Origin of the sequence: Christensenella tenuis (genome assembly GCF_014287795.1) — a bacterium.
Classification (GTDB): Bacteria; Bacillota; Clostridia; order Christensenellales; family Christensenellaceae; genus Christensenella; species Christensenella tenuis.
This window is the reverse complement of record NZ_JACOON010000001.1, coordinates 692,059-745,872: the sequence shown is the minus strand read 5'-3', so window position 1 is coordinate 745,872 and position 53,814 is coordinate 692,059. Positions and strand designations below refer to the sequence as shown.

The 53,814-nt window shown below is 47.7% G+C and carries 46 protein-coding genes, 6 tRNA genes, 1 rRNA gene and 1 other annotated feature (1 of these 54 only partly in view); of the genes, 39 read left to right on the top strand and 14 right to left on the bottom strand.

Going from position 1 to position 53,814, the window contains the following annotated elements:
* The first annotated feature begins 127 nt into the window (after nucleotides 1–127).
* The 4 genes from H8S18_RS03630 (at nucleotide 128) to H8S18_RS03615 (ending at nucleotide 6,960) form a co-directional block, all read left to right on the top strand.
* Nucleotides 128–202, top strand: a tRNA-Asn gene (locus H8S18_RS03630).
* A 2-nt stretch (nucleotides 203–204) separates the two neighbouring features.
* A 5S ribosomal RNA gene (rrf, locus tag H8S18_RS03625) occupies nucleotides 205–321 on the top strand.
* A gap of 624 nt (nucleotides 322–945) precedes the next feature.
* Entirely contained in the window at nucleotides 946–5,613 is a 4,668-nt protein-coding gene (locus H8S18_RS03620) for a PAS domain-containing protein (RefSeq protein WP_207721632.1), read from the top strand.
* 150 nt (nucleotides 5,614–5,763) lie between these two features.
* Nucleotides 5,764–6,960, top strand: a complete 1,197-nt coding sequence (locus tag H8S18_RS03615) for a S41 family peptidase (protein ID WP_186856914.1) — start codon at nucleotides 5,764–5,766, stop codon at nucleotides 6,958–6,960.
* 16 nt (nucleotides 6,961–6,976) lie between these two features.
* On the opposite strand, the gene H8S18_RS03610 is transcribed toward H8S18_RS03615, so the two are convergent.
* Nucleotides 6,977–7,444 (bottom strand): hypothetical protein, encoded by a 468-nt coding sequence (locus H8S18_RS03610; protein WP_186856913.1) that lies wholly within the window; start codon nucleotides 7,442–7,444, stop codon nucleotides 6,977–6,979.
* On the opposite strand from H8S18_RS03610, the gene trkA reads away from it, so the two are divergent.
* The 7 genes from trkA (at nucleotide 7,443) to gnd (ending at nucleotide 15,586) form a co-directional block, all read left to right on the top strand.
* On the top strand, nucleotides 7,443–8,840 hold the full coding sequence (gene trkA / locus H8S18_RS03605; RefSeq protein ID WP_186856912.1) for a Trk system potassium transporter TrkA: 1,398 nt from the start codon (nucleotides 7,443–7,445) through the stop codon (nucleotides 8,838–8,840). The two genes, H8S18_RS03610 and trkA, sit on opposite strands and share 2 nt — an antisense overlap.
* Complete coding sequence (locus H8S18_RS03600; protein ID WP_186856911.1) at nucleotides 8,837–10,285, top strand: TrkH family potassium uptake protein; 1,449 nt, start codon at nucleotides 8,837–8,839, stop codon at nucleotides 10,283–10,285. Before trkA ends, H8S18_RS03600 begins: the two co-directional genes overlap by 4 nt.
* 97 nt (nucleotides 10,286–10,382) lie before the next feature.
* On the top strand, nucleotides 10,383–11,684 hold the full coding sequence (locus H8S18_RS03595; RefSeq protein WP_186856910.1) for a phenylacetate--CoA ligase family protein: 1,302 nt from the start codon (nucleotides 10,383–10,385) through the stop codon (nucleotides 11,682–11,684).
* Between the two features lie 17 nt (nucleotides 11,685–11,701).
* Nucleotides 11,702–12,133, top strand: a complete 432-nt coding sequence (locus H8S18_RS03590; protein WP_186856909.1) for an ACT domain-containing protein — start codon at nucleotides 11,702–11,704, stop codon at nucleotides 12,131–12,133.
* A 118-nt stretch (nucleotides 12,134–12,251) separates the two neighbouring features.
* Nucleotides 12,252–13,193: a sugar kinase gene (locus H8S18_RS03585; protein ID WP_186856908.1), complete on the top strand. Its 942-nt coding sequence runs from the start codon at nucleotides 12,252–12,254 to the stop codon at nucleotides 13,191–13,193.
* A 15-nt stretch (nucleotides 13,194–13,208) separates the two neighbouring features.
* Entirely contained in the window at nucleotides 13,209–14,168 is a 960-nt protein-coding gene (locus H8S18_RS03580; RefSeq protein WP_186856907.1) for an acetamidase/formamidase family protein, read from the top strand.
* Entirely contained in the window at nucleotides 14,156–15,586 is a 1,431-nt protein-coding gene (gnd, locus tag H8S18_RS03575) for a decarboxylating NADP(+)-dependent phosphogluconate dehydrogenase (RefSeq protein ID WP_186856906.1), read from the top strand. The genes H8S18_RS03580 and gnd overlap by 13 nt, the downstream gene beginning before the upstream one ends.
* 30 nt (nucleotides 15,587–15,616) lie before the next feature.
* Here the strand turns inward: gnd and dinB are convergent, their stop codons facing one another.
* Nucleotides 15,617–16,879 (bottom strand): DNA polymerase IV, encoded by a 1,263-nt coding sequence (gene dinB, locus H8S18_RS03570; RefSeq protein WP_186856905.1) that lies wholly within the window; start codon nucleotides 16,877–16,879, stop codon nucleotides 15,617–15,619.
* 153 nt (nucleotides 16,880–17,032) lie between these two features.
* Here dinB and cysK point away from each other — a divergent pair, with 153 nt between their 5' ends.
* The 3 genes from cysK (at nucleotide 17,033) to H8S18_RS03555 (ending at nucleotide 20,648) form a co-directional block, all read left to right on the top strand.
* Nucleotides 17,033–17,962, top strand: coding sequence for a cysteine synthase A (gene cysK / locus H8S18_RS03565; RefSeq protein ID WP_186856904.1), 930 nt, complete (start codon nucleotides 17,033–17,035; stop codon nucleotides 17,960–17,962).
* A 108-nt stretch (nucleotides 17,963–18,070) separates the two neighbouring features.
* Complete coding sequence (locus H8S18_RS03560; RefSeq protein ID WP_186856903.1) at nucleotides 18,071–19,309, top strand: glycosyltransferase family 2 protein; 1,239 nt, start codon at nucleotides 18,071–18,073, stop codon at nucleotides 19,307–19,309.
* Between the two features lie 103 nt (nucleotides 19,310–19,412).
* Complete coding sequence (locus H8S18_RS03555; protein ID WP_186856902.1) at nucleotides 19,413–20,648, top strand: [Fe-Fe] hydrogenase large subunit C-terminal domain-containing protein; 1,236 nt, start codon at nucleotides 19,413–19,415, stop codon at nucleotides 20,646–20,648.
* Between the two features lie 34 nt (nucleotides 20,649–20,682).
* Here the strand turns inward: H8S18_RS03555 and murC are convergent, their stop codons facing one another.
* A complete protein-coding gene (gene murC, locus H8S18_RS03550; protein ID WP_186856901.1) occupies nucleotides 20,683–22,065 on the bottom strand; it encodes a UDP-N-acetylmuramate--L-alanine ligase in 1,383 nt (460 codons plus the stop codon).
* Nucleotides 22,066–22,219: 154 nt separating this feature from the next.
* Between murC and H8S18_RS03545 the strand changes: the two genes are divergently transcribed.
* The 8 genes from H8S18_RS03545 (at nucleotide 22,220) to H8S18_RS03510 (ending at nucleotide 25,340) form a co-directional block, all read left to right on the top strand.
* Nucleotides 22,220–22,909 carry a M48 family metallopeptidase gene (locus H8S18_RS03545; protein ID WP_186856900.1) on the top strand — a complete coding sequence of 230 codons (690 nt, stop codon included), beginning with the start codon at nucleotides 22,220–22,222 and terminating at the stop codon, nucleotides 22,907–22,909.
* Nucleotides 22,910–23,009: 100 nt separating this feature from the next.
* Nucleotides 23,010–23,093 (top strand) — tRNA-Leu (locus H8S18_RS03540).
* Nucleotides 23,094–23,102: 9 nt separating this feature from the next.
* Nucleotides 23,103–23,177, top strand: a tRNA-Gly gene (locus H8S18_RS03535).
* Between the two features lie 60 nt (nucleotides 23,178–23,237).
* Nucleotides 23,238–23,311, top strand: a tRNA-Gly gene (locus tag H8S18_RS03530).
* A 117-nt stretch (nucleotides 23,312–23,428) separates the two neighbouring features.
* Nucleotides 23,429–23,502: transfer RNA gene (locus H8S18_RS03525), tRNA-Gly, on the top strand.
* A gap of 10 nt (nucleotides 23,503–23,512) precedes the next feature.
* Nucleotides 23,513–23,589, top strand: a tRNA-Lys gene (locus H8S18_RS03520).
* 836 nt (nucleotides 23,590–24,425) lie between these two features.
* Nucleotides 24,426–24,878, top strand: a complete 453-nt coding sequence (locus H8S18_RS03515) for a GNAT family N-acetyltransferase (protein ID WP_186856899.1) — start codon at nucleotides 24,426–24,428, stop codon at nucleotides 24,876–24,878.
* A gap of 12 nt (nucleotides 24,879–24,890) precedes the next feature.
* A complete protein-coding gene (locus H8S18_RS03510; RefSeq protein ID WP_186856898.1) occupies nucleotides 24,891–25,340 on the top strand; it encodes a GatB/YqeY domain-containing protein in 450 nt (149 codons plus the stop codon).
* Nucleotides 25,341–25,401: 61 nt separating this feature from the next.
* Here H8S18_RS03510 and H8S18_RS03505 read toward each other — a convergent pair whose 3' ends face one another.
* Nucleotides 25,402–25,860: a hypothetical protein gene (locus H8S18_RS03505; protein WP_186856897.1), complete on the bottom strand. Its 459-nt coding sequence runs from the start codon at nucleotides 25,858–25,860 to the stop codon at nucleotides 25,402–25,404.
* 45 nt (nucleotides 25,861–25,905) lie between these two features.
* On the bottom strand, nucleotides 25,906–26,268 hold the full coding sequence (locus H8S18_RS03500) for a DUF2185 domain-containing protein (protein ID WP_186856896.1): 363 nt from the start codon (nucleotides 26,266–26,268) through the stop codon (nucleotides 25,906–25,908).
* A 174-nt stretch (nucleotides 26,269–26,442) separates the two neighbouring features.
* Here H8S18_RS03500 and H8S18_RS03495 point away from each other — a divergent pair, with 174 nt between their 5' ends.
* From H8S18_RS03495 to H8S18_RS03475, 5 genes are all read left to right on the top strand, one after another.
* A complete protein-coding gene (locus H8S18_RS03495; protein WP_186856895.1) occupies nucleotides 26,443–27,114 on the top strand; it encodes a glucosaminidase domain-containing protein in 672 nt (223 codons plus the stop codon).
* A gap of 149 nt (nucleotides 27,115–27,263) precedes the next feature.
* Nucleotides 27,264–28,427, top strand: coding sequence for an alkaline phosphatase family protein (locus H8S18_RS03490; RefSeq protein ID WP_186856894.1), 1,164 nt, complete (start codon nucleotides 27,264–27,266; stop codon nucleotides 28,425–28,427).
* Nucleotides 28,428–28,478: 51 nt separating this feature from the next.
* Nucleotides 28,479–28,726, top strand: a binding site (T-box leader).
* A gap of 58 nt (nucleotides 28,727–28,784) precedes the next feature.
* Complete coding sequence (locus H8S18_RS03485; RefSeq protein ID WP_186856893.1) at nucleotides 28,785–30,158, top strand: TrpB-like pyridoxal phosphate-dependent enzyme; 1,374 nt, start codon at nucleotides 28,785–28,787, stop codon at nucleotides 30,156–30,158.
* Between the two features lie 108 nt (nucleotides 30,159–30,266).
* Nucleotides 30,267–31,802, top strand: a complete 1,536-nt coding sequence (gene cls, locus H8S18_RS03480) for a cardiolipin synthase (protein ID WP_186856892.1) — start codon at nucleotides 30,267–30,269, stop codon at nucleotides 31,800–31,802.
* 60 nt (nucleotides 31,803–31,862) lie between these two features.
* Nucleotides 31,863–32,798: a mechanosensitive ion channel family protein gene (locus tag H8S18_RS03475; protein ID WP_186856891.1), complete on the top strand. Its 936-nt coding sequence runs from the start codon at nucleotides 31,863–31,865 to the stop codon at nucleotides 32,796–32,798.
* A gap of 43 nt (nucleotides 32,799–32,841) precedes the next feature.
* Here H8S18_RS03475 and H8S18_RS03470 read toward each other — a convergent pair whose 3' ends face one another.
* A complete protein-coding gene (locus H8S18_RS03470) occupies nucleotides 32,842–33,015 on the bottom strand; it encodes a hypothetical protein (RefSeq protein ID WP_186856890.1) in 174 nt (57 codons plus the stop codon).
* A 284-nt stretch (nucleotides 33,016–33,299) separates the two neighbouring features.
* Here H8S18_RS03470 and pyrB point away from each other — a divergent pair, with 284 nt between their 5' ends.
* The 4 genes from pyrB (at nucleotide 33,300) to H8S18_RS03450 (ending at nucleotide 37,215) form a co-directional block, all read left to right on the top strand.
* Nucleotides 33,300–34,220, top strand: coding sequence for an aspartate carbamoyltransferase (gene pyrB / locus H8S18_RS03465; protein ID WP_186856889.1), 921 nt, complete (start codon nucleotides 33,300–33,302; stop codon nucleotides 34,218–34,220).
* Nucleotides 34,220–34,642 (top strand): aspartate carbamoyltransferase regulatory subunit, encoded by a 423-nt coding sequence (locus tag H8S18_RS03460; protein WP_066688499.1) that lies wholly within the window; start codon nucleotides 34,220–34,222, stop codon nucleotides 34,640–34,642. The genes pyrB and H8S18_RS03460 overlap by 1 nt, the downstream gene beginning before the upstream one ends.
* 68 nt (nucleotides 34,643–34,710) lie before the next feature.
* Nucleotides 34,711–35,619, top strand: a complete 909-nt coding sequence (gene argF / locus H8S18_RS03455) for an ornithine carbamoyltransferase (protein WP_186856888.1) — start codon at nucleotides 34,711–34,713, stop codon at nucleotides 35,617–35,619.
* A gap of 120 nt (nucleotides 35,620–35,739) precedes the next feature.
* Nucleotides 35,740–37,215, top strand: a complete 1,476-nt coding sequence (locus H8S18_RS03450; protein WP_186856887.1) for an aldehyde dehydrogenase family protein — start codon at nucleotides 35,740–35,742, stop codon at nucleotides 37,213–37,215.
* 61 nt (nucleotides 37,216–37,276) lie between these two features.
* On the opposite strand, the gene H8S18_RS03445 is transcribed toward H8S18_RS03450, so the two are convergent.
* On the bottom strand, nucleotides 37,277–37,987 hold the full coding sequence (locus H8S18_RS03445) for a hypothetical protein (protein WP_186856886.1): 711 nt from the start codon (nucleotides 37,985–37,987) through the stop codon (nucleotides 37,277–37,279).
* A gap of 142 nt (nucleotides 37,988–38,129) precedes the next feature.
* Here H8S18_RS03445 and H8S18_RS03440 point away from each other — a divergent pair, with 142 nt between their 5' ends.
* Both H8S18_RS03440 and H8S18_RS03435 read left to right on the top strand, forming a co-directional pair.
* Entirely contained in the window at nucleotides 38,130–39,380 is a 1,251-nt protein-coding gene (locus tag H8S18_RS03440; RefSeq protein ID WP_186856885.1) for a deoxyguanosinetriphosphate triphosphohydrolase family protein, read from the top strand.
* 80 nt (nucleotides 39,381–39,460) lie between these two features.
* Nucleotides 39,461–39,844, top strand: coding sequence for a desulfoferrodoxin (locus tag H8S18_RS03435; RefSeq protein ID WP_186856884.1), 384 nt, complete (start codon nucleotides 39,461–39,463; stop codon nucleotides 39,842–39,844).
* A 217-nt stretch (nucleotides 39,845–40,061) separates the two neighbouring features.
* On the opposite strand, the gene H8S18_RS03430 is transcribed toward H8S18_RS03435, so the two are convergent.
* Nucleotides 40,062–40,616 (bottom strand): DUF6512 family protein, encoded by a 555-nt coding sequence (locus H8S18_RS03430; RefSeq protein ID WP_186856883.1) that lies wholly within the window; start codon nucleotides 40,614–40,616, stop codon nucleotides 40,062–40,064.
* A gap of 183 nt (nucleotides 40,617–40,799) precedes the next feature.
* Between H8S18_RS03430 and H8S18_RS03425 the strand changes: the two genes are divergently transcribed.
* Complete coding sequence (locus H8S18_RS03425; protein ID WP_186856882.1) at nucleotides 40,800–42,050, top strand: homocysteine S-methyltransferase family protein; 1,251 nt, start codon at nucleotides 40,800–40,802, stop codon at nucleotides 42,048–42,050.
* 56 nt (nucleotides 42,051–42,106) lie between these two features.
* On the opposite strand, the gene H8S18_RS03420 is transcribed toward H8S18_RS03425, so the two are convergent.
* Both H8S18_RS03420 and H8S18_RS03415 read right to left on the bottom strand, forming a co-directional pair.
* Nucleotides 42,107–43,183 carry a 6-phosphofructokinase gene (locus H8S18_RS03420; protein ID WP_186856881.1) on the bottom strand — a complete coding sequence of 359 codons (1,077 nt, stop codon included), beginning with the start codon at nucleotides 43,181–43,183 and terminating at the stop codon, nucleotides 42,107–42,109.
* Nucleotides 43,180–43,926 (bottom strand): acyl-[acyl-carrier-protein] thioesterase, encoded by a 747-nt coding sequence (locus tag H8S18_RS03415; RefSeq protein ID WP_186856880.1) that lies wholly within the window; start codon nucleotides 43,924–43,926, stop codon nucleotides 43,180–43,182. The genes H8S18_RS03420 and H8S18_RS03415 overlap by 4 nt, the downstream gene beginning before the upstream one ends.
* 170 nt (nucleotides 43,927–44,096) lie before the next feature.
* Here H8S18_RS03415 and H8S18_RS03410 point away from each other — a divergent pair, with 170 nt between their 5' ends.
* Nucleotides 44,097–44,945 carry a sugar phosphate isomerase/epimerase family protein gene (locus H8S18_RS03410; RefSeq protein WP_186856879.1) on the top strand — a complete coding sequence of 283 codons (849 nt, stop codon included), beginning with the start codon at nucleotides 44,097–44,099 and terminating at the stop codon, nucleotides 44,943–44,945.
* Between the two features lie 67 nt (nucleotides 44,946–45,012).
* On the opposite strand, the gene H8S18_RS03405 is transcribed toward H8S18_RS03410, so the two are convergent.
* From H8S18_RS03405 to H8S18_RS03390, 4 genes are all read right to left on the bottom strand, one after another.
* Nucleotides 45,013–45,774 carry an amino acid ABC transporter ATP-binding protein gene (locus tag H8S18_RS03405; protein ID WP_186856878.1) on the bottom strand — a complete coding sequence of 254 codons (762 nt, stop codon included), beginning with the start codon at nucleotides 45,772–45,774 and terminating at the stop codon, nucleotides 45,013–45,015.
* A 10-nt stretch (nucleotides 45,775–45,784) separates the two neighbouring features.
* Nucleotides 45,785–46,426, bottom strand: a complete 642-nt coding sequence (locus H8S18_RS03400) for an amino acid ABC transporter permease (protein ID WP_186856877.1) — start codon at nucleotides 46,424–46,426, stop codon at nucleotides 45,785–45,787.
* Between the two features lie 78 nt (nucleotides 46,427–46,504).
* Nucleotides 46,505–47,371, bottom strand: coding sequence for an amino acid ABC transporter substrate-binding protein (locus H8S18_RS03395; RefSeq protein ID WP_186856876.1), 867 nt, complete (start codon nucleotides 47,369–47,371; stop codon nucleotides 46,505–46,507).
* 179 nt (nucleotides 47,372–47,550) lie between these two features.
* Nucleotides 47,551–48,747, bottom strand: coding sequence for a coenzyme F420-0:L-glutamate ligase (locus tag H8S18_RS03390; RefSeq protein ID WP_186856875.1), 1,197 nt, complete (start codon nucleotides 48,745–48,747; stop codon nucleotides 47,551–47,553).
* Between the two features lie 334 nt (nucleotides 48,748–49,081).
* Between H8S18_RS03390 and H8S18_RS03385 the strand changes: the two genes are divergently transcribed.
* The 4 genes from H8S18_RS03385 to H8S18_RS03370 all read left to right on the top strand — a co-directional run.
* Nucleotides 49,082–50,176: a GntR family transcriptional regulator gene (locus tag H8S18_RS03385; RefSeq protein ID WP_186856874.1), complete on the top strand. Its 1,095-nt coding sequence runs from the start codon at nucleotides 49,082–49,084 to the stop codon at nucleotides 50,174–50,176.
* Nucleotides 50,177–50,273: 97 nt separating this feature from the next.
* Nucleotides 50,274–51,674 (top strand): L-fucose/L-arabinose isomerase family protein, encoded by a 1,401-nt coding sequence (locus H8S18_RS03380; RefSeq protein ID WP_186856873.1) that lies wholly within the window; start codon nucleotides 50,274–50,276, stop codon nucleotides 51,672–51,674.
* A 35-nt stretch (nucleotides 51,675–51,709) separates the two neighbouring features.
* Complete coding sequence (locus H8S18_RS03375; RefSeq protein WP_186856872.1) at nucleotides 51,710–52,825, top strand: hypothetical protein; 1,116 nt, start codon at nucleotides 51,710–51,712, stop codon at nucleotides 52,823–52,825.
* A 44-nt stretch (nucleotides 52,826–52,869) separates the two neighbouring features.
* A protein-coding gene (locus tag H8S18_RS03370) for an FGGY-family carbohydrate kinase (RefSeq protein WP_186856871.1) crosses the window boundary here: on the top strand, nucleotides 52,870–53,814 show its 5' portion. It continues 576 nt past the right edge of the window; only the first 945 of its 1,521 coding nucleotides appear in the window; the start codon lies at nucleotides 52,870–52,872; its stop codon lies beyond the right edge, outside the window.

Here is a 53,814-nt window from a genome sequence, read left to right as displayed (position 1 = left end):
CCAGTACTAATAGGTCGAGGGCTTGATCAACGAAAGTTGATAGACAGTCTAACATAACTTAAGACTTTCTCTTTCGGACTTACTATTCAGTTTTGAGTGTGCTTTGCAACTCATTAAAATTTAATATTCCTCAGTAGCTCAGCGGTAGAGCATTCGGCTGTTAACCGAAGGGTCGTTGGTTCAAACCCAACCTGGGGAGCCATTTCCGGTGGCGATAGCTAAGGGGATCCACCTGTTCCCATTCCGAACACAGAAGTTAAGCCCTTAAACGCCTAAAGTACTGCACTGGAGACGGTGTGGGAGGATTGGTAGCTGCCGGATTCCATTTTAAAAAAGCCTGTAACATGACAAATGTTACAGGCTTTTTGATTGTTCTGAATCTATTGGCACGGCCAGCGGTAGAGAAAGAGATTTAACAAGGAAAAGAAAAATCCCCAACTTGGTAAAATAAATTGACATCAATACTACAAATGCCAACGACTTCGGACTTTTTTTAAAAACACATTCGATGGGATGTGCTTTTTTCGTTGTGTGCTTCCAGTAGATCATAAATTTTCGGCTATGCCCGAGCAGGCTCCGATTATAAAATGACGCCAGATCCACTAATTGTGTGAAAAAGCAACGGGGATCTCCGGCTGGAAGTACATATATTCTGAAAATATCATCCTATGGAATTTGTAGCCAAGTTCAGGAGATTACCTAAATTATGCCTCTCGCAAAACAATCTAAATACGCGATGACTACAATAACAGAAAGAGAACATATGCTATAGAAGCGCGGATTAAAATCTGTAAAAGTTGACTATGCCCTTGAATAATCAAAAATAATCAAACATAGCCAAAGTGGCGAAAATAAAATCCGTTACTGGATAAGTCCCGGAGTTTAAATATACAATGACTACATTTATGCCAAAAACTGAAACGGATATCGACGAGAATAATTAACGTGGAGAAAATCAAAATGGAAGAAAACGCCCTTATTACGGTCTTAAATCATTTGCCGGACATGGCTATTTACGTGATTAGGCAAGACAACCACCATATCCTGTATTTTAATGACCGGGTGCGTAAAGTGACGCCGGAAGTAGAATTGGGGCGGGCTTGTCATGACCTGTGGAAAGGTATGTGCCGGAACTGTCCTTTGCACGAAATTGGCCAAAATGAAAGCAATACAACTGTGAGCTATAATGAACCGTTTGGAAAGGCAGTGAATATTTCGGCAACAAGAATTATGTGGGAGGATAAAATACCGGCATTTATTATTTCGATTACTCCCTACATACAAACAGAAAAAGAGATTGAGCTGGAGCAGGAAAAGCTGCAGCTTGCGGCTGCAGTCTCGCAAATCTATCCGATGGTGATTTCGGTGAATCTTACCCGAAACAGGTTTGCTATGGTTGAATATGAATATTTTGACGCAAAAGCCGCGCCGGAAGAGGGGAACTTTGATGAACTGATTGAAATTGGTGTGGAAACAATGCATCCTAATTTCAAAGAAGAATTCCGAAATAAATTCAGCAGGGAACGGCTTCTTGAAAATTTTGCGGACGGAAAAAGAGAAATCTATATGGAACATCGCCAGATGGGGGATGATGGGCAGTACCACTGGACAAATACGCGCGTTATGCAGGTAGACAATCCCTTTAGCGACGATATTCTGGAGATTACCTTATGCCAGAATATTGACAGTCTTAAAAATACAGAGGAGGAGCTGCAAAATTCTTTGAAAATCGCTTGTGAGCATTCAGGAGGAATGACGGGAAAATATCTGGTGACGGATTCCCATATTTTTCTGCTGGAGGCAAGCCGAAAGTATTTTGAATTTTTTGATACAAAGCTGGACGACTACCGGGAAACCATATTCCTGGGTGTGCCGCCGCGCCGGGCAAAGGAATATACCGAGTTGATTTGCAAAGCAGGAGCCAGCCGCGAGAATGTGGATCTGGAAATTCCGTTTGTTATGAACGGAAATATGACCTGGCTCCAGGTGCAGGCCGGATGTATCGGGGAGCAAGACGGTTGGCCGGTTTATTTTGGTACCATCCTGGATATTACAAAACGGAAACAGATGGAAATTGAGAGGGAGGTAACCTATAATAGTATGCCAGGTGGCGTTGCCAAAATTGTTATTGATGAAGACATGACAATTCAGGAGGCAAACGGAACTTTTTACGATATGTTGGGAACAACCCCGGAACAGTGCGGGAATTGGATTTCGCTGGTTTATCCTGAAGACCGGGATAACATACGGGTTTTACTGCGGGAACAGGTGGAAAAAGATTGCTCCATTTTTACTGAATACCGTATGAAGCGAACGGATGGCCGTTTCATTTGGGTGCATGTAGAAGGAAAAAAGATAGGTGAGCAAAAAGGGAAACCGATTTATTTGGTTGTTGTCGTCAACATTACGGAACAAAAGGAAGCGCAAATCAAACTGGAAAAGGAGCAGGCAAGATATCGCGTGGCGGTAGAAACCTCAGCGGATGTTTTGTTTGAATATGTTAATGAAACAGATACTTTTTACGTTTACCAAAATAACGAAAGCACATCCGGCGCACCGCTTGGAGAGAAAAATTGCCTTGTTCACTATTTGCGGGATCTTGAGAAGTACGATATCGTGTATCCAGATGATATTCCATCGGTTCGAAAGATTATGCAGGGAGATAGCAGACGTATGGAAATACGTCTGCGCCGCCCCGGGACGAAAAAATTCGTATGGTATTTTTTTCAGGGAGATGCTTTGCGCGAGGGGGATAAAATTTTACGTGTGATAGGAACCCTGCGCAATATCGATAAGATCAAAGAAAATGAAAACAAGAGCGAATTCCTGCAACGAATGTTTGATTTTGTATGTAATAAGGATTATCAGATGATGGCAATCTTGGAACCGAAAACATGGATATGCCATTGTCCTTATCAATCAAAGGGAAGTCCGTTTTATAAGACGGGGATTCATGATTTTCATACGCAGATCAGGCTGTTTATTGCGCGGTTCGTGTTGCCGGAAGACCGGGAAAGAGTGGAAAAGGAATTAAAACCTGAAGAAATTCTTTCGCGGCTGAAAGCAGAAGACGATGAATATAATGTATATTTCAGGATGGCTGAGCATAGCGGGGAATATCGCTGGAAAAGTATGACTTTTTCTTATTTCCGGCAGGATAGGAATATGATTTTTATGGCATTGCGCGATATACAGACAATCCGAAATGCAAAATTTAAAGAGCGCATTGCAAATGAAACGCTGGAGGTAGCACTGAATCGCATTTATGACGAAGTTCTCTATGTAGACCTGAAAAAGAATAAGATCGTATACCGAAAAAGTAACAACAAATACCAGCGGATTGCCAACAGCAACAAAATGTTTTTTGAACAATCGGCCCTGCCTTATATTCATTCGGCAGATAAGCAGCTATACCGGAAAAATATGAACTGCGAACGCCTGACAAAACGATTGGCGGAAAAAGGGTCGATTCATTTCCAGTGCCGCCGCAAAGGAGAAGATGGGTTGTATCATTGGGTTTCCACTACAGTAGTCCGTACCGACTATTCTGACGGAATTGCTGCCATGGTGTTAGTGAGGACAATTGACAACCAAAAACAAATGGAACAGGATAAAGAAGAGTTTACAATGGGAATTACGGCATTGCTGGATGAGTGCATTACGCTGAATGTAACAGAGGGGACTTTTGTCGCAAGGAAAACCAACGAAACATGGGGCGATGTTGCGCGGGAAGGGTTATTTGAACCAGCCAATAAAGCGTACTGTGATAAAACCGTACATCCTGAAGACCGTGCCGCCTTTCGTAACATTTTTTCGCTGAAGGGAATACGCCGCCAGTTGCAAGCGGGCCATCGGAAAATCAGCCGCGAAATACGCAGGCTTGCGCCTGACGGAACCTATCATTGGGTTGAAATGACGGTAGTGGCGATCGAAAATAAGGTTGGGGATGACATCAAGGCTATTCTCACTTACCGTGATATCCATGCACTGAAAGTTGCTCAGGAGGAAGAAGAAAATACAAACCGCAGACTCGCGGCAGCCACTGCGCGGTTGTATCGAACCGTATACGAGGGAGACCTCAATACCGGGATGCTGTATCGCTGGAAAAATACCTTAGGTACGCTCAAGAAAGAACCGGCGCAATGCACACTGGAAGAACATTTTACACATGTAGCAGAAGAGATCATACATCCCGAATATAAAGAAGATTACCGGGAACGTTTTTCCGTACAGGCTCTGTACGAAGCATTTGCTCAAGGAAAGCAGGAGATCTATCTGGAAGCGCCAAGGAAAATGCCGGATGGAACCTACCGGTGGCATTCCATGCAAGCGCAAGTAATCCGGCGGGACGATAAGTGGTTTACGATTATGATGTATCTCAAAGATTTGGATGATGCCAAAAAAGCTGAAGAGAGGGAACACGCAGCCCTGGTGGATGCCTTGTATCTGGCGGAGAGCGCCAATAAAGCAAAAATGGATTTTTTTTCCCGCATGTCCCATGATATTCGGACGCCTATGAATGGAATCATTGGAATGACAAATATCGCCGCCATGCATGTGGAGAATGCCAAAACAAAAGAGTGTCTGGAGAAAATTGGAATTTCGGCGCACTTTTTATTAAGCTTGATTAATGATTTTCTGGATATGTCGAAAATTGAAAGTGGAAAGATGCAGATTGAAAACCGGATTTTCCGCATTGAAGATTTAACGGACAGCCTGTCGGCAGTGCTGCAGACACAGATCAACCAAAAAAAACAGACCCTGCATATCAAAGTTTCCCCAAACGTCGGAGACGTTTATATCGGAGATATGCTTCGTTTAAATCAGGTGCTCATGAACCTTTTGGGAAATGCCATCAAATATACCCAGGAAGGGGGAGAAATCGGCCTGCTGATTTCGGCGAAACATTCCCGTAATGATATGACCATGATACGGTTTGAAGTTTGGGATAACGGAATTGGTATGTCTCAGGAATTCCTGGATAAATTGTACGATCCCTTTGAGCAGGAGAACCCGGACAGCGGGCGGGTATTCCAGGGGACGGGCTTGGGCCTTACGATTACGAGAAATTTGGTACACCTTATGCACGGCCAAATCTATGCATCGAGTACTCTGGGCGAAGGAAGCCGCTTTCAGGTTGAACTCCCACTTCATAATAAAACGGCGGCGGCCGAACAGAAAGAATGGGAAATGGAAGAATTTACTGAATCCGTAAACGGACTTAGTTTCCAAGGGGAAAACATTCTTTTGGTAGAAGACAACGAAATTAATCTGGAAATTGCGCAGGCATTGCTTGAGATGAAGGGATTTTGCGTGGAAACCGCCGTCAATGGGCAGGAAGCGCTCGATAAATTTACCGTAGCTCCGGAAGGGCATTTTAAGGCAATTTTGATGGATATTCGTATGCCGGTTATGGACGGTCTGGAGGCAACGGAAAGAATACGGGGGCTTAAGAAAAAAGATGCCCGGTCCGTTGCGATCATTGCCATGACCGCAAATGCTTTTCAGGAAGAAATAGAGACTGCAAAGCAAGCCGGGATGGATGAATACTTAACAAAGCCGATTGATACGCCTGCATTATTCAGAATACTTCAAAGATACGTGAAAAGCTGAATGTGATATTTCTGGTAAAGACGCGGAGCGAAATTCCCGGATTTTAGGAAGGCAGGAATTGAAAAAAATGAAAATATGGATCTGTGCGTAGAAATCCGTAGCTGCTGGTAGTAAAATAGAATCATCGCAAAACATCGGCAGGAGGCGTGTATGGAACGAAAAGGATATTGGAAGGGTTTTGCCGGCGGAACCGTATTTCTTGCAGCCCTCTTTATGATCATAACATTATCAGGAAGCGCACCAAAAGCAACCGGAAGCAACCTCAATTTATATCCTGTTTTCGGCAAGATGGAAAAGATACAGGCCCTAATTGACGAACATTTTTATTTTGAAGAAGATGCGGAAAACGAAGAATATTATATTTACCAGGGAATGATCGGCGGTCTTGGAGACCAGTATTCCTACTATATGGATGCAAACGAATATGCAGCCTATCAACGTAAAATGAATGGAAATTATTGCGGGATGGGTGCGACGGTAACGCAGGATCCGGATACGCTCGAAACGTCGGTCGTAAGCGTAGAACCCAACGGACCGGCGGAGAAAGCAGGAGTGCAGGAAGGGGACGTTTTCCTTGAGATGGATGGAAATGACGTTACGCAAATGGAACTGGGAGACCTGATTGAAACGTATGGAATCGGACCGGAAGGAAGCGTTCTTTCTCTGAAAGTATGGCGGCCTTCGGAGAATCATGAATATGATTTCGAAATTGTCCGCGAGCCAATCGTTACCCAAACGGTCTTCCACCAAATGCTTGAAGAGCAAACAGGATATATACAGGTAACTTCCTTTCAAACAGAAACGGCGGAGCAGTTTAAGCAGGCTGTGGATGACCTGCTTGGACAAGGCGCTGAACAGATTGTATACGATTTGCGCGGCAATCTGGGAGGAAGTCTCAACAGTGCCGTTGATATGCTGGATTATCTTCTGCCGGATGGGTTGCTTGTTTATACGGCAGACAAAAACGGAGTAAAGCAGAGTGTTTATGAAGGGAAAGACGGGCATGAAGTGAATCTGCCGGCGGTAATACTCGTAGACGAAAATTCTGCGAGTGCGGCAGAAGTTTTTTCAAGCGCAATGCGCGACTATGAAAGGGCCCTGTTGGTGGGAACCAAAACTTTTGGAAAAGGGATTGTCCAGGAAACGTTCCCAGTGGGGGATGGAAGTGTGGTCAGGCTTACGACAACGGCCTATTTTACGAAAAATGGGTATCCTATCCAGGGACATGGCCTTGAGCCTGACATTACTGTGGAAATGGACCCGCTCCGTGATCCCGATGCTCCACTTTCCCCGGAGGAGGATGCCCAGCTTCAGGCCGCCATGGAGATGCTCAGCCAGAACGGATGAATTGATGCTGTCCGGCTTATAAAAAGCTAGGAAGAGAGGGGGCGTCAGCAGATCCAATGTGCGTTCGCGCAAACGGCATTATGGCAGACGCGGGATGGATATTGCCGTTTTCCCCGGAATAATTTTTGCGCGCCCGGCGGAGAGAGCGGATTCCATGGCGGGGATGCGTACTGATAGATGATAGAAAAGATTTGGCGAAGACATCCCATTTATGGAAAATTTTTGCGGATAGGATATTTCTGCACGTTCCTATGTTTAAGCTTGGCAACAGGGCCGGGATATGATATCTTTTTGCGCCGCCATTGCCGCCGTCGGCATAGGTGAAGCGGCAAAGACCGAAAACATACCGGATAAAGCGGAAATCAGTATTGCCCGCAGATAAGGTTTGTGATAGAATCAGATGTGCTGGATTAGCGGTGTGAATACAGTTGACCGTCAACCCTTCCCCAGAAACAATATAAGTTTGAATGGAGATCCACATCATGAGAATTGCGATCGTCGGCGACGGAAAGGTTGGTTCTGCGCTGACAGAGCAGTTGGCAAAAGAAGGTCACGATATTGTCGTAATCGACAGCAACAAAGCAGTCCTGCGGGATGCCGTGGAAGCGCTGGACGTTATGGTAGTACATGGCAATGGAGCGACGCTGAAAGTGCAGGAATTGGCTGATGTGGAACACAGCGACCTCCTGATTGCCGCGACCTCCGCAGATGAAATTAATCTCCTATGCTGTATTATTGCCCGCAAACTTGGATGCCCGCATACGATAGCGCGTGTGCGCAATCCAGAATATGCCCATCAGCTCTATTTCCTGAAGGACGAGCTCGGCCTGAGCATGATGGTAAATCCAGAGCTTGCTGCGGCAAGCGAAATTTTTAGGCTGCTTCAGTTCCCGTCTTTTCTGCAGCGTGACTCATTTGCAAAAGGACGTGTAGAAATCGTTGAAATTGAAGTGCGCGGAGAAAGCAAATTAACCGGTAAAAAACTTGCCGAGCTTTATAAAACAGCGCGGGTCAAAGTGCTTGTTTGCGCCGTAGAGCGCGGCGACAACGTACTCATTCCCGACGGGAATTTCAAACTGCATAAACACGATAAATTATATGTAACAGCTTCATCGAAAGATCTTGCGAAACTGATCCATAATCTTGGCCTGGAACGGCGAAAAATCAGGAATGTGATGATTGTGGGCGGCGGAAATATTGCCTATTATCTTGCAGAGGACCTGATCGCATCCGGGGTAAATGTGAAAATGATTGAAATTGACCCTGAGCGCTGCCTGCTTCTTGCGGAGGCCTTACCCCGTGCGACGATTATTGAAGCGGACGGGTCGGAACGGGGCGTCCTCGATTCCGAAGGGATCGGCGATACGGATGCAGTCGTTACACTTACAAACATTGACGAGGAAAACCTTATCATTTCGATGTATGCCGATTTTGCAGGCGTATCTAAAGTCATTACGAAAATCAACCGGACAGAATATCATGAAGTATTCCGCGACCGGGGAATTGAGTGTGTTGTCAGCCCCAAGGAACTATGCTCCCATGAGATTGTACGGTATGTGCGCGCGATGCATAATACAACGGAGGATTCCATCATTACGCTCCACCGGATTGTAGGCGGACGTATGGAGGCGCTTGAATTTAAGGCAAATGAAAGCACGTGGCATCTCGGCACGACGCTTACCAAACTTCGCTTGAAAAACGATATTTTGATTGCCTGTATCAGCCGGCAGGGAGAGATCATTATTCCAAGCGGCGCTGATTCCATACAATTAGGCGATACCGTGATTGTGGTAACGACGGCAGAAAAAATTGTCCACGACCTGAATGACATTTTTGACGAGCAGGAAGACCGCTTTCGTTTCAAGGAGGGGCACGAATGAACCGCCGCATGGTCCTGTATGTATTGTGCCTCATTATGCGCGTCGAGGCGGTATTGCTGGTTCCGCCGCTCATCATTGCATTTGCGCAGCGCGAAGATATGGCTGCTTTTGGCTTTCTCGCAGCCATCGCGGCACTGCTTGGCGCCAGCTTACTGACCTTACTGAAAAAACCGAGAAAGAAAGTTTTTTACGCCCGCGAGGGCTTCATTATTGTCGCGCTCGCGTGGTTTGTGGTATCCATTTTCGGTGCGCTGCCGTTTTGGGTCAGCGGCGCGATCCCCAGTTTTATAGACAGCCTGTTTGAAACGGTTTCCGGGTTTACGACAACGGGCGCGAGCATACTGACCAATGTGGAGGCGATGCCAATGAGTCTTTTGTATTGGCGCAGTTTTACCCATTGGCTGGGTGGTATGGGCGTGCTGGTGTTCGTGCTCGCGATTATGCCGCTTGCGAAAAATTCCGGAAATACAATGCATATATTACGTGCGGAAAGCCCGGGCCCGCAGGTAGATAAGCTCGTACCGCGCATGCATAATTCAGCTAAAATACTATATGCAATTTACGTGGGTATGACGCTCTTGCAAATTATATTGCTGCTTGCCGGGGGAATGCCGCTTTTTGAAAGCGTGACCACCGCGTTCGGAACCGCGGGCACCGGCGGCTTTGGTGTGCTGAACGACAGCATGGCGAGCTTCAGTCCTTATCTGCAGTCGGTTGTCACCGTATTCATGATCCTGTTTGGGGTTAATTTCAATATTTTCTTTCTGCTTATTATGCGTGAATACTATAAGATATTGCGCAATGAAGAGTTATGGGTATATATTGGCCTGCTTCTCGGGTCAATTCTCCTGATTACGTTCAATGTGCTGCCCATGTTTGCAAATATTGGGGAAAGTTTCCATCATGCAGCCTTCCAGGTTGCATCCATCATGACAACTACCGGATTTGCCACCGTGGACTTCAACACGTGGCCACAGCTTTCGCGGACGATCCTTGTAATTCTTATGGTGCTCGGGGCTTGCGCCGGTTCGACGGGCGGAGGCGTTAAAACCGCGCGGGTTGTGCTGCTTGGAAAGTCTTTTGTGCGCGACGTCCGCAAGCTTTTGAGGCCCCGGTCTGTCGCGCTGATCAAAATGAATGACCGGACCGTAGAGGAAGACACCGTGCGCGGGGTGTATAGCTACCTGACTGCGTATATTCTTATCGCTTTAATTTCCGTACTGCTGATTTCAATCAATAATTTTTCCCTGGAAACGACGGTTACGTCAGTGGTTTCCTGCATGAACAATATTGGCCCGGGTCTTGACCTTGTGGGACCGATGGGAAATTATTCTGCGTTTTCCGGATTCAGCAAACTGGTGCTTTCGGCAGATATGCTGATTGGACGTTTGGAAATTTTTCCCATGCTGATGCTTCTTGTGCCGGCAACGTGGAAGGCAAGGTAGAAAAATGCAACGTTTGAAAGAAAAAATGTCTTTGCGGGAAAACATTGAAATGGTATCATAGAAGAGTAAGAAAACAAGAAAGGACTGATAAAGGGGAATGGAGCATTATTATCAACCGGAAATCGAATGCGCCTCGCGCGAGCAAATTCGTGCGTGGCAGGATGAACGTCTGGTACATACGGTGAAGCATGTATATGACAATGTGCCATATTATAGAAATATGATGGAAGAAAAGGGCGTAACTCCTGCGGATATAAAATCGGCAGATGATTTGCATAAGCTGCCTTTTATTACCAAGGACGACCTTCGGGATGCATATCCCTATGGCCTTTTGGCTGTACCGCTTTCCGAGGCGGTGCGTATCCAATCCACAAGCGGAACGACAGGGCGGCGCGTGGTGGCGTTTTACACGCAGCATGATATCGACCTGTGGGACGATTGCTGCGCCCGGGCAATCATGGCGGCAGGAGGAACAAAGGATGACGTCGTACATGTCAGCTACGGGTACGGGCTATTCACAGGCGGCCCTGGACTGAACGGCGGCTCGCACAAGGTTGGCTCGCTTACGCTTCCGATGTCTTCGGGAAATACGGATCGGCAGATCCAGTTTATGATAGACTTAGGTTCCACGATCTTATGCTGCACGCCCTCCTATGCAGCCTATCTTGCCGAAACGATTTGCGAGCGGGGATTGCAGGAGCAAATCAAACTGAAAGCAGGCATTTTCGGCGCGGAAGCATGGAGCGAGGAAATGAGGCAGGACATTCAAAATAAACTTGGTATCAAGGCGTATGACATTTATGGCCTTACGGAGATTTCGGGGCCCGGTGTGTCCTTCGAGTGCAGCGCGCAGACAGGCATGCATATCAATGAAGATCACTTTATTGCGGAGATCATCGATCCGCAGACAGGCGAAGTTCTCCCGGACGGGGAAAAAGGCGAGCTGGTATTTACAAGCATTACAAAAGAGGCATTTCCGCTTCTTCGGTACCGTACGCGTGATATTTGTGTCTTAAGCCATGAAGAATGCCCATGCGGCAGAACGCATGTGAAGATGACAAAGCCCATGGGACGCAGCGACGATATGTTGATCGTGAAGGGCGTGAACGTGTTCCCGTCGCAGATTGAGACGGTGCTTCTCAATAAAGGCTATCCGGCCAATTACCAGATTACGGTCAGCCGGGAGCACAACAGCGATAAGCTGGAAGTGCAGGTGGAAATGACACCGGAGATGTTCTCCGACTCGCTGGGGCAAATTGCAAAGCGGGAGGAAGAACTGATTGCGGCGCTTAAGGCAATGTTGGGAATTTATGCAAAGGTGCAGCTTGTCGCGCCGAAGTCCATCGCGCGCAGCGAGGGCAAAGCAGTACGCGTGATTGATAAACGCAATCTCTACTAAAGAGGGAGGGCCTTACTATGACAGTCAAACAGATTTCCGTTTTTTTGGAAAACAAACCGAATCAACTTGCCGAGTTTGTAAAGGTATTGAACGAGAATCATATTGATATGAGGGCAATGTCCGTCGCGGACACTAAAGATTTTGGGATCCTGCGTGTAATTGTAGACGATACCTATAAGACGGCGTGCGTTTTGAAGGATGCGGGATATATCTGCTCGATTACGCCTGTGCTTGCGGTTGAAATCCCGGACGAACCGGGCGGGCTGACGAAGCTCCTTACGATTCTCGGCGAGAATGGCGTGAATCTTGAATACACATATGCGTTTATTACGAGGAAAAAAGAAACTGCCTACATGATTTTCCGGGTAGAAGATAACGAGAAGGCGATTGAGGTACTAACAAAACATGGAATTACCCCGATTTGCCAGGATGCTTTAAATGAATTGTGAAAGGGAAAACCGGCGCTGTATGCGCCGGTTTTTTGTCTGTATCCGCAGGATAAATTAGGACATGATAAAGACGGGACAATAAGAGCTAAACACTGATTTCCAGAAGGAGGGAACCAAAGTGGCGGACGTAATTTTAATGGGAGAACCAATGGCTTTATTCCATGCCGACGAGGAAGGCGCACTCGAAGATGTGTCGCATTTCACACGGTCGCTTGCAGGTGCGGAAGTGAACGTCGGCATTGGGCTTCGCCGGCTTGGGCACGAGGTCACTTATATCACAAAACTTGGGATTGATCCGTTTGGAAAATATATTTATCGTGCACTTGAGCGTGAAGGGCTGGGGTGCGATTTTATTACGTTTGACAAGGAACATCAGAGCGGTCTTGTGATGAAAAGCCGGGTTAGTTCAGGAGAACCCGTGCAGGAATATTATCGAAAAAACAGCGCAGCGGCTTATCTTACGCCGGCAGATGTAGAGCACGTTGATTTCAAGGACGTACGCATCGTGCATATGACGGGAATCCTCCCGGCGATTTCCGAAAGCGCGTGTGCGGCAGCCTACAGGCTTATACAAAAGGCGAAACTGGAGGGCGTCTATATTTCATTTGATCCGAATATTCGGCCGCAACTATGGCATAACAACGATGTGATGGTACGAACGCTCAATGATCTTGCTTCCCATGCAAATATGGTGCTTCCCGGACTTGAGGAAGGCCGTATATTAACCGGCAGGAGCGATCCGGATGGAATTGCGGATTTTTACCAGGAAAGCGGCGTGCGTACCGTTATCATCAAAATGGGAAGCGGAGGCGCGTATGCCTGCAAGGGAAAAGAACGGCATATGGTACCGGGATATCCTGTGGAAAAGGTGGTAGACACTGTAGGTGCGGGAGACGGCTTCGCGGCAGGAGTCTTAAGCGGACGACTCGAAGGATTGCATTTTTTGGAATCAGTACGCCGGGGGAACGCAATCGGCGCAATGCAGGTGATGGTGGCCGGGGACAACGAAGGCCTGCCCAGAAGAGAGCGGTTAAACGCCTTTTTTGCACGTTTTTTATGAGGGGAGGATAAAGTTATGGCTACCTTTCAATTAAACCCTGTCCGGGAGAGCTTACACGGTATATTATCGCCGGAGCTTCCGGCCGTGATTACGGTCGATTCCGGCGACAGCATCGAGTTTGGTACGCTTGAAGCGGACTGGAGAACCGGAAGATGTACGGAACCGAGAACAGACAGCGGTATATTTTTCCCGCATATGCGTGAAACGGACTGTGGACAGGCGCTTACGGGGCCAGTGTATGTGCGTGGCGCGGAGCCAGGCATGACGCTCGCCGTCCATGTGGATGAGTTGGTGCCGGGTAATTGGGGATGGAGTCGGGTAGGAAGGGGCGACCCGGACCATTTAAAACGTATCGGCTGTGAAGAAGGGGAGTACTTTCTTATTTGGGAAATCGACCACATGAACAGAACCTGTACGAGTAATGAAGGCCACAAAGTCGCGCTTTGGCCGTTTATGGGAATTTATGCGGTGGCGCCGGAGGGAAACGAAGCGGTTACTACGTATATTCCCGGTGAACATGGCGGCAACATGGACTGCAAAGAACTTACGGAAGGAAGTACGATCTATTTTCCTGTTTTCCATGAAGGCGCTCTTTTTTCCGTGGGTGACGGGCATGCCGCACAGGGAAATGGAGAACTTGGATGTACGGCCATTGAATGCCCTTACGATAAAGTAAAACTTACATTTGAACTGCTCCGGGAGGAAACGGAATTTTTAGTTGCGGATACGCCTGCCGGCTGGGTGACGTTCGGATATGATAGGAATCTGACGGATGCGGCCTACATGGCGCTCTGCCATATGGTTCGCTTTATGGAAAAGAAATATGGATTCCACAAACGGGAAGCTCTTACGATGGCAAGTTTGCTTGCGGATCTTAACATAACACAGATTGTAAACGGCATACGCGGCGTTCATGCATTGCTTCCACATGGAAAAATTGAAAGGCAGGAAGGAGAGGCAGAATGGCACAAATAGGAATGGTGGGCCTTGCGGTCATGGGGTCAAACCTTGCACGTAACATAGAAAGCAAAGGGTATTCCGTGGCAGTTTACGATATCGATAAGGATGCTGAACAACGCTTTATGGCCGCCTATGGAAGCGGCGCCTTCGAAGCGGTACAATCCTTGGGAGAATTGGCCCAAAAGCTGGAAACACCACGTATGATTGTGATGATGGTTCGGGCGGGAGAGCCCGTAGATCGTTTGATCGAAGAAATACTTCCGTATCTTGCAGAAGGCGATATCCTGATAGACGGAGGAAATTCTGATTTTCATGATACGCGCCGCCGTCAAAAAATGCTAAATGAGAAAAAAATACGTTATATTGGCATGGGCGTTTCGGGTGGCGAACAGGGGGCGCTTCACGGGCCGAGCCTGATGCCGGGGGGAGACCGGGACGCATGGGAAGGTGTAAAACACATCCTGACCGCAATTGCAGCGAAAGCACCGGATGGTACGCCGTGCTGTGCCTACCTGGGGCCGGATGGGGCAGGGCACCTGACCAAAACCGTACATAACGGCATAGAATACGGCGAGATGCAGCTCATTTGTGAAGCATACCAGATGATGTGCGATGGAATGGGCATGAAACAAGAGGATATGGCGGAGACGTTCCGCACATGGAATACCGGGATGCTCGGAGGCTACCTGATATCCATTACTGTTGACATATTGAAATACAGGGAAAACGGACGATATTTGCTTCCGCAGATCCTCGATGTAGCAGGACAGAAGGGAACGGGAAAATGGACGGTAATCGAGGCGGCATCCTCGGGTGTGCCTGCGACGATCACAGCGGAAGCGCTGTTTGCCCGTTTCCTGAGCAATAAAAAAGAGGAGCGCAAGCGGGCGGCGCAGTTGTTTCCCGCACCGGAACTAGCAGCTATGCCGGGTGCAGCCCTGATTGAAGAAATCAGGAGCGCCCTTCTTGCGTCTAAAATTATTTTGTATGCGCAAGGATGCATGATCCTTGCGGAGGGAGCGGGAACCTATGGATGGGAATTTGATCTCAGGACTGCATTACGCCTATGGAGGGGCGGCTGCATCATTCGTTCAGGAATGCTCGACGGTCTGATTGAAGCGTTTGGGGAACGCAAGCTTAGAAACCCTATGCTGGCTCCGGAATTTACGAAACGATTGAATGAGGCGGTTCCATCGCTGAGAAAAATAGTGGCAGAAGGGGCGGCACGGGGAATTCCCTTGCCCGCGATGTCGTCCGCGCTTTCCTTTTTTGACGGATACCGGTCCGGTAAACTTTCAGCTAATCTGCTGCAGGCACAGCGGGACTATTTTGGAGCGCATGGGTATGCGCTTGAAGACGCCCCCGATACGCCGCGCCATACTGATTGGACGGGAAAAGGCGGAAAAATTACTTCGGGAACCTATAACGCATAACAAAATGACCTGCAGCCGGATGGTTTCAGATCATGAATCATCTCCTGCCGAAAAATCAGGCTTGTTTTCAGACAACAGGGGAATATCGCCTTGACGTTTTGAAACGATATCCGTCTTGAGGATGGAGGCATAAGAAACGGCATTCTTGCCGAATTTCCCCCGAATTTCATCAATGGTATTTTCGAGTTTTTCCTGCTTTTTGCTGCGGACCGAAGGTGCGTCAAAAAACGTAATCTGCCCGCCCTCTTCGCTTTCCGTGAGCCCGGCGGCCGTGAGGGAAATGAGCCGGATTGGTTTTTCCGGATTCCATGCCTTGAAAATAATCTCAAGCCCTGCTTCCGCGAGGTCTTTGGTAAGGTGGATGGGCCGCGGCAGAGTTTTCTGGCGGGAAATAACCTTGAAATCAGGATCTTTGATTTGCACCTGAACGGTTTGGCAATAAACCCCTGTTTTACGCAGCCGGGCGCCTACACTGTCTGCAAGCATGAGCACTCCCGCCCTTATATCGCCTTCCCCAAGGAGGTTTCGCCGAAAAGTAATGCTGTTCCCGATGCTCTTCACCGGATCGGACTGGCCAATCTCACGCACCGGGCTTTCATCCAGCCCATTCGCATATTCCCATACAAGTTCGCCGGATTTACCCAAAAGCTTCGACACCTCGCTGCGTTGTAATGACGCGAGCGCGCCGATGGTACGCACACCAATTTTTTGCAGGATATCCGCTGTTTTTTTGCCGACGTACAACATATCCGTAACGGGGAGAGGGAACAGAATCGTGCGAAAATTGTCCCGCGTAATTACTGTAGTGGCGTCCGGCTTTTTATAATCGCTGCCAAGCTTGGCAAAAGCCTTGTTAAAGGATACGCCCACTGAAATTGTAAGCCCGAGCTCTTCCCGAATTCGCTTGCGGAGTGTATTTGCAATTTCTTCTCCCGAACCGAATAAATGCAGGCTGCCCGTCACATCAAGCCACGATTCATCGATGCTGAATGCCTCTACTTTGCTGGTATATTCGGCGTAAATCTCATTGATTAATTTGCAATATTTCGTATATTCTCCACGGCGCGGCGGAACCAGCACAAGTTCCGGACATTTTTTCTTTGCCTGCCATACGGTTTCAGCTGTTATGATACCGTAGCCTTTGGCGAGTTCATTTTTAGCAAGGATGATACCACGCCTGCTTTCTGGATCACCGCATACGGCCATGGGTATCTTTTGCAGTTCGGGACGCATAATACATTCCACCGATGCATAATATGCATTGCAGTCACAGTGCAATATTGTCCTATCCATAAAAAACGCCCCTTTCTCAGCCTCAGTGTAATTATATTATAGGTGCGTAACAATTGGGTGTCAAAGCCGGAGGAATTAAAATATCTCTATTCCAAAACCCGGCAATCAGGTATATAATATATAGGTATGCTTAGAAAATGAGGAGAATTTTTAATGATTTATAATAACGTCCTGGAAGCAGTCGGGCATACGCCTATGATTCGTTTGAACCGGATGGCGGGGGAAGACTGCGCGCAGGTACTTGTAAAATATGAAGGGCTGAATATTGGCGGATCAATTAAAACGCGCACAGCATATAATATGATTGCTGAAGCTGAAAAACAGGGCGCCCTGAACCGGGATTCCGTGATTGTCGAGCCGACGAGCGGTAACCAGGGGATTGGCCTTGCGCTTGTCGGTGCGGTGAAAGGATACCGAACGGTGATTATTATGCCAGATTCCGTGAGCGAAGAACGAAAAAAACTGATGGAGCATTATGGCGCGACAGTAAAACTTGTGCATGATGATGGAAACATAGGGGCTTGTATTGAAAAGTGCCTTCAAACGGCGCTTGAGATGCAGGAGGAAGACCCGAATGTATTTGTTCCCCAACAGTTTACTAACCCGGCAAACCCAATGGTGCACAGGCATCACACGGCGCTTGAAATATTGGAGCAGGTATCCGGGCCGATTCATGGTTTTTGCTCGGGAGTCGGGACCGGTGGGACAATCAGCGGAATCGGGGAAGTGCTTAAAGCACAAAATCCGGACATGACGATTTGGGCGGTAGAGCCTGAAAATGCGGCAATCCTGTCGGGAGGAAGCATTGGGACACATTTGCAGATGGGTATTGGCGACGGACTGATTCCGGAAAATCTGAATACAGATATTTATGATGATATCTGCATTGTGACAGATGATGAGGCAATCAGCACAGCGAAGGATCTTGCGCGGCGGGAAGGCCTCATGTGCGGGATATCAAGCGGCACCAATGTAGCGGCAGCCCTGCGGCTTGCAAAAGAGCTCGGCCCGGGAAAAACCGTTGTTACCGTTCTCCCGGATACGGCCGAACGGTATTTCAGTACGCCGCTGTTTGCGGAATAAGCAAAATTTTATGCTTTGTTAAGTGCTTCTTAAGAATTTGTCTGTTGAATAGATGATATAATAAATGCAGAAGTCCGGAAACGGACGGAAAACGGGGAGGATGGGGATATGAATCCCGGATTTGAGATCTGTAAATGGATCGTTATCATACTGTCTATTTATTCTGCGCCTATTATGATCTGGATGGTTATCACCACTCTAGCCGGTCTTGCGAAGCCAAGGGCGCTTGTACCCAAAGATTCCAGGCAATACCGTTTCGCTGTGTTGGTCTGCGCGCGAAACGAGGAACGTGTGATTGGCAACCTGATCGATAGTCTGAAAAAGCAGGATTATTCAAATTATCATATCTTTGTAGTAGCAGATAACTGTACGGATCATACGGCGCACGTTGCAGGGGCGTGCGGAGCAACTGTATTCGAGCGGTTCAATGAAAAAAAGAAAGGAAAGGGTTATGCCCTTCATTTTGGTATCAATAAGTTATTGCGCGAATATGCGGAAGATTATGATGCGGTGTGCATCTTTGATGCGGACAATTTAGCATCGCCGGCATTTTTGACTGAAATGAACCATGCGCTCAATGCGGGAGCCGATGTGGCGCTTGGCTACCGTGACACCAAAAATATACATGATTCGTGGATCAGCGAAGTCTACTCAATTTATTGGCTGATGCTCCAGAGATTCTATTATACATCAAGGCATACGCTCGGCTTTTCCAGTATGGTGGGAGGCACGGGTTTTGCATTCAAACTGTCTGCGCTTGGCGGGGAAGGCTGGACAACCTATTCCCTCACGGAAGACGTAGAGTTTTCCATTCAACAAATTTTAAAAGGACATAAGATTATCCCTGCAAGAAAAGCAGTGTTTTATGACGAGCAACCGGCGGAATACAGCGTGTCCGTCAAACAGCGGTTCCGCTGGATGGTGGGAGGAATGCAGTGTATTCCTTTGTATTTCAAACAAATTATGCGGCGGGTATTTCAGGGAAATTTGAAAGCGCTTGATCTTGCATGGTATATCTTATTTATTCCGGCGACCGGGCTTGCACTGCCGCTCAATGCGGCGAGTATCCTGATGATGTTGATGATGCCGGGTTTTGAAGCTTTTGCAGGGCCGGTGATACTCGCGTTATCCCTATTTAACTTTGGTCTTGGTGTGTTGGTGGCGTTTTTAACGTTGAAGCTCGAGAGGCGCAGAATTGGACCGATGGTACGGGGAATCCTGCTTTATCCGATTTTCTTGCTGACGATGATGTTTATTGCGCTCGGCGCTTTGTTCCGGCCTCATACGGAATGGGTACCCATCGAACACCAAAGCAAATATCGGATTGAAGATGTGGATATCAGTTGACTTGAGAGGATAAAGCGGCGGGGAAAACATCCTTGCCGCTGTTTTAATAGCGGGGAATTGTTTAAAAAATAGTAGAGAGAATATTCTGACAGGGGAGGAATAAATGGCGACATTTGATGAGATTTACAGGAGATTGCTTAAGAAAGCGGCGCGTGGAGAACGGGTTGGGGAAAAAGACTGCGATATGGATGACCTTGATTGCTTACTGCACCCGAATGCATATCCGCTGGTATGGAAAGTCGGTGTGTGCGATTGTCCGCCCGGACGGCAAGAAAGCTGCGTAAATGGATGTGAATTTGGGGCAATTCGGCCGGACGGCAAAGAGGGAATTGCAATCGATCCGAAAGAGTGCGTTGGATGCTGCACCTGCGTAGATGGATGCGACCGGGAAAAACTGAAGGCAAGCCGCGACGTGATTGCTGCGCTCAATGCTTTGCAGGAACGCAAAGGACCGGCCTATGCGTTGATCGCGCCAGCCTTTACCGGACAACTTGGCGAAGCTGTTACACCGGGAAAATTGAGGACGGCATTTAAAAAAATAGGATTTGACGGGATGATTGAAGTAGCTCTGTTTGCAGATATCCTGACGCTTAAAGAGGCACTTGAGTTCGATCAAAACATTCTACAGGAATCGGATTATCAGCTTACAAGCTGCTGCTGTCCGATGTGGATTGCCATGATCCGCAAGATATATCACGAATTAATGCCGCATGTGCCCGGCGCAGTCTCACCTATGGTTGCATGCGGGAGGGCCATAAAATCGCTTTATCCGGATGCGGTGACGGTATTTGTCGGCCCATGTATTGCCAAGAAAGCGGAAGCACGGGAACAAGATATTGCGGATGCGGTGGATTACGTACTGACTTTTCAGGAGGCACGAGATATTTTTGAAGCGGCGCAAATAGATCCGGGAGCACTCCCGGAAGACGATAAGGATCATTCTTCACGGGCCGGGCGGATTTATGCACGGAAGGGTGGAGTAAGCGAAGCTGTCAAAGCGACGGTAAACCGGCTGAATCCTGACCGAAAAATTACTGTGCGAACCCAGCAGGCAGATGGCGTCCCGGCATGCAAGGAAATGTTGTCTGCACTGCGCGAAGGAAAAACGAATGCCAATTTTTTTGAAGGTATGGGTTGTACAGGAGGCTGCGTGGGAGGCCCTAAGGCACTTATTAACCGGGAAGAAGGGACGGAGCAGGTAGAGGCATATGGGGCGCGTGCGGCTTATCCGACGCCGATCGATAATCCCTATGTGATTGAGCTGCTCCACCGCATGGGATTTGATACGGTGGAGAGTCTGCTTGAGCACAGTGATATTTTCACCCGGAACTTTAAGTAACAAAGCGAAAAAAGCATCCCATGGGATGCTTTTTTCAGTCTTTGAAAAAGATCATTTGCTGCTTATTGATATCCCCGGAGCCAAGCGTCATTACGATATCGCCCGGTTTCCAATTTTTGAGAAGATAATCCTTAATTCCTTGAAAAGTAGGAATATACATGCAGGAACAGGAGTTGGAGTTGATTGCCGCGACCACGTCGCGCGCGTGGATTCCCTGCGTATCCGTATCTCTCCCGGGATAAATATCAGGCATCAGCACTTCGTCCGCGTTGCCGAAACACTGGGCGTATTTATCTTTTAACGTGCGTGCACGCGTATAGGAATTGCATTGGAAAACCACCCACAGCTTGTGATGGGGGACGAGGGAAGCCGCCTCGAGGCATGCTGAAATCTCACTTGGATGATGTGCATAATCATGAAATACACGCACGCCGTCCCGCTCGCCAACCAGCTCAAAGCGCCGCCCGGCAAGCCGGTAATCTTTGAGCGCGCTGATGGATGTTTTGACATCAACGCCAAACACTTCAAAGGCAAAAGCGGTTGCTGCAAGAGCGTTGCGCAGGTTATGCAGACCGGGCACGGTAAGCTCCAGCGTTCCCAGTTTTTGCCCGCGGCAAACCACGGTTCCACTGCCGCAGCCAAGCTCATTAAACTCAGGAGATTCCAGATACCAATCGCTGCTTGGGCCGTCATTATAAGTAACGATACGACATGGTGCATAGTCTTTCAGACGGTAAGCGAGCGTATCCGACTGGTTCAATAGCAAGATTCCATTTTCATCCATTTTTTGAATGAACTCTACAAACGTATCAAAGATATCGTTAATGTCACGATAACAGTCAAGATGATCATCGTCTATATTGTTGACCAGGATATGCGTTGGATGCAATGTAAGAAAACTGCGCACATATTCGCAGGCTTCCGTAATGAAAGCGTCATTCGTGCCGATTTTTACGCCGCCGGACAAAAAATCGACCATACCGCCCACGTGAACCGTGCAGTCTTCTTCCGAATGCTGCATGATAAGCGCAAGCATAGAAGTGATGGTTGTCTTTCCGTGGCATCCCGAAATGCAGGCTACACGCTCGTAGTGGCTGGAAATCAACCCCAACAACTTGGACCGTTCAAGCATCGGAATTTCATGCGCCGCCGCGTAGGCATATTCCGGATTATATGGCTTGATTGCAGCGGTGTATACCACGAGGCCTGCGCCGTGTACATTTTTTTCATCGTGCCCAAAAGTAACGGGAATTCCTTTTTGCTCCAACTGGCGGGTAAACGCCGACTCTTTCATATCGGAACCTGTTACCATATAGCCATTGGCCGACAGGATCTGTGCAAGACCGCTCATAGAACAACCGCCGATTCCAATAAAGTGTATCTTTTTATCATTAGGAATTATTAACTTTGTATCCATTCGATTCTCCCGATTTCATTCCGGCTATTTTGACCGGTACGCGCGAAAGTTAATCAGCGCTTTTATATTATACTGAATATGAAATGTTTTATCAACCGCTTTTCAGATGCCTTTTTCTATGGGATGTGCTATAATAAACAATATGAGCGATGAAATGGTGAAAATTAAATTATCGGACGGCAGTGAGCTTAGCGTCGGCGTGGCAAGAAAAACGATGAAAAATATTCGTTTACGTGTCCGTTCTGATGGAAGCGTTTGCGTTAGCGCACCTTTCGGCGTAAGCAGCGGGCGGATACAGGAGTTTGTTTCTGCAAAAAGCGCATGGATCGAAAATCATATCAATCATCTGCCGCGGCAGAAATCAGATGATGGGCATGTCCTTTTTATGGGAACCAATTATGCGCTGGAGGTTGTAAAAGACCGCCGGACCGGGGTTGCGCTGAATGGCGAAGATATGACAATTTTTTGCAGCAGGCCTGAGGAGTATAAAGAGGTGCTCCAGAATTGGTGGGTACAGCAGGCGCTTGCTTATCTTGGGGATGCCGTAAATAAGTGGTATCCGGTTTTGGGGCAGGATGAAGCGGAAAAACCCGTGATTAAAGTCCGGAAGATGCGAACTTTGTGGGGAAGCTGCACGAGCACACAAAGAACGATCCGTTTTAACTACTATTTAATGTGTTCAACCGCAGACTGCATTGAATACGTAGTATTGCACGAATTGACCCATCTGCTTTATCCGGATCACGGCCCCGGATTTAAAGCTTTCCTTTCCGACCATATGCCGGATTGGAAAGAACGGAAACGGCGGCTTGAAAGCCAGTGCGCGGGAATGCGCATGATTTAAAAATTAGCAGAAAAAGATCGTTTTTCAGTCGGAATTCTCTTGACAACATTAAGCTTTATCTATTATAATAATTCTTGCGCGCAACGGACGCGTATTATACGCGGGCGTGGCGGAATTGGCAGACGCGCCAGACTTAGGATCTGGTGCCTTAGGCGTGAAGGTTCGAGTCCTTTCGCCCGCACCAATTTCATATGCGGGAGTGGCTCAGTGGTAGAGCGTCGCCTTGCCAAGGCGAATGTCGCGAGTTCGAATCTCGTCTTCCGCTCCATGACGTAAAATGTCGTTCCCATCGAAATGATGGGAACGTACATTTTAGAAAGATGGAAATGCGGGTGTAGCTCAGTGGTAGAGCACCGGCTTCCCAAGCCGGCTATGTGGGTTCGATTCCCATCACCCGCTCCATTTCGCAAACGGTTCGTGTGGCTTTTGCGCAATAGATAGGTTTCGCAGCAGCGAATATTTATCCTCTGTCACAATGGTTTAATGAAGCGGCAGGAGGAAGAGAATAAGGACGTATATGCGGGTGTGGCTCAATGGTAGAGCGTCGGCCTTCCAAGCCGAATGCGTGGGTTCGATTCCCATCACCCGCTCCATAAATGGTCTGGACCACTAGCTCAGTTGGCTAGAGCACCTGACTCTTAATCAGGGTGTCCAGGGTTCGAGTCCCTGGTGGTCCACCAAAGGAAAAGGCTTTACAAGGCAGATTGTGAAGCCTTTTCTTATTATTTTTACTTATGTGTTATTACGTATTGTTTTGTATAATTATGGACGCAAGGTGCCGTACAAATATCATACCAACTTACGTCTATTTCAGTTTAGTTATGCGCTCAAAAGAATAGCATCTTTCATTAACTCCAAATTGTCATGCACATAGTATAGCTTCACTGTTATTTCTATGCTCTTGTATCATGGTTTTGCTTATGGTTATGATATCGACACTGCGCGAATAAAGGATTGAGCCAGAGCTATGGGGTAATTCGTGGGGGGCAAGCATCAGGACATCTAAGCTTTCTTTTGCCGCATATACTTCAAAAATTTCTTAAATCGGCCGGAATGCCGGTTGGATGAGCGGATGTACCCACCATATTTTCCGGATATTAAATATTTGCACTCATACTCCACATACGGTTTTTATAATAATATGCCCGGAGTGTTGTGATAATGTCTGACATAGTTCGTCATCAAAAGGAATATTGCGGATGGACTTTTTGCTTTTACATGGTTTAATTAATATGCCGGAAGAAGATTCCGAAATAGACCGCCTTACGCGAAATAAGCCGTTTTTCAAATCTATACCGCCCAACGTAGGGAGACTATGCCTTTCTTGCGGGGCGGCAAGCCATTCGTATGTCTCATGGTCATATAGCTTAAATGTGCCGGACGTTTGCAGTGTGTGTCAACGGCCTGAAATCAAGGCCTTACAGCCGTATATATGTCTGTCTGTTTTCTAATAGTTTCTCTGAATTTCCATGAAAAAACCGGAGGTTATGCTATAATAAATGCGGAGGCATTGAAGATGCGAGTGATAGAAACAAGTGGAGCAGACGCGCGTTTTCAGCTTCTTTGCCGAGAGCTGGATCAAGAATACTTCCGGCTATTTGGAGAGGCATCTTTAAAATATCGGGATGTGAACCGGATTGAAGAAGCCGCGTGTGTAGTCTTGGTGCTTGAAGATAAAAGAGCAATCGGGTGTGGTTGTATTCGCAGTACCGCAGCAAGCGATGCAGCGGAAATAAAACGCGTTCTGGTAAAGCCTGAATGGAGGCGCCGGGGAATTGGCGCGGCGATTGTAAAACGGCTTGAAGAAAAAGCGAAGGAATTTGGATTTACGGCGATAATCCTGGAGGCGGGTAAAGAAATGCCGTGGGCGATTGCGCTGTATGAAAAACTGGGCTATCGTTTTATTCCGAATTATGGCAGTTTTGACAGGGATGAAGCGGTCGTGTGCATGGAAAAGGATTTGAAATAAGGGAGGAAAGTTATGGACAAGATCGAAACGGTACAAAAAGAGATGATCGCGGCGATGAAGGCGAAGGACGGCGAACGCAAAGAGACGCTTACACTTCTCTTATCGGCGCTGAAAGCAAAGGCAAAAGATAAACGGGAACCGCTGACTGAGGAAGAAGAAAATACGATTATTCTAAAAGAAATAAAGCAGGCGGAGGAAAGTCTTGCAGGGGCGAAAAAAGCCGGACGGTCTGATTTGATTGATATGAATGAAAGACGGATAACTGCCCTGATGGAGTTTGCCCCGAAGCAAATGGATGAGGGAGAAATCAAACAAATTATTGCCGATGTTTTGCGGCAGCTGGAAATTGAAAAGCCGGAAGCTAAGGATAAAGGCAATATTATGAAAAATTTGATGCCGCGCGTGAAGGGAAAGGCCGATGGCGGGCTTGTAAACCGCTTGGTGGGGGAACTAATGAAGTAGGCTGTTTTCAGGCATTCCAAAATCCCTGGGGAACCGGGGATTTTGCCGTTTTTTAAGAACTTTAAACTGCAGCGATTTGTTTTTTTACAAAGGAAACAATAAAATTTACCGCCGCGCCAATCATGGCGCCGCCAATCCCAGTATACAGCATCCCGAGAACAGACTGTGGGAGGAGGTTGGAAGAACGAAGCAAAATACCAAACGTAATCATACATGCCATAATAATATAGCCCTTTACGTCAAAAAATGCGAATGCACATATTTTTTGACGTGGAAAAGCCTCGATACGGGCGGTATGCTTACGAAAGAGGCGAAAGAAAATAAGCTTGAAAAAGAGAAAAAAGACCACTGCAGTCACCGGAAGGGAGAGCCACAATGGATCCGGATTTCCCAGCAGGGCTGGCAGGCCGATCGAAAGAACGGCCGTACCTGCAATACTCCAGACAATTCCTGCCAGTAGAGGCAGGTACTTTTTATTAATTCGTGGGGCATGGGTGAAACTTGCATCCCGTGCAGTCATTGGAACACACCTCGGTTTCGATTTTAAATTTGGAATGCTTCAGGCTCAGGTTTCTTCATCAAAAAAGTGTTCGGCCTTGAGAAACTCGCCGTTTTCCTGGCGAATAAATGCCGTTTCATAAGCAGAATCCAAAAAGGGTATGATGGCAGGATCATAACTGCATATTATGCGCAGGGGGAAAGCAGAGGTATTCCCCGGCGTATTCATATAAACGGCATCCTCATCACCTGCCAGAAAGACCCAGCCGGAATCAGATGTATCCGGAATCGGAAAATCGCGGTACATGATACCGATCTCATAACCGCCTACAGAAATCCTGTCACTGACAACACATCCGGAATCCGCATTTTCGATCCCGGGATCCAGGGAACTTTCCAGATCCTGAAAATATTTTTTTCGCTGTTCCATAAAATAAGCGCTCCTTTTCATAAGACATAGTGTACCCCTAATCCTGTGGGGAATCAACAAACATTTTACTTGATATTAATAAACGGATTCCCTAAAAAAATGCATAAAGCTTGCAAAAATGGAGAAGTAGATGTATAATAACGAAGCACCCCTAAATTAGGGAAAGGAATCAGTATGAAAAGAACACTTGTAAAAACTTGCCGGCTTGTGTGTGCCGGAGTGCTTGCTTTGGCAATTAGTACTGCCTTTTTGCCATGTGCAATGGCGGCAGGAGTATCTGCATCAACTGAAATGGAAGCGTTTGGGGAAGAACGGGCGGAAGCGCTTGCAGAAAGCATCTCAGAGGCTGTATTTGAAACATTTACGGATGAAACTTTGGTTACGCCCTATGAATATGTTCCCTATGGAGACTTAACGGTTCTTTCGGGCTGCAGCGCCGAGGAACTGGAAGCTTTGCTGAAAGATTCCGGGCTCGAGGGATTGGGAAGTTGTTATGCAGAAAAAGAGCAGACACATGGAATCAATGCGCTTTTCCTGATTAGTGTAGCACAGCTTGAAAGTGGATTCGGGAAGAGCAAACTGGCACAAAATTGCAATAACCTTGGCGGAATTAAAAACGGGAATAATGGATATATGGAGTTTCCAACGAAACAGGATTGCGTGGACTATCAGGCGACCTTGCTGCGTGACGATTATCTTGATGAAAATGGAAAATATTTTGAGGGAAAAACGACAAAAGATGTGAGCCAAAGCTACTGCGGAGGATCGGAATCATGGTATACGCAGGTAGAATCGCTGATGCGAACCAATTTTGAAAAGATCATGGAGATGCGCGAAGCATCTTGACGGGAAATGAAGGAAGAACCATGCATGCTCCGGTGAGCGGCATGGTTTTTTTGTATTCGATAACTTGGTTTTCTTGCGTGATGATTGAACCCGTGGCTCGGATAGCGTATAATGGGGACAGAAATGAAGCATAGCGGAAGGAGAAAGACATGAAAAAAATTACATTGGTGTTGGATGGCGTCGCAGACCGGCCAAATGCCGCCCTCGCGGGGAAAACACCGCTTGAATATGCAAAAACCCCAAACCTTGACGCACTTTACAAAAAATCGCTTGGAGGGACAGTGCTTACTATTCCGGAAGGGCTTGAAGTAGGGAGTGCCGTTGCAAACCTGAGCCTCCTTGGGTTTGACCCCCATACGTACAGAGGACGTTCGATTATTGAAGCGGCGGGTCTGCACCTGCCGATGAATGAAAATGATTTATATATTCGCTGCAATCTTGTAGCGTTTGAGGGCGGTTCCTTTGAGACAAGCCGCATTAAGAGCTATAGCGCATACGACATTGCGACCGAGATTGCCGAGCCCGTTGTGCGGGAATTGGCGGAAGCAGTATTTGACGACGAATTCGAGCTTGTTTATTGTGGCTCTTTCCGCTGCACGCTGATTGTGAAAAATGGGAAGAAGCTTTATCCGGTAGATTTTATGCCCGCCCACGACATTATCGGACAGGATATTGCTCCGTTTATCAGGATGGAAGGAAACCAGGCAAAGTTTTTTGAACTCATGAAAAAATCGTATGATTTTCTGCAAAAGAAGGATATCCCTGCAAATGGTATGTGGATGTGGGGCGCATCGATCATGCCTGAAATCAAAGGCGACACCCGCGGCCGTGTCGCGCTTTCGGAAACTCTGCTTATGGACGGGATTACAACGATTGCCGGGCTTCCCAATGTTGGCACGAAACGGGAAGGCCGTACATTTGAAAACTTTCTTGAAGAAAAGCTTGAGAAGGCAATTAACGCGGTGAAGGAATATGAGGATATCTACGTCCATATTCAGGAAACGGATGACCTCTCCCACGAGCTTCAGCCGGTAGAAAAAATGCAGGCTGTAGAGGCGATAGACAGAGTATTCCTGGGGGAATTCCTTGGGAATATTGGAAATGATTATACAATTTCAGTGGCATCTGACCACTTTACGTTCTCCGATACTGGCGCTCACGGCGGGGAACCGGTGCCCTTCCTGTTTTATGATTCACATAACGAACGGGAACAGGGCGGGCGTTTTACGGAACAGGACAGCCGGAATAAAAAACACCTTATCACTGCGGCAGAGCTTAAGGCAATGCAGAAACAAGCCGAAGAGAGAAGATGAATTATCCTTGACACATTTTGGCAAGTCTGCTATAATAAGCAATCATAAACAGAGAAACCAGTGATTCAGAGGAGTAACCGGAAGAACCGCTTTCAAGAGAGCAATGGGTGGTGGGATCATTGCAGCAGAGGATTTTCGGTGAATGGACTGATGAGGGCAGGGAGAACAACGAGAGTTTAGTAATACCTGACGGAATTTCCAACCGTTATCATGGAAACGCAATTGTTTGATTGTGACAGAGAGGGCGCATTGCGCCAATCCGGGTGGCACCGCAGAAGTTTTAGGCTTTTGTCCCAGAAAGTTGGGATAAAAGCCTTTTTGGCTTTATTCATAAATATTTGAAGGGAGAGCAAAGCAATGGTAAAGATTCCGCACAGACTCTATTTAAGTGAAGACGAGATGCCAAAGCAGTGGTATAATATGCGCGCAGATATGAAAGAATTGCCTGCGCCTATGATCAATCCGGCAACGATGCAGCCGGCGACGGAGGAGGACATTTATCCGGTATTTTGTGAAAAATTGGCGCATCAGGAATTAGATAATGAGACGCGCTACGTAGATATTCCGGAAGAAGTTCTGGAAATGTACAAAATTTACCGCCCATCTCCGCTGATCCGTGCGTTCAATCTGGAAAAGACATTAGACACGCCCGCAAAGATCTACTATAAGTTTGAAGGCAATAATACGTCGGGCAGCCATAAGCTTAATTCTGCAATTGCACAGGCATATTACGCGAAGGACCAGGGGCTGAAAGGGCTGACAACAGAAACGGGAGCAGGCCAATGGGGTACCGCGCTCGCAGAAGCATGTTCTTATTTTGGGTTGCCGCTTACAGTATTCATGGTGAAGGTTTCTTATCAGCAAAAGCCGTTTCGCAAAGCGGTAATGCAGACTTTTGATGCAGACGTAATTGCCAGCCCGAGCAATACCACGGAGATAGGCCGCAAGATCCTGGCAGAAAACCCAAATACATCGGGCAGCCTTGGCTGCGCGATCTCCGAAGCGGTGGAAAAGGCAGTCTCCACGGAAGGGTATCGCTATGTGCTCGGATCGGTGCTGAACCAGGTGCTGCTCCACCAATCAATTATTGGTCTGGAATCCAAGATCGCGATGGAAAAGCTTGATGAATACCCGGATATCGTAATTGGCTGCGCCGGAGGCGGATCGAATTTGGGCGGCCTGATCGCACCGTTTATGCAGGATAAGCTGACAGGGAAGGCAAACCCGCGGATTGTCGCAGTGGAACCGGCATCCTGTCCGTCCTTTACGCGTGGTAAATATGCATATGATTTCTGTGATACGGGCAAGATTACTCCAATGGCTAAAATGTACACATTGGGAAGCGGCTTTATTCCCTCCGCAAACCATGCGGGCGGATTGAGGTATCACGGAATGTCGCCAATTCTGTCGAAGTTGTACCACGACAAGTATATGGAGGCCGTGGCGGTTGAACAGAGCAAGGTGTTTGAGGCGGCAGTGCTGTTCGCTAAAAAAGAAACGATCCTGCCTGCGCCGGAATCTGCCCATGCGATTCGTACGGCCATTGACGAGGCGCTAAAATGCAAAGAGTCAGGCGAACGGAAGACGATCCTGTTCGGCCTTACGGGGACGGGCTATTTCGATATGACGGCATATGAATCCTACCATGACGGAAAAATGAACGATTATATTCCGACAGATGAAGAATTACAGAAAGGCTTTGACAGCCTGCCGGAAATCCCTGTAAAGTAAGAGAGAAACGTAACAAAAAACGTGTGCCGCCGGCACGCGTTTTTTGTTTGTTGCGTAAAATTCTGTTTTAACGTAAAATGGTAACGGGGAAAACGATGGGAGTATTATATGAAAAAATTTTTTAGCTTCTTCATCAGCCGGATGTTCATTGTATTTGCGTTGATTGGCATTCAGGCATGGATCATTATTAGTCTTTTTCTGTATTTTGACGATCAATCACAAACTATTCGGACAATTTTCTGGGTGGTAAGCCTTGTAATGGCGCTTTATATTGTAAACAAGCGGCAGAACCCCTCTTATAAGCTTGCTTGGATTATCGTGATTCTGGTATTGCCCGTATTCGGTGTGCTGATGTATATCTTTTTCAGCCAGCGCCAGCTGACCAGAAAAATGCGCCGAAAAGCGGAAGCGGAACTTGAAAAATCAAAGCCGCTTTTAGGACAGGACCGCAGAGTGACGCACACACTTAAACAGAAAAACCTCGATGCGCTGCGGCAGACAGACTATATACGCCGGGCAAGTACGTTCCCCGTGTATGATAATACGGAATCTGAGTATTTTCCCAGTGGAGAAGCGTTTTTTGAGCAGCTTAAAACAGAATTGGAAAAAGCGGAACACTATATTTTCATGGAATATTTTATTGTGGAAAAGGGTGTTATGTGGGACAGCATACTCGAAATCCTGCGGCGCAAAGTAGCCGAAGGGGTGGATGTGCGTTTTATGTACGACGACATGGGCTGCGCGCGTACGCTCCCATTCCGTTATTTTAAGCGGCTGCGGGAAATGGGAATCAAGGCTACGGTATTCAATCCGCTGAGGCCTGAGCTCTCATCGATTTTTAATAACCGCAACCACCGCAAGGTAACTGTGGTCGACGGGCATACGGCATTTTGCAGCGGGGCGAATCTTGCCGATGAATATATCAACGCAATCGAACGCTTTGGGCACTGGAAAGACGGCGCGGTTATGCTGAAGGGTGCGGGAGCGTGGGCGTTTGCCGTGATGTTCCTGCAGGCATGGAATTTTATGATGCAGGAAGATGAAGATTATTCCGTATTCCGGCCGAAACCGCGGGATTTGGAAGGATTTGAATCCGATGGATATGTCCAGCCATTCACGGATGATCCGATGGACGATGAATATGTCAGTGAAAATACCTATATGAATATGCTCAGCAGGGCAAAGCGGTATCTTTATATCAATACACCCTACCTGATCCTTGATAATGAATTTATGACTGCGCTTGAAAATGCGGCCAAAAGCGGCGTAGATGTACGTATTACCACACCACACATTCCAGACAAAAAGATGGTGTTCCTGCTTACGCGGGCGCATTATGAGGAATTGCTTAAGGCGGGGGTCAAAATTTACGAATATACCCCGGGGTTCGTTCACACCAAAACCTTTGTGTGTGACGATGAATTCGGGATTATCGGCACGATCAACCTCGATTACCGTAGCTTATTCCTGCACTATGAGTGCGGTGTGTGGCTCTATGGAACCAAGACGATCGGACAGCTCAAGGAGGATTATTTGGAAACGCTCAAGGTATGCCAGGAGATATCCTATGAGGAAATATGCCGCCGTCCCTGGTATATCCGTCTGATGCAGGCGATTTTACGCGTGTTTGCACCGCTGATGTAATAAAAAGGAATTTTTTGGGTATCAATATACCGTTCAAAACTTTAATTGGAGAAAAGCAGTATGACATTAATGGATACCGGTGTTGGCCTGCTCGCGGATCAGGCTTCAGGCGTTACCACGCAAACAGTTGGAAACGCTTTTGAAAAGTGGGAGAGTGAAGTTTTTTCGCTTGGGCTTGTCAATACAGTTATTTATGCGGCCATTGTTGCGGCGATTGCCTTTATCATTATTAAACTGATCCAGCACTTTTTGGCACGGAAACTGACGGGAAACGCGCGGATTTTTTACAGGTTGATCTATGTGGCGATTATTATTGTTGCAGTACTGTGTGTACTTATGACAATAAAGCCGCTCAGCAGCCTTGGAACGGGCCTGCTTGCGAGCTCAGGAATTGCCGGTATTGTTATCGGCCTTGCAGCGCAGCAGACGCTGGGCAATGTGTTTAGCGGCATTTCCATCAGTGCTGCGAAGCCCTTCGAGGTTGGAGAATTTATTGAAATACTGAATGTAACGCCGCCTGTTATGGGGGTGGTTAAGGACATTGGCCTGCGTCATACGACGATTCTCGATGCTTCAAATAAGAGCATCGTGATTCCCAACAGCATTATTGATAAAGATATGATTCGCGCCTCACATATAATTGAACAGGCAAATGTATGCAGCTTCCTTGATGTAGGAATTTCCTACGACAGTGATATTGATCTGGCCATGAAGCTTCTTGCGGATACGGTGCAGGCACATCCGGGGACGCTTGACGTGCGCACGGAGAAGGAAAAGGACAGCGGAGCGCCGGCTGTCACCGTCCGTGTGCAGGACCTTGGGGAATCCGCAATCCAGTTGAGGGCATTTGTATGGACGCCGGACACATCCTCCAGCTTTCCGGTTCTGTCTGATTTGCGGTATACGGTAAAAAAGGAATTTGACCGGCAAGGGATAGAGATTCCGTATCCATACCGGAATGTGGTTTTAAAAGATAACAAAAAAGACGCTCCGTGATCGAAGCGCCTTTTTATGGCACTTTTCTTGTAAAGGGGAAAAATCAATTAATTGCGGCTGATACCGGTTCAGCCTGCGTTTCTGCAGTCGTAGCAAGGCTCTCCGCCAAGTTTTGTACGGGAAGCGGAGTGCTCGGGATCGTCACAAAGATCATTGCGAGGCCCACGAGAATGACCGCTGCGAGTGCAATAAATTTTGCTGTCAGACTATGTGACATTTGTTTCACTTCCTTTCCCGAATAAGTTGTTCTGCTTTAATAATGGACGCTTTTTTCTCCGCGGAAACATGAAAATCTTATCTTGCTATTCGCTTTTTTGTGTAGTAGAATAATTAAAGATACATAAGAACCTTTAAATTGGTACAGAGAGGCTGATAAGGTTTTACACATTTGTTTTTCGTGCAATCACAATGTCTTTCTGATATGGAGAGATATTTTTTTTGCCTCCGAGGGCGGATTCATGCGCAGGCTATGTACCAAATCGATAAAACAGGAGGAAATTGATGAAACATTTACTGGATCCAATGGATATATCGGTGGAAGAGATCGACGAGTTACTGGATTTAGCAGGGAAAATCATTGCAGAACCGGAAAAATACCAGGAAGTGTGCAGGCATAAAAAGCTGGCTACACTTTTTTTTGAACCTTCGACGCGTACCCGGCTGAGCTTTGAAGCGGCAATGCATGAACTCGGCGGCGATGTAATCGGCTTTGCGGGAGCGGACAACAGTTCGGCTTCCAAAGGAGAAAGCGTTGCAGATACGGTGCGCACGGTGGAGTGTTATGCAGATATTATCGCGATGCGCCACCCAAAAGAGGGCGCGGCAATGGTTGCTTCACAAAATGTAGCAATCCCGATCATCAATGCGGGCGATGGAGGACATCAGCATCCAACCCAGACGCTTACAGATTTGCTTACAATTCGCTCTCTTAAGGGACGGCTTGACCACTTGACGATCGGCATGTGCGGAGACCTTAAATTTGGACGTACGGTGCATTCTTTGATCCGTGCGCTTTCGCGGTATACAAATATCAAATTTGTGTTCATTTCGCCTAAAGAATTGAAAGTTCCACGGTATGTAAAAGAAGACGTACTTAAAAATAATGAAAATGTCACCTATGTACAATATGAACGTTTGGAAGAGATCATTTCCGATCTCGATATCCTTTACATGACGCGTGTCCAGCGGGAACGCTTCTTCAATGAGGAAGACTATATTCGCCTGCGGGACAGCTATATTCTTGATGCGGAGAAGATGAAGCTTGCAAAAGAAGATATGATTGTTATGCATCCGCTGCCGAGAGTCAATGAAATCTCCGTGGAAGTAGACAAAGATCCGCGCGCGGTCTATTTTAAGCAGGCGTTATTCGGAAAGTATGTCAGGATGGCTCTTATCATGACGATGTTGGGGGTAAATGTGTAATGTTAAGTATCGATAGTGTGGAAAGAGGCGTGGTGATCGATCATATCAAGGCCGGGAAGGCCATGAGCATCTATAATTATCTGGGGCTTGATAAACTGGATTGTGCCGTAGCGATTATTAAAAATGTAAAAAGCAATCGTATGGGCAAAAAGGATATCATCAAAATTGAAAATGAGATTGAAACAGATCTTGAAATGCTTGGTTTTATCGACCCGAATATCACAGTGAATATCATTGACGGCGGAAAGATCATTGAAAAGATGAACCTCACGCTTCCTAAGCGGGTTGTGAACATTGTCAAATGTAAAAATCCACGGTGCATTACTTCGGTGGAGCAGGAGCTTCCGCACGTATTTAACCTCACGGACGCGGAACGGGGAATTTACCGCTGCGCTTACTGCGAGCAGCAGGCGGAACGGTAAAAATGATTTGCATAAATATTCATATCGGTGTATAATTATGCTATTGAATTGGAAACGAGGTAAATACTATGAAGCATCTACTCAAAATGAGCGATCTTAATAAAGAACAGATCACTGAAATTCTCGATCTGGCGGATAAACTGAAGGCAGAAAACAAGCAAGGGATCAAGCATCCGCTCCTTGCAGGGAAGACCCTGGGAATGATTTTCCAGAAATCTTCCACGCGGACAAGGGTTTCTTTTGAGGTCGGCATGTATCAGCTTGGCGGCTATCCGCTGTTTCTTTCCTCGAACGACCTTCAGATCGGCCGGGGAGAGCCTGTTGAAGACACGGCGCGGGTATTGTCGCGCTACCTTGACGGCATTATGATTCGTACCTATGCGCAGCAAGAGGTGGAAGACCTTGCAAAATACGGCAGTATTCCGGTTATCAACGGCCTTACGGACTATGCGCATCCATGCCAGGTTCTGGCAGACTTAATGACGATACGTGAATATAAGAAGAATTTTGACGGGCTCAAGATGGCATATATCGGTGATGGAAATAATATGGCAAATTCACTGATTGTGGGCGGACTCACTATGGGTATGGAAGTTGCGTGTGCAATCCCGGAAAATTATTGGCCCGATCCATCGGTGCTGGAATTTGCCAAAAAGTATCCCAAGTTTTCTATTTCAGGAGATATTTATGCGGCGGCAAAGGATGCGGACGTGCTCTTTACGGACGTTTGGGCATCTATGGGGCATGAAGCGCAGATTGCAGAGCGCCAGAAGGCGTTCCAAGGCATCCAGATCAACAAGGATGTAATGGCGGCCGCAAAACCAGATGCTATGGTACAGCATTGCTTGCCCGCGCATCGCGAAGAAGAAATTACGGCCGAAGTATTTGAGGCGCATGCACAGGAGATTTTCGATGAGGCGGAAAACCGTATGCATGCCCAAAAAGCAGTGATGGTTATGCTCATGGGCAATAAATAAAAAGTACGGATGAAAAAAGCGCGGGTTCCGCGCTTTTTTAATGTTCTCTTTCCCCATACGGTTTAAGAATGAAGCAAATTGATAGAAATATCTTAAAATCTCCGGAAAGGAAAAAGAACAATGAAACAAATAGCGGATAAAACATATGGACTCTTTATCGACGGGAAGTGGTCGGCAGCGGGCGACGGAGGGACCTTTGATACCTTTTGCCCGGCGAATGGGGAGAAGCTTTCCACCTGTGCGGAGGCAACGGAGCAGGATGTGGATAGGGCCGTAAATGCGGCATGGCACGCGTGGGAAACCTGGAAGGATGTGAGCCCGGAAGAACGGCAGAAAATATTGCTCCGGGTCGCGGAGGTCATCGACGAGAATAGGGAGCGGCTTGCGCAGATTGAAATGCTGGATAATGGAAAACCTATCCGGGAAACATTGAATGCGGATGTGCCGCTGGCGGCTGACCATTTTCGCTATTTTGCGGGGGCAGTACGTACAGAGGAAGGGGAAGCGATGATGCTGGATAAAAATACGCTGAACCTAATCCTGCGTGAACCGATTGGCGTGGTCGGACAGATTGTCCCGTGGAATTTTCCATTCCTGATGGCGGCGTGGAAGTTGGCTCCCGTGCTTGCGGCGGGATGCTGCACCGTACTGAAACCGTCGAGCAGCACGCCCCTTTCTGTACTTGAACTAGCTAAGCTCACACAAGATATCCTCCCTCCCGGCGTCTTTAATGTGGTGACAGGCAAAGGATCGAAATCGGGGGAATATATTCTGAGGCACAAAGGGTTTGCCAAGCTCGCATTTACAGGTTCGACGGAGGTCGGCGTCTCCGTTGCGGAAGCAGCGGCGGAAAAGCTGATCCCGGCGACACTCGAACTGGGCGGAAAGTCTGCTAATATTTTCTTCCCGGATTGCGATTGGGAGATGGCGATGGAAGGCGTACAGCTTGGCATCTTGTTTAATCAAGGACAGGTATGCAGCGCGGGCTCGCGCGTATTTGTGCAGGAAGATATCTATGACCGCTTTATTGAAGATGCAGTAAAACGGTTTGACCGCGTGAAGGTTGGCGAGCCATGGAAAGAAGATACCCAGATGGGTGCGCAGATTTCGGAAGGACAGCTCAAAAAAGTGCTGAACTATATTGAGATCGGAAAGCAAGAAGGCGCAAAAGTAGCTTGCGGCGGTGTGCGCATTATGGAAAACGGCCTCGATCAGGGGTATTTCATGCGCCCGACCTTGCTTGTAGATGTAAAAAATGATATGCGTGTGGCACAAGAAGAAATTTTTGGACCGGTTGCGGTTGTGATCAAATTCAAAACAGAAGATGAGGTTGTTGATCTCGCCAATGACAGTGAATACGGCCTCGGCGGCGGAGTATGGACGCGGGATCTGAACCGTGCGATTCGCGTAGCGCGCGGGGTGAAGACAGGACGGATGTGGGTCAATACATATAATTCATTCCCGGCAGGGGCGCCATTCGGCGGTTATAAGAAGTCTGGGATTGGCCGTGAAACACATAAGGTAATCCTTGAACATTATACACAGATGAAAAATATTGTAATCAATCTTTCGGAGAAACCGTCGGGTCTTTATTGAAAGACCCAGATTTCCATAAAAAATGCCTGGTCCAAGTGGATCAGGCATTTTTTATACTGCTTTACTTGGCTTCCGCATCATGCAACACGATAGTCTGTGCATTTGCTTGCGGCGGAATAGAGAAAGTCATGCGGCCGTCTGTAGTAACAGTGACCTTCTGGCCCTTAGCGAGATCTTTCATGGCAAGTGTTTTACCCGGCTCGCTTTCGGAAGAGATTATGGTATCTGCCGACACCACAGCGCGCAGGTCATCTACCGCGTCGCCGCCCTCTGCCTTTTGTACATAGACGAGAAGATAATCGCCGTCCTCGGTGATTTCTGTGATCGTTCCGTTAAATTCCTTCTGCACATCGGCGGTCATACCGCCCTCCTCCTGTGCTGTCACTATAAGCTTATCCGGGGATCCTTGTGGAGGTTCGGAAGCAGTTACGGGGGTAGAAGCCGAGAAATAGGCTTCTACGGTGTCGCCGGCATGGATTGTGCCTTCCTGGTACGAACTGGTTCCACCATCTTTTTCAACCGGCGTCTGGTCCGTCAGATGCAAGATCATAGACTGATAAGTAGCGCCGGAATCCGTATCGCTGCCGTCGACTGTGATACTGGTGGTGCCGTCCGCCATTGTAATATCCGTTACGGTGCCTGTAACGGCAAGAATGAGATCATCAGACGGCGAAGCAGAAACAGACGGTTCTGATGCCGGGGAACAGCCTGCAAGAACAAACAGGGAGCATATGGCAAGCGCCAAAGTTCCCAATAAACTTTTTTTCATCATAAAGTTCCTCCAATATAGAATACTGTATATATTAATACACACCCGGCCTCTATGGCAAACGGCGGAAGCGTTCATTCAGAATAAATTTACAAAGGACGAAGCCAGTGCTTTATGCTATAATAAAGGCACGAGGACAAAGCTTATGGATAAAAAACGCGAAAAAAAGTACCTGAAACTCAATCCCAAAGTGGAAGAAGCGGTCTATGCCGACTTAAAACGCAAACAGGATGAAATGTATGCTTATGCAACGCGGGATAAATGCTCGATACGGCGGGAAAAAGAGATATTCCGTGTCCAGCGCCCTAATTTTGCGAAGGACAGTGAGCGCATCCTGTATTGCCGTTATTTTAACCGCTATGCAGACAAAACGCAGGTTTTTTCCTTATATAAAAACGATGACATCACGCGGCGTATCCTGCACGTACAGCTTGTTTCACGAATCGCCCGCAATATCGGCCGTATGCTGAACCTGAATCTCGACCTGATCGAGGCGATTGCCCTTGGACACGACCTCGGACATACGCCATTCGGACACGCGGGAGAACGGTTCCTCTCCAAACTTTATCATGCGAATACAGGGCGTTATTTTAACCACAACGTACACAGCGCGCGTATTTTAGACAAGGTACTGTCCCTAAACCTCAGCCTTCAGGTACTGAATGGCATTCTATGCCACAATGGCGAAAAAGTGAGCGGCGAGTACCGGCCGCGCGGGTATCAAGCCGGGGATGCGGAAGGAGCATTTGCGGAATTCGAACGCCAGATGGAAGAATGCTACACGGAAGCGGGCGCGGTGGGGAAATTGATTCCGGCGACACTCGAAGGCTGCGTGGTGCGCCTTGCGGATGTGATTGCTTATCTTGGTAAGGACCGGCAGGATGCGCAGATTTTGAAAATCGGCGTGCAGGAGCCTTTTTCGGAAAATGATGTTTTGGGTTCCACAAATTCCGATTTTATCAACAATATTATCACCAACGTAGTATCCAATAGCTATGGAAGACCGTATATCAAATTGGACGAAGAGTATGCGGCAGCGCTTGCATATGAAAAACAGGTGAATTTCAAGAGGATTTACGGTCCGCAGGATAAAAATGAGCCTTATCCCACAATTCGCAAGATGTTTGCACGCGTATATGATAAACTGCTGGAAGACTTTGTGAAGGGAGATCAAAATTCTCCTATCTTCCGCCACCATATCAACCATGTATACAGTGGATTTTCAAGGGCGGAGAGCCTTAAAGAGGCCTACCTGAAAGAAGAACCCAACCAGGTGGTAGTAGACTATGTTGCGAGTATGACGGATGACTATTTCCTGGACTTGCATGCGGTCTTATTCCCGGATGCTCCCAAGCTCGAATATATTTCTTATTTCTCCGGGAAAAAGCGTCAATGAGGTTTATGCAAAAGGGAGCGTGTTTATTAAAAAAGTACAGATGGAAGCGTCTGAATTTTTTTGAATAAGGGGAAACGGTCATGGAAGAAAAAGTGATTCTTTACAGATGTGAACTATGCGGAAATATTGTTGAAATGGTAAAAGACGGCGGCGGGGAGCTTGTGTGCTGCGGTAAACCAATGATAAAGCTCGAACCCAATACGGTCGATGCAGCTCAGGAAAAGCATGTCCCGGTTTATGAGAAGAATGGAGATGTGGTTTCCGTACAGGTAGGAAGCGTGGAACATCCGATGCTTGACGAGCATCATATTGAATGGATTGCGGTTGAAACGCCGGATCTGATCCAGCGCCACGTACTGAAACCCGGCGAGCATCCAAGAGCAGATTTTCACGTTGATTCAGACGAATTTGTTATCTTTGAGTATTGCAATCTCCACGGGCTTTGGAAGGCGCATTCGAAATAAGATAAAAATGAAAAAACAGTGAATAGCAGGCAGATATAAGAAAATACAAAAAGACTAAACAAGATTGGGCAATTGGCAGCCCAATAAACGGGATAGAAAAGAAGGACGTTAGAAATAACGCCCTTTTTTCCTGCCTGAATAACATCGAAATAAAGAAAGAGGAGAGAGATTTCCCTAAGAGTCCACCCCAGAAGCAGATGGCTTTTCTGTGTCTGCTTTATACGGGGAAGCCAAACACTCCGGTCACGGAATCCTGAAACAATGGAATATGGGGTGGGAAGGCGGTGAATAAAAGTTCCATTGCAAGGACGGCAAAAAACAAAATAAGAGCTGGGAGAAAATATTGCCCGGAGCCGCGCTTTGAAAGATATATCTTATAAGAGACCATAAAAGCGATGATCGTGAGCACAAAGGTAAAGATAATATCTACGATCAGGCTTTCTGCGCCGAACATACCGGAATACGTATAGAAAAAGGTGACCATCAGCAGCAAGATAAGCCCCATAGAGGTTGCTTTGGCGATGAGGAAACGCTGAAAGTCCGGTTTCAGGATAAAATATTCTGCAACGGAGAAAAAGAGGAAAGGAAAATACACAATTTTTGTATGCTCCCAGACACTTTCGTTGACAGCGGCGAATATTCCGACAAACGGGTTCCCGCCCGACCATTCAAAAAGAAAATGAAATACGGGAGCCAGAATACAGACAATAACGGCTCCAATGACTTCATAACGTCTCAATATACTTTTGTCCCGAGACCGGATTTGGTTCATGACAATATGCCTCCAGAATTTTTATTACAGCATTTTTCATAAATTCAAACAATAAGGAAATGCTGCATACGCGGTAAGAATATGATACCCCTATTTTCTGATAAATATGCAACTTTATGGTTCAATCGGAAAGAAAGATGCAGTATAATAGGGAAAGAAACTGGTAGCGGAAAGGAAATCTATATGAATTTATTGAAACAATGCAAAGACAGGGCACTTATATATGACGGATCCAAAGGCGTGATGCTCCAGCTTAAGGGCCTTTCGGGCGGAGACAGTGCGGAAGAATGGAACCTGACGCATCCGGAAAAGGTAAAAGAAGTGTATGAAGACTATATTGCTGCCGGAGCCGATGTGATCCAGACAAATACTTTTTGCGCAAACGCGCCGTCGCTTCGGAACCATGGCCTGGAGGATAAACTGTATGAACTGAACTATGAGGGAGCGCGTCTGGCACTTTCCTGTACAGCGGGAACGAATGTGGCGGTGGCAGCGTCGATCGGGCCGACAGGGCTTTTTTTCCAGCCTGCGGGCGATATGGTTTTTGATTCTATGGTAGAGGTATTCAAACAGCAGCTAAAACCCATTAAAGACGCGGGTGTTTCCCTTATAAATTTTGAGACGTTTACCGACTTAAACGAAATGCGGGCGGCAATGGTTGCAGCACAGGAGATTGGCGGCCTCGCGGTTATTTCCAGTATGACATTCGATGGAGGAAGAACGATGTCTGGAAACACACCGGCAGCCTGCGCGGTCACGTGCGCGGCGCTTGGCGCAATGTTTGTAGGAGCAAACTGCTCAGGCGGCCCGGAAAGCCTTCTGGAGCCAATTGGCGAAATGGCGGGGGCAGTCAACATTCCCCTTTCCGTAAAACCGAATGCAGGACTGCCGGAAATGGAGTCCGGGGTTGCGGTCTTTAAACAGAAACCAGAGGACTTTGCACGTCTGGCTCCTGATTTTATAAAAAGGGGAGTGCGGCTTATTGGGGGATGCTGCGGCAGCGGGCCGGATCACATCAAAGCCCTCCGTGCTGCGGTGATGGAGACGGAAGTTTCCGAGCAGCCGCGGGGCGCAGGCGAGATGCTTGCATCCGCATATGAAGCGATACCGGTTGCAGGGCTTCGCACAACGGAAATGAAGGTATGCACGGACAGTATCGTAGCCGGAATGCAGGGCGGGGATTATTATTGCCTGATGGATGCAATTCCTGCCGATGCAGGAGATGCGGATGCTGTAATTTTGGATTTTGGCAGTTTAGAACCGTTTTTTGACCTGTGGAGCTTTACCTCTACACTGGGGATGTTCCTGAAAAAGCCTATAGTCGTAAAAGCTGAAAATACCGAGGTTGCGGAAGGTTTCCTGCGATGCTATGCGGGCAGGGCGGGCCTAGCGGTCAGTGGGCTGGCTGAAGCGTATGGAGCCATAAAACTCTAAAACAAAAATACCGCTGCCGATTAATTGGCTATCGACAGCGGTATTTTTGTCATAATTCAATCTCCGAGGCAAATGCCAATATTGCGCGCCGCGCGGACAATATCGCTATCCGGTGTGACAAATTTTGTCTTCCCGGCAACATCGGATAACTTATTTTGCGTTAGCTTATCCTTTTGCAGGGCTACAGTGTAACCGAATTTTTTTTGATAGATCAATTCCGCGGCTTGTACGCCGAATTTTGTCGAAAGAACCCGATCATATGCACTGGGGCTTCCTCCGCGCTGGATATGGCCGGGCACTACGACACGCGTTTCAATTCCTGTCGTTGCCTCAATTGCATGGGCAAGCCGGGCCGATACCGACGTAAAACCCTCAGCCGAACGTTTTTCACGGATTTCTTTACGTTTCAAATCCGCCTCATCGTTCCTGATTGCGCCTTCCGCAATGGCGACAATAGAGAAGGCTTTCCCGCGTTCCGCGCGTTTTCGCACCGCTTCAATTACCGTCTCACGGTCGTAAGGGATTTCAGGGATCACAACCACGTCTGCGCCGCCGGCAACGCCGGCATAAATTGTGAGCCATCCGGCTTTATTGCCCATCAGTTCCACTACCATCACACGGCCATGGCTGGCAGCTGTGGTATGGACGCGGTCAATTACATCGGTTGCGATATCTACGGCAGTATGGAATCCAAAGGTGACGTCTGTTCCCCAAAGATCGTTGTCGATGGTTTTGGGGAGGCCAATAACATTGAGTCCTTCTTCGGAAAGAAGGTTCGCCGTCTTGTGCGTACCGTTCCCGCCAAGTGTGCATAGACAATCGAGCCCCATTTTCTCATAATTTTTCACCATACTTGACACTTTGTCCACGTTGTCGTCGCCTATTTTACGCATATCCTTGAACGGGGTGCGCGCCGTGCCGAGGATCGTTCCTCCCAGAGTCAGGATGCCTGAGAATTCGCTCTTGTCCATCACACGGTAATCGCCTTTGATGAGACCGGAATAACCATCGGCAATACCAATGATTTCAACGCCCTCCATACGGTCGTACGCGGCACGCGCTACGCCGCGGATTGCCGCGTTAAGACCGGGGCAGTCCCCTCCGCTTGTTAAAATACCAATACGCTTCGTCATAATGTAGTCCCCCCATTTTCCCAAATAACGGAAGCGTCAAACACTGTTTTATCTTCCGTTTTTCCACAAATATAAGATACGCCGTCAACGTCTTTCCGGTACAGGTCTACCGACTGTCCCATATAGGCTTCGGCAATAAAATTAATCCTGAAATCCCGGATGGAATCGCGCTTCAGGATATTAAGGTCAAACAATTCGCAAATCCAGTCCGCATACTTTGCATTGTTAAGATGACTATTCATATCGACCTCGCTGTATGCCACCGTGCGTGTGAGAACATGCTTCATATTATCCGGAAGTTTTATTTTTCCGGGATCGGGGAGGGCAATGCCATGGGAAAGATCATATGGATAATTTTCACCAATATCGCCGGTACGGCATAGGAAGCGCCCCGTGATATGAAACAGTACCCATAGCGAAGTGGCGCGCCCCAATTCCTCTCCCCGGGCATCGAAAAACATCGTGTGGCGCACAAAAAAGAGCCGCGTCGGCTTTCCAGGCCAAGTGACGACTTTAATCCCATCCATAAGGTTGGGATACCGTTTCATTTCAAGATGCAGGCGGGTAAGCATCCACGCCATCCCGCGTTCTTCCACCAGTTCCTTTCTGCCGCAGTGGACGGCGATAGCATGGTCTTCCGCGATTTCCTGCATGCGAGTAAGGATGGCGGAGGGTCTCCATTTTCCACGCGTATCCACATCATAAGCGCGGATTGTATAGTCTTGTTCCAACTTGGTAAGCATGAAAAAAATCCTCTGTTTCTTATTATTAGAACTTTTTTTATTGTAGCATGTTTGCACTGCAATAAAAAGCCTGAAACTAAAATTGTAATCCTTATGCATTACCTGTATACTAATAACATATCACAAAATTTTGGATTTCTTTTAAATAAATGAACAGGGGGATATTTATTATGGAGGTTGGAGTATTTTTGGCATTGGAACCGTTTACTTCACTTGAGCGGAACCTTGAATGTGCAAAGGAGGCGGGATTTACCTGTGCTGATATTACCGATACCCATGCAAGCGGCAGCATGTTTGCTTCTGCAGGGCTTTCGGCGTCGGTTAGCCTGGATGGGAATCCGTTTGAAATCAAAAGAACGTTCGAGAAATATGGGATGAATATTATGACGCTGAGCGCGCATGCATCGCTATTGGAACCGTCCAGTCCTGCAAACTTTGCGACGTCAGAGATTATGAAAGCAATTAAATTTGCAGCTGCGATTGGCATACGGGACGTCATCACGACAGAAACATTTGCTAAAAGCGAATGGGCCAAAAACCTTTCCTATGAGCAGACTGTTTTTATAACAGCGGAAAAATTGTATGAACCCTGCCGAATGGCTGCAGATTATGGCGTGAAATTGTGTCTGGAGCCACATGGCCCACTGACAGATTCGATTACGGGAATCGGTGATGTTATGGAATTACTTGGAAACCCGGAAGCGCTTGGCGTCAACATGGATACGGGAAATAGCTGGCTGGGAGGAACAGATCCGGTAGAGCTTGCGAAGAAATATAAAGATAAAATATATCATATCCATTGGAAAGACTTGGGCGAGGAGTGGCTTCCGGCACGCGGCACACGGTATGGATGCGGTTTCTCGACGATTGAAGTAGGAACAGGCGTGATTGACATCAAAGGTGTGATTGATGTATTAAAGGACAGGAAAGAAATCCGCTATTCAACGTTGGAAGTTGCAGGAACACCGGAGCTGCTGCGGGCGAGCGCGCAATATATCAAAAAATATTGGGATGCGTAATATTGCATGCAGGCAAATAAAAAACAAGCTGCCGTTTTGGTGACCGGCGGCTTGTTTTTTGCAATTTTTATACGCTTAAAAGCTTATCGAGAAAGGAACGGATACGCGCTTCCTTCGGATTTACCAAAAGTTCATCAGGCGTACCACGCTCTAGTATGCGCCCATCATCCATAAATACCACCTGGCTTGCAACTTCCTTGGCAAAGCCCATCTCGTGGGTGACGATCAGCATTGTCATGTGTTCCGCGGCGAGCCCTTTAATAACCTGAAGTACTTCGCCCGTAAGCTCCGGATCGAGGGCGGAGGTTGGCTCGTCAAAGCATAGGATATCGGGATCCATGGCAAGTGCCCGCGCGATGGCTACGCGCTGGCTTTGACCGCCGGAGAGCTCACAGGGGTAGGCATCCGCGCGGTCCGCAAGCCCTACCTTTTTCAGCAGATCCATTGCGGTTGCTGCTGCCTTTTCTTTCGAAACATGGTCTACATTTATCGGTGCAAGCGTCAGGTTTTCCAGTACGTTAAGGTGAGGAAACAAGTTGAAATTCTGGAATACCATTCCAAGATGCAGGCGTGCGTCGCGCAACTGTTCATCCGGGAGGTATTCGGTTATGCCGTTTTTTTCTTCTGCAATGGTGATACCGTCAAGGATAATTTTGCCTTTTTCCGCCCGCTCCAAACAATTGATGCAACGCAGCAGGGTGGATTTTCCGCTGCCGGAAGGACCTATGATGGCCATTGTTTCGCCTTTTTCCAAGGAAAGATCCACATCCTTTAAGACGTGCGTGCCGCCAAAACTCTTATTCAGTTTATTTACTTCAAGTACGCTCATATCGTTCACCTTAAATCCTGTAATAATTCATACGCTTTTCGATCTTTTTCAGCACAAGGGATACGACGGCATTGATGGCGAGATAGAAAACCGCTGCCGCGACGAGCGGCATAATGTTGGCCTCGCGCATGGATGCCGAATATGCAATTTTGAGCAAATCGCCAAGGGCGATGATACTGACGAGCGCCGTATCTTTTACTAAGTTGATTACTTCGTTCCCGAGAGAGGGCAGTACAATTTTGAACACCTGCGGGATCACGATTTTGCGCATTGTAAGCCCTTTGGAAAGCCCAAGTACGGAAGCGGCCTCATATTGGCCGCGGTTAATAGACTGGATGCCGCCGCGGAAGATTTCGCTGAAATAAGCAGTGTAATTCAGCACGAAAGAAAGTAACGCCGATTCAAACCGTCCAATATGGATGCCCGCCAGGTTTAGGCCGAAATACATAAACAACACCTGGAGGATAAGCGGAGTACCGCGCATTACCACAAGATAAATATTATAGATAAATTTGGCAGGCTTATTTTTACCAAGGCTTACATGGGAACCGAGGAAGCCGAGCGGAATAGAACAGACAAGCGTCAGCGCGAATAAAGCTAAGGTTACGCCTAGGCCTTGTGCAAGTTCTGCAAATGTACCGAGAATGTTCATAATGATACCTCTAATCAAAGGATGAAAAATCGGGCAGCATTGCAAAATACTGCCCGGTTCATTCGATTTTCGTAAAACCTAGAAGGTGGTAACGTCCTTGCCGAACCATTTTTCACTCAGTTCGGCGGCGGTGCCGTCTTCCTTCATTTCGCTAAGCGCCTGCATGATGGCGTCATGCAATGCCTGGTCAGACTTCCTGAAACCGATACCATATTGTTCAGGAGATAATGTTTCTTCCAGTATAACATATTTATCCGGGTCTTTGGCAAGGTAATAGTTTGCAACCACAAGATCCACCGCAAGCGCATCAGTCTGGCCGGAGGACACATCCATCAATGCGGTTACATTATCTTTAAAATCAATTTGTTCGCCAATGGAAGCGGCGAGCTCCGCATTATCGGCGATGGCTTCCTGGGCAGAAGAACCGTCCTGCACGGCGACTTTTTTCCCGGCAAGATCCGCAAGAGTTTTAATGGAAGAATCAGCCGGTACGACAACAACCTGCATATTTTCCATGTAAGGTTCGCTCATCAATACCTGCTCCTGACGCTCCGGCGTGATGGTATAACCATTCCAAATCATATCGATATTGCCGGATTCAAGTTCAAGTTCCTTGGCTTTCCAGTCAATTGCCTGAAGGTTGGCATTTACGCCCATATGCTCTGCAACTGCCTTTGCAAGTTCGATATCAAAGCCGGTTAGGTTGCCGTCTTCGTCACGAAATCCCATAGGAGGGAAGCTATCGTCAAGGCCTACAATAAATTCGCCCTTGTCCATAACGTTTTTCAGGGAATCATCGCCGTTTTTGGCAGCCTCTTCCCCCATCTTTACAAATTCTTCGTTGGCAGCGGGGGCATTATCTCCACCGCTTGCAGCAGGTGCACAGCCCACAAATACGGAAACTGCGAGGATAGACACGAGTGCAATCAGTAATACTTTTTTCATTTCGTTCTTTCTCCTTGTACCATAATTTTGATTACCATGATATTATAATTCATCGTGGTAAATTAGTAAAGGGATAACTTAAAAAATGCAGGGCAAACGGCGCCTCGTTAAAAGCGCCCCGGAACCGAAGCAAAAAATAAAAGCCATTGCATATACAACGGCTTTTACGCAACATTTGTTTAATCGGCATCGGCGTAGTTATCAAAATATCCCTGCACCAGCACAACAGGAGTTCCCTTATCGCCGCTGCCTGAGGTCAGGTCACACAATGAACCGATCAGGTCAGTCAGGCGGCGGGGCGTAGTTCCCTGCGATTCCATGGAACCTTTAAGATCCTGGTTTTTGGCTTTGATATATTGTCTGATTGCGGCGTGGAGATCCTCGCCTTCAAGATCTGCGAACTGATTGTCAGCGAGATATTTCAATTTAAGCTCGTTGGGCGTACCCGTAAGCCCGACGGTATGCGCGGGAGAAACGACAGGATCCGCCAACTCCCAAATTTTACCAACGGGATCTTTGAACGCACCGTCACCATATACCATAACTTCTACATGTTTTCCCGTTTTTTCAAAGACCATACGCTGTACGTCATCTACAAATCCATCACAGGCCTGTGGGAATAATTTCACCTTATCTTCCGTAGACTTATTGGAACCCAGAATACCGTATTCGGCATTGAAACCGCTGCCGTCAATGGATTCCGCCATAATATCATCGAGGGCATAAAGCGTTTTTACACCCGCTGCCGTAAGTTTATTTTTGGAACGTTCGCGCGTGTGGATATCACAGCACAGCACGTGGTCGGTATAAGAAAGTACTGCGCATGGATCATTTGCAAAAATGATTTCCACTTCGGCGCCCTCTTCGCGGATGAGGCTTTCGTAATATTCCACGTAATCTATACCCGTAAATGGATGGAGGTTCACGCCAAATAGTTCGCGGTATTGCTCAAGCGTCAGTATATCGCTCCACGGATTGACGCCCTTTTCCTCTACCTGATCCAGTGAAACGAGATGGTTGCCAACCTCGTCCGAAGGATAGGAAAGCATGAGGACGATCTTTTTTGCACCCCGGGCAATTCCGCGTAGGCAGATCGCAAAGCGGTTGCGGGAAAGTATGGGAAAAATAACGCCGATCGTGCTATCGCCATATTTGGACCTGATATCGCAGGCGATATCGTCCACCGTAGCATAATTGCCTTGCGCACGTGCCACGACCGCCTCGGTTACGGCGATCACATCGCGGTCGTTTAATGTAAATTCATCTTCTTTCGCGGCCTCGAGCACACTCGAAACAACGATGGAAGCGAGATCATCACCCTCGCGTATAATAGGGGTCCGGATCCCGCGTGAAACTGTTCCAACACATCTAGACATAATTTATACCTCGAAATTGATTTATTTAAGGCTGCGGCGACAAAAAACACCTATACTATTATAGCAGAGCAGGTGATTCGACACAATGCTTTTTGGAAAGCAGCGGCGCGAGGTGAAAAAGACTGTCTCCGAATAGAAGCGGGGTTCCTTTTTCTGCGTGCCTTAATCCCATCTTCATGCTTGTATTATATTTTGTGTGAAATTTAATTACAACTTTATATCAAATTTCAAAAGTTATCATTTCTTTGCTAATTATTCTGTACTATAATTAATCCCGCAATCGGGAATACAGGATGATGCGGCACAAGCGGGCAGGGGAAAGGAATGGGTACGGATGACAAGTATAAACGGCGGCTTTAAATACCTCGCCCTCAGGAACTGGATCATAGAACAGATTCAAACAGGCGCCTTGAAAAATGGCGACCGGCTCCCGTCCGAGCAGGCTCTTTGCAGCCGCTTTTCCTTCAGCAGACAAACGGTTAGGAATGCCATCGATACGCTTGCGCGGGACGGCACATTGCGAACGGTGAAGGGAAGCGGAACCTACGTCGCAAATGCGGGCGGCCTTGTGCGCAATAAAACCATCGGCGTAATTTTCAGTTGTCTGAACGATTATATTTTCCCCTCTATCCTGCGCGGGGTGGAATCCACCCTCAGTAAAAACGGCTACGCGACAGAACTTGCCATCACCAACAACCGCTGGCAGACCGAGGGGGAAATATTGGAACGTATGCTGCATTCGGGACTCAGCGGCCTTCTTGTGGAGGGAACCTGTTCTGCACTCCCTAATCCGAATATGGATACCTATTTTCTTCTCAAACAAAAACAGCTGCCAGTTGTCTTCATGCACAATTATTACGATAAAGAGCTTTTCCCAAGCGTGCTCATAAACGATAGGGAAAGCGCGGAAGCGGTCACAAGGCGGCTCATCGAAGGCGGACATAAAAGGATCGCGGGGCTGTTTAAAATTGACGACATGCAGGGCAGGGAAAGGCTGGGCGGCTATTTGCAGGCACTGCACGACGCACAGATGGAAATCCGCGAAGACGATATTTATTATTACACGACCAAGCGGAAACTGCCGCTCGAACAAACGGGCGTACTGGAGGCCTTTACAGGGAAGGTGCCGTGTACGGCGGTTATGTGTTATAACGACCAGATTGCGGGCGAGCTTCACACCCGCCTGTCGCAGGAAGGAATCCGTGGTGTGGCGATCGGCGGGATTGACGACGCTTTTGAAACGCAGCCCACGTCTATGCGGATTGTCACGGCAAAACATCCTAAGGAAGCGATCGGCGAGGAAGCTGCGAAAAGAATCCTTCAGATGATGGGAGACGGAATAGAAAGCGTTCCCTGCACACCTTTTATGCTCACTACCGAGCTGGTGGAGAAAACCGGTTTTATAAACCGGGAGTTGCCGCGGCTTTAGGAATAAGGGCGAAAACCACTCTTTTTAGAAGATAACAAAAAAGTATACTTGCAGATGTACTTAAGCCTGCAAAATTTATGATACAAGGAGAATTAAAATGGGTAGACAAACATTCGCGCTTTATTTTGGAAATCGGGGATTTTTTCCGGAAAGCCTGATTGCCGGCGCACGGCAGGAATTGAAACAGGCAATCTCGGACGCGGGCTGTGACTATTTGATTATGGATGAAAACGCAACCCGGTACGGTGCGGTTGAAACTCCGGAAGAAGGCAGGATTTACGCAAATTTTCTAAAACAAAACGAAGGGAAATACGATGGTGTTATTATCTGTCTGCCTAACTTCGGCGACGAAAACGGGGCGGTTGCGGCTGTGCGCGATGCAGGAGTTCCCATTTATGTGCAAGCGTACCCCGATGAAATTGGAAAAATGGATTTCGAGAATCGGCGTGACGCCTATTGCGGCAAGCTAAGTATTGAGGATATGCTGGGCCAATACGGGATTCCCTATTCCGTGTATCCGCTCCACGTCGCACATCCGCAGTCGGGCGCTTTCGCGCAAAATTTGCAGGATTTTGCCGCCGTATGCAGAATCGTGAAGAAGCTGAAACGGTTTTCGATCGGTGGAATCGGGGCGCGCACGACAAAATTCAAAACAGTGCGTTACGACGAATTGGCGCTGCAAAAATATGGCATCACCTTTGAGTCCTACGACCTCAGCGAGTTGTTCGCACGCATCCGGTCTATGAAAGATTGCCGGGACGCCGTACGCGAGAAAAAGGATTGGCTGAGTGCATATGCCGATTTTTCCCGGGTACCGGACGATAAATTTACAGTGCTGGCAAAAATATCCGTTGCAATTGACGATATGATGGACGAATACCATCTCGATACAGTGTCTATCCGTTGCTGGGATGAAATGCACCGGGAATTTGGCGTTGCGCCGTGCGTGCTTTTAAGCGAGCTTAACGACCGGGGGATCGCTGCCTCCTGCGAAATGGACGTTGCCAACACAGTCACCATGTATGCACTGTCTGCGGCGTCCGAATTGCCTGCCGGCTGTGTGGACTGGAACAACAATTATGGCGGGGAGCCGGATAAGTGTATTCTCTTCCACTGCGGCCCGATTGCGCGACGGTTGATGACTGGCCGGGGACAGGTTGGCATCCATAAAATGTTTGCCAAGGGCAACGGCCCGGATTATGGATGGGGTGTTGACGAAGGACGTATTGCCCCGATGGATATGACGTATGCCAGCGCTGCTACGATGAATGGGAAACTGTACGCTTATGTGGATGAAGGACAAATCACGGATGACCCGATAGAGAATACTTATTTTGGTTGCGCCGGAGTTGCCCACATCGAAAATCTGGAAGAAAAACTTATCTATATGGGAAAAAATGGTTACCGGCACCATACTACGTTCACTAAAGGCAAATATCTGAATGCAGTGAAGGATGCGTTCCAGACCTATCTAAACTACGAACTGATCGTTCTGTAACGGACGTACCGCAAAACGAAGAACGGAGGTATACAATGAGCGGATTTTTTGAACGGGTTGGCGGCTGGGATTTACAGCTTGAAACCAAAAAAGATTTTGAAAAATGCATGGAACGCATATATGCCTGGTTTGAAGGGGAGCTGCTTGACCGGCCGCCTATCCGCTTTGCGCGCCATAACGCGGAATTTGAAATGAAGGAATATGATAAGGCGTGGAATTCGCTTCGTGAACGCTGGTTCGATGCACAATACGTTGTGGATTCGTTTGCGCAAGGTGTGCGCGGGAAACATTTCCATGCCGAAACCTTCCCAATGTTCTGGCCGAATCTTGGTCCCAATGTATTTGCCGCATGCTATGGCGTAGGCTATGAATTTGGTGAAACGACGGCATGGGCGGACGAGTCTTTTTCCCTTGACGAGTATGATTTTCCGGGTATCGATTGGAAAAGCGAATATTTAAAAAAACTTGACGAAATGACGGATTATGCGCTGGAAAGTTGCTCCGGACTTTTCATGGTGGGTTATACGGACATCCACCCGGGACTCGACTGGGCAGCCGCCATGTTCGGAACACAGGAGCTTTTGCTCGCTGCCTACGATGCGCCCCAAAAAATGCGTACGTTGGGCACACGGGCGCTCGGGGACTTTTTCCGCCTGTACGACCACTTTGACGACAAGCTGAAAAAGGCCAGACAACTGTCTGTGACTTGGATGAATATTCCCTCTTTCCAAAAGCTTCATATTCCAAGCTGCGATTTTTCCAGCATGATATCGCGTGAACATTTCAGGGAATTTGCCTACGAAGGGCTCAAACAGGAAATGGAGCACATGGATCAAAATATTTTTCATATCGACGGAAAACATGTTGCGCTTCATACAGACGATATTCTGACCCTTCCAAAGCTGAACGCTATCCAATGGGTGCAGGGCGTCGCAGAAGACGAACCCATCATGCAGTGGGTGCCATATATCAAAAAAATACAAGCCGCCGGCAAGGGCCTTGTAGTCGATGTAACGACAGACGAGCTTGACGACTTTATGGATGCGGTCAATCCCCGGGGGATCTATCTCTGCGTTTCTACGAAAAATGAAGAGGAAGAACTGGAAGTCATCAAACGCGCGGAGAAGTGGGCTGCGCGCAGCAGAAGCTAGGGACGAGCGGCAGTGCCGCGGAAAGAAGGAAGGAGCAAAGCCCTATGTATGTCATTGGTCTTGATGTGGGAACGTCGGGTGTGAAAAGCACAGTATTCGGTGAGAACGCGCAAATTGTCAGCCACGCCCGCCGCGAGTATGACCTTTTGTGCGGAGCGCCGGGGCAATATGAGCTCGACCCGGAGGTTCTGCTGCAAAAATCCGTTGAAGCGCTGCGGGAATCTGTAGCTGCTGTCAATGGGAAAGAGGTACGCGCAATCTGCATCACATCCTTTGGCGAGTCGTTCGTGTGTATGGACAAGGACGACCGTGTGCTTGCAAATACGATGATTTATATGGACAGGCGGGGCACACAGGAAATCCCTGAGTTTTTGGAATTGGCAGACGCAGACGAGATTTATAAGACAAGCGGCCAGTTTGTCGACCCAATGTTTGGGGTGTATAAATTGCTGTGGATGCAAAAACACAAACCACAGCTGATGGAGCGGGTCAGGCGCATTTCCTTTATCGCCGATTTTGTGGCATACAAGCTGGGAGCGGAACATACCTGCGACTATTCCCTTGCCGCGCGCAGCGCCTTGTTTAATATCAGGAAAAAAACGTGGTGGGCTGGGGCGATGACCCATGTCGGGCTTAGGGCAGATATCCTGCCGCAGACTGTACCCAGCGGCAGTGTGACGGGTACGCTCAATCGGAAAAGCGCGGATATACTCGGCATGGATACGTCCGTGAAGCTCATCATCGGGGGACATGATCAGATACTGGCGGCGTGCGGTGGCGGCGCGTTTAAGCCGGGAGACCTCGTAAACGGCATGGGGACTGTCGATTGCATGACGCCCATCCTCGATATCAACAGTGTTGATACAGAAAAGCTGATGCACTTCAAGTTGCCGCTTGTCCCCTATCTGCATACAGGGGCCTATGTAACTTACGCGATTTCCGTATCCGGCGGCTGCATCATCAAATGGTTCCGCGACGTGCTGGCAAAG

Coding starts and splice junctions, on each gene's coding strand:
- H8S18_RS03610 (WP_186856913.1), bottom strand. CDS start 7,444: ATGATGTGGATCTCCATTCAAACTTATATTGTTTCTGGGGAAGGGTTG.
- H8S18_RS03380 (WP_186856873.1), top strand. CDS start 50,274: ATGGGTAGACAAACATTCGCGCTTTATTTTGGAAATCGGGGATTTTTT.
- H8S18_RS03515 (WP_186856899.1), top strand. CDS start 24,426: ATGCGAGTGATAGAAACAAGTGGAGCAGACGCGCGTTTTCAGCTTCTT.
- H8S18_RS03395 (WP_186856876.1), bottom strand. CDS start 47,371: ATGAAAAAAGTATTACTGATTGCACTCGTGTCTATCCTCGCAGTTTCC.
- H8S18_RS03390 (WP_186856875.1), bottom strand. CDS start 48,747: ATGTCTAGATGTGTTGGAACAGTTTCACGCGGGATCCGGACCCCTATT.
- H8S18_RS03405 (WP_186856878.1), bottom strand. CDS start 45,774: ATGAGCGTACTTGAAGTAAATAAACTGAATAAGAGTTTTGGCGGCACG.
- H8S18_RS03555 (WP_186856902.1), top strand. CDS start 19,413: ATGGCGACATTTGATGAGATTTACAGGAGATTGCTTAAGAAAGCGGCG.
- murC (WP_186856901.1), bottom strand. CDS start 22,065: ATGGATACAAAGTTAATAATTCCTAATGATAAAAAGATACACTTTATT.
- H8S18_RS03415 (WP_186856880.1), bottom strand. CDS start 43,926: ATGCTTACCAAGTTGGAACAAGACTATACAATCCGCGCTTATGATGTG.
- H8S18_RS03400 (WP_186856877.1), bottom strand. CDS start 46,426: ATGAACATTCTCGGTACATTTGCAGAACTTGCACAAGGCCTAGGCGTA.
- H8S18_RS03590 (WP_186856909.1), top strand. CDS start 11,702: ATGACAGTCAAACAGATTTCCGTTTTTTTGGAAAACAAACCGAATCAA.
- H8S18_RS03545 (WP_186856900.1), top strand. CDS start 22,220: ATGGTGAAAATTAAATTATCGGACGGCAGTGAGCTTAGCGTCGGCGTG.
- argF (WP_186856888.1), top strand. CDS start 34,711: ATGAAGCATCTACTCAAAATGAGCGATCTTAATAAAGAACAGATCACT.
- H8S18_RS03450 (WP_186856887.1), top strand. CDS start 35,740: ATGAAACAAATAGCGGATAAAACATATGGACTCTTTATCGACGGGAAG.
- cysK (WP_186856904.1), top strand. CDS start 17,033: ATGATTTATAATAACGTCCTGGAAGCAGTCGGGCATACGCCTATGATT.
- H8S18_RS03600 (WP_186856911.1), top strand. CDS start 8,837: ATGAACCGCCGCATGGTCCTGTATGTATTGTGCCTCATTATGCGCGTC.
- H8S18_RS03435 (WP_186856884.1), top strand. CDS start 39,461: ATGGAAGAAAAAGTGATTCTTTACAGATGTGAACTATGCGGAAATATT.
- H8S18_RS03580 (WP_186856907.1), top strand. CDS start 13,209: ATGGCTACCTTTCAATTAAACCCTGTCCGGGAGAGCTTACACGGTATA.
- trkA (WP_186856912.1), top strand. CDS start 7,443: ATGAGAATTGCGATCGTCGGCGACGGAAAGGTTGGTTCTGCGCTGACA.
- H8S18_RS03420 (WP_186856881.1), bottom strand. CDS start 43,183: ATGACGAAGCGTATTGGTATTTTAACAAGCGGAGGGGACTGCCCCGGT.
- cls (WP_186856892.1), top strand. CDS start 30,267: ATGAAAAAATTTTTTAGCTTCTTCATCAGCCGGATGTTCATTGTATTT.
- H8S18_RS03595 (WP_186856910.1), top strand. CDS start 10,383: ATGGAGCATTATTATCAACCGGAAATCGAATGCGCCTCGCGCGAGCAA.
- H8S18_RS03495 (WP_186856895.1), top strand. CDS start 26,443: ATGAAAAGAACACTTGTAAAAACTTGCCGGCTTGTGTGTGCCGGAGTG.
- H8S18_RS03505 (WP_186856897.1), bottom strand. CDS start 25,860: ATGACTGCACGGGATGCAAGTTTCACCCATGCCCCACGAATTAATAAA.
- H8S18_RS03470 (WP_186856890.1), bottom strand. CDS start 33,015: ATGTCACATAGTCTGACAGCAAAATTTATTGCACTCGCAGCGGTCATT.
- H8S18_RS03490 (WP_186856894.1), top strand. CDS start 27,264: ATGAAAAAAATTACATTGGTGTTGGATGGCGTCGCAGACCGGCCAAAT.
- H8S18_RS03440 (WP_186856885.1), top strand. CDS start 38,130: ATGGATAAAAAACGCGAAAAAAAGTACCTGAAACTCAATCCCAAAGTG.
- H8S18_RS03375 (WP_186856872.1), top strand. CDS start 51,710: ATGAGCGGATTTTTTGAACGGGTTGGCGGCTGGGATTTACAGCTTGAA.
- H8S18_RS03460 (WP_066688499.1), top strand. CDS start 34,220: ATGTTAAGTATCGATAGTGTGGAAAGAGGCGTGGTGATCGATCATATC.
- dinB (WP_186856905.1), bottom strand. CDS start 16,879: ATGGATAGGACAATATTGCACTGTGACTGCAATGCATATTATGCATCG.
- H8S18_RS03430 (WP_186856883.1), bottom strand. CDS start 40,616: ATGAACCAAATCCGGTCTCGGGACAAAAGTATATTGAGACGTTATGAA.
- H8S18_RS03475 (WP_186856891.1), top strand. CDS start 31,863: ATGACATTAATGGATACCGGTGTTGGCCTGCTCGCGGATCAGGCTTCA.
- H8S18_RS03615 (WP_186856914.1), top strand. CDS start 5,764: ATGGAACGAAAAGGATATTGGAAGGGTTTTGCCGGCGGAACCGTATTT.
- H8S18_RS03560 (WP_186856903.1), top strand. CDS start 18,071: ATGAATCCCGGATTTGAGATCTGTAAATGGATCGTTATCATACTGTCT.
- pyrB (WP_186856889.1), top strand. CDS start 33,300: ATGAAACATTTACTGGATCCAATGGATATATCGGTGGAAGAGATCGAC.
- H8S18_RS03410 (WP_186856879.1), top strand. CDS start 44,097: ATGGAGGTTGGAGTATTTTTGGCATTGGAACCGTTTACTTCACTTGAG.
- H8S18_RS03445 (WP_186856886.1), bottom strand. CDS start 37,987: ATGATGAAAAAAAGTTTATTGGGAACTTTGGCGCTTGCCATATGCTCC.
- H8S18_RS03385 (WP_186856874.1), top strand. CDS start 49,082: ATGACAAGTATAAACGGCGGCTTTAAATACCTCGCCCTCAGGAACTGG.
- H8S18_RS03485 (WP_186856893.1), top strand. CDS start 28,785: ATGGTAAAGATTCCGCACAGACTCTATTTAAGTGAAGACGAGATGCCA.
- H8S18_RS03425 (WP_186856882.1), top strand. CDS start 40,800: ATGAATTTATTGAAACAATGCAAAGACAGGGCACTTATATATGACGGA.
- H8S18_RS03510 (WP_186856898.1), top strand. CDS start 24,891: ATGGACAAGATCGAAACGGTACAAAAAGAGATGATCGCGGCGATGAAG.
- H8S18_RS03500 (WP_186856896.1), bottom strand. CDS start 26,268: ATGGAACAGCGAAAAAAATATTTTCAGGATCTGGAAAGTTCCCTGGAT.
- gnd (WP_186856906.1), top strand. CDS start 14,156: ATGGCACAAATAGGAATGGTGGGCCTTGCGGTCATGGGGTCAAACCTT.